At 50.7% G+C, this 56,771-nt stretch carries 55 protein-coding genes and 2 pseudogenes (1 of these 57 running past the window's edge); 27 read left to right on the forward strand and 30 right to left on the reverse strand.

The window, feature by feature from the left end:
- Positions 1 to 83: 83 nt before the first annotated feature.
- Complete coding sequence (locus FDW94_RS17340; protein WP_137377965.1) at positions 84 to 1,010, forward strand: alpha/beta hydrolase; 927 nt, start codon at positions 84 to 86, stop codon at positions 1,008 to 1,010.
- A 41-nt stretch (positions 1,011 to 1,051) separates the two neighbouring features.
- Here FDW94_RS17340 and aldA read toward each other — a convergent pair whose 3' ends face one another.
- The 3 genes from aldA to hrpA form a co-directional block, all read right to left on the reverse strand.
- Entirely contained in the window at positions 1,052 to 2,491 is a 1,440-nt protein-coding gene (gene aldA, locus FDW94_RS17345) for an aldehyde dehydrogenase (RefSeq protein ID WP_137377966.1), read from the reverse strand.
- A gap of 199 nt (positions 2,492 to 2,690) precedes the next feature.
- Complete coding sequence (locus FDW94_RS17350) at positions 2,691 to 3,482, reverse strand: YdcF family protein (RefSeq protein ID WP_008784874.1); 792 nt, start codon at positions 3,480 to 3,482, stop codon at positions 2,691 to 2,693.
- Between the two features lie 85 nt (positions 3,483 to 3,567).
- Positions 3,568 to 7,470, reverse strand: a complete 3,903-nt coding sequence (gene hrpA / locus FDW94_RS17355) for an ATP-dependent RNA helicase HrpA (protein WP_060682154.1) — start codon at positions 7,468 to 7,470, stop codon at positions 3,568 to 3,570.
- Between the two features lie 201 nt (positions 7,471 to 7,671).
- Here hrpA and azoR point away from each other — a divergent pair, with 201 nt between their 5' ends.
- Positions 7,672 to 8,277 carry an FMN-dependent NADH-azoreductase gene (azoR, locus tag FDW94_RS17360; RefSeq protein WP_079937336.1) on the forward strand — a complete coding sequence of 202 codons (606 nt, stop codon included), beginning with the start codon at positions 7,672 to 7,674 and terminating at the stop codon, positions 8,275 to 8,277.
- Between the two features lie 359 nt (positions 8,278 to 8,636).
- On the opposite strand, the gene FDW94_RS17370 is transcribed toward azoR, so the two are convergent.
- Genes FDW94_RS17370 through FDW94_RS17380 form a run of 3 tightly spaced genes read right to left on the reverse strand, consistent with a single transcriptional unit; the run spans position 8,637 to position 11,798 of the window.
- Positions 8,637 to 8,963 (reverse strand): YdbL family protein, encoded by a 327-nt coding sequence (locus FDW94_RS17370; protein ID WP_111465513.1) that lies wholly within the window; start codon positions 8,961 to 8,963, stop codon positions 8,637 to 8,639.
- A gap of 7 nt (positions 8,964 to 8,970) precedes the next feature.
- Positions 8,971 to 9,162: a YnbE family lipoprotein gene (locus FDW94_RS17375; RefSeq protein WP_008784882.1), complete on the reverse strand. Its 192-nt coding sequence runs from the start codon at positions 9,160 to 9,162 to the stop codon at positions 8,971 to 8,973.
- The gene (locus tag FDW94_RS17380; protein ID WP_137377967.1) at positions 9,159 to 11,798 is read right to left on the reverse strand and encodes a YdbH family protein; all 2,640 of its coding nucleotides are present in this window, start codon (positions 11,796 to 11,798) and stop codon (positions 9,159 to 9,161) included. The genes FDW94_RS17375 and FDW94_RS17380 overlap by 4 nt, the downstream gene beginning before the upstream one ends.
- Before the next feature lie 616 nt (positions 11,799 to 12,414).
- Here FDW94_RS17380 and FDW94_RS17390 point away from each other — a divergent pair.
- Both FDW94_RS17390 and hslJ read left to right on the forward strand, forming a co-directional pair.
- Entirely contained in the window at positions 12,415 to 13,404 is a 990-nt protein-coding gene (locus FDW94_RS17390; RefSeq protein ID WP_003833196.1) for a 2-hydroxyacid dehydrogenase, read from the forward strand.
- Between the two features lie 112 nt (positions 13,405 to 13,516).
- On the forward strand, positions 13,517 to 13,936 hold the full coding sequence (hslJ, locus tag FDW94_RS17395; RefSeq protein ID WP_057069038.1) for a heat shock protein HslJ: 420 nt from the start codon (positions 13,517 to 13,519) through the stop codon (positions 13,934 to 13,936).
- A 13-nt stretch (positions 13,937 to 13,949) separates the two neighbouring features.
- Here hslJ and FDW94_RS17400 read toward each other — a convergent pair whose 3' ends face one another.
- A complete protein-coding gene (locus FDW94_RS17400; RefSeq protein ID WP_003833199.1) occupies positions 13,950 to 14,216 on the reverse strand; it encodes a DUF333 domain-containing protein in 267 nt (88 codons plus the stop codon).
- A gap of 275 nt (positions 14,217 to 14,491) precedes the next feature.
- Here FDW94_RS17400 and nifJ point away from each other — a divergent pair, with 275 nt between their 5' ends.
- From nifJ to ttcA, 7 genes and pseudogenes are all read left to right on the forward strand, one after another.
- Positions 14,492 to 18,016 (forward strand): pyruvate:ferredoxin (flavodoxin) oxidoreductase, encoded by a 3,525-nt coding sequence (gene nifJ, locus FDW94_RS17410; protein ID WP_137377968.1) that lies wholly within the window; start codon positions 14,492 to 14,494, stop codon positions 18,014 to 18,016.
- Between the two features lie 367 nt (positions 18,017 to 18,383).
- Positions 18,384 to 19,517 (forward strand): porin OmpC, encoded by a 1,134-nt coding sequence (ompC, locus tag FDW94_RS17415; RefSeq protein WP_137377969.1) that lies wholly within the window; start codon positions 18,384 to 18,386, stop codon positions 19,515 to 19,517.
- A gap of 147 nt (positions 19,518 to 19,664) precedes the next feature.
- Positions 19,665 to 19,877 (forward strand): KTSC domain-containing protein, encoded by a 213-nt coding sequence (locus FDW94_RS17420; protein ID WP_103015385.1) that lies wholly within the window; start codon positions 19,665 to 19,667, stop codon positions 19,875 to 19,877.
- An 81-nt stretch (positions 19,878 to 19,958) separates the two neighbouring features.
- Positions 19,959 to 20,393 (forward strand): universal stress protein UspF, encoded by a 435-nt coding sequence (gene uspF / locus FDW94_RS17425; RefSeq protein ID WP_003833207.1) that lies wholly within the window; start codon positions 19,959 to 19,961, stop codon positions 20,391 to 20,393.
- Between the two features lie 185 nt (positions 20,394 to 20,578).
- Positions 20,579 to 20,821, forward strand: a complete 243-nt coding sequence (locus FDW94_RS17430; protein ID WP_032943565.1) for a DinI family protein — start codon at positions 20,579 to 20,581, stop codon at positions 20,819 to 20,821.
- A gap of 321 nt (positions 20,822 to 21,142) precedes the next feature.
- Positions 21,143 to 21,406: pseudogene (locus FDW94_RS24445) on the forward strand (tyrosine-type recombinase/integrase); the annotation flags it as partial.
- Positions 21,407 to 21,455: 49 nt separating this feature from the next.
- Positions 21,456 to 22,391 carry a tRNA 2-thiocytidine(32) synthetase TtcA gene (ttcA, locus tag FDW94_RS17440; protein ID WP_137377970.1) on the forward strand — a complete coding sequence of 312 codons (936 nt, stop codon included), beginning with the start codon at positions 21,456 to 21,458 and terminating at the stop codon, positions 22,389 to 22,391.
- 78 nt (positions 22,392 to 22,469) lie between these two features.
- Here ttcA and dbpA read toward each other — a convergent pair whose 3' ends face one another.
- The 4 genes from dbpA to FDW94_RS17455 form a co-directional block, all read right to left on the reverse strand.
- Positions 22,470 to 23,843, reverse strand: a complete 1,374-nt coding sequence (gene dbpA / locus FDW94_RS17445; RefSeq protein WP_137377971.1) for an ATP-dependent RNA helicase DbpA — start codon at positions 23,841 to 23,843, stop codon at positions 22,470 to 22,472.
- A gap of 28 nt (positions 23,844 to 23,871) precedes the next feature.
- Positions 23,872 to 24,039, reverse strand: a complete 168-nt coding sequence (locus FDW94_RS24670) for a hypothetical protein (protein WP_283205074.1) — start codon at positions 24,037 to 24,039, stop codon at positions 23,872 to 23,874.
- Between the two features lie 275 nt (positions 24,040 to 24,314).
- The gene (gene zntB, locus FDW94_RS17450; protein ID WP_003833215.1) at positions 24,315 to 25,298 is read right to left on the reverse strand and encodes a zinc transporter ZntB; all 984 of its coding nucleotides are present in this window, start codon (positions 25,296 to 25,298) and stop codon (positions 24,315 to 24,317) included.
- 154 nt (positions 25,299 to 25,452) lie between these two features.
- Positions 25,453 to 26,562 (reverse strand): methyl-accepting chemotaxis protein, encoded by a 1,110-nt coding sequence (locus tag FDW94_RS17455; protein WP_048235295.1) that lies wholly within the window; start codon positions 26,560 to 26,562, stop codon positions 25,453 to 25,455.
- Between the two features lie 411 nt (positions 26,563 to 26,973).
- On the opposite strand from FDW94_RS17455, the gene FDW94_RS17460 reads away from it, so the two are divergent.
- Together FDW94_RS17460 and FDW94_RS17465 are read left to right on the forward strand one after the other, a co-directional pair.
- Positions 26,974 to 29,088 (forward strand): EAL domain-containing protein, encoded by a 2,115-nt coding sequence (locus FDW94_RS17460; protein ID WP_111465508.1) that lies wholly within the window; start codon positions 26,974 to 26,976, stop codon positions 29,086 to 29,088.
- A 67-nt stretch (positions 29,089 to 29,155) separates the two neighbouring features.
- Entirely contained in the window at positions 29,156 to 30,388 is a 1,233-nt protein-coding gene (locus FDW94_RS17465; RefSeq protein WP_008784893.1) for a sensor domain-containing diguanylate cyclase, read from the forward strand.
- 12 nt (positions 30,389 to 30,400) lie between these two features.
- Here FDW94_RS17465 and smrA read toward each other — a convergent pair whose 3' ends face one another.
- Positions 30,401 to 30,964, reverse strand: a complete 564-nt coding sequence (smrA, locus tag FDW94_RS17470; protein WP_137377972.1) for a DNA endonuclease SmrA — start codon at positions 30,962 to 30,964, stop codon at positions 30,401 to 30,403.
- A gap of 225 nt (positions 30,965 to 31,189) precedes the next feature.
- Between smrA and ogt the strand changes: the two genes are divergently transcribed.
- From ogt to uspE, 3 genes are all read left to right on the forward strand, one after another.
- The gene (gene ogt / locus FDW94_RS17475) at positions 31,190 to 31,705 is read left to right on the forward strand and encodes a methylated-DNA--[protein]-cysteine S-methyltransferase (RefSeq protein WP_008784895.1); all 516 of its coding nucleotides are present in this window, start codon (positions 31,190 to 31,192) and stop codon (positions 31,703 to 31,705) included.
- Positions 31,706 to 31,899: 194 nt separating this feature from the next.
- The gene (gene fnr, locus FDW94_RS17480) at positions 31,900 to 32,652 is read left to right on the forward strand and encodes a fumarate/nitrate reduction transcriptional regulator Fnr (RefSeq protein ID WP_003020397.1); all 753 of its coding nucleotides are present in this window, start codon (positions 31,900 to 31,902) and stop codon (positions 32,650 to 32,652) included.
- Between the two features lie 151 nt (positions 32,653 to 32,803).
- Positions 32,804 to 33,754 (forward strand): universal stress protein UspE, encoded by a 951-nt coding sequence (uspE, locus tag FDW94_RS17485; protein ID WP_003833229.1) that lies wholly within the window; start codon positions 32,804 to 32,806, stop codon positions 33,752 to 33,754.
- Positions 33,755 to 33,802: 48 nt separating this feature from the next.
- Here the strand turns inward: uspE and FDW94_RS17490 are convergent, their stop codons facing one another.
- The gene (locus tag FDW94_RS17490; protein ID WP_003020403.1) at positions 33,803 to 34,063 is read right to left on the reverse strand and encodes a DUF2534 family protein; all 261 of its coding nucleotides are present in this window, start codon (positions 34,061 to 34,063) and stop codon (positions 33,803 to 33,805) included.
- 245 nt (positions 34,064 to 34,308) lie between these two features.
- Between FDW94_RS17490 and FDW94_RS17495 the strand changes: the two genes are divergently transcribed.
- Positions 34,309 to 35,340: a mechanosensitive ion channel family protein gene (locus FDW94_RS17495; protein ID WP_003840804.1), complete on the forward strand. Its 1,032-nt coding sequence runs from the start codon at positions 34,309 to 34,311 to the stop codon at positions 35,338 to 35,340.
- Positions 35,341 to 35,378: 38 nt separating this feature from the next.
- Here the strand turns inward: FDW94_RS17495 and FDW94_RS17500 are convergent, their stop codons facing one another.
- The 4 genes from FDW94_RS17500 to FDW94_RS17515 all read right to left on the reverse strand — a co-directional run bounded on the left by FDW94_RS17500 (position 35,379) and on the right by FDW94_RS17515 (position 38,099).
- Positions 35,379 to 36,431 carry an NAD(P)-dependent alcohol dehydrogenase gene (locus FDW94_RS17500; RefSeq protein WP_032943579.1) on the reverse strand — a complete coding sequence of 351 codons (1,053 nt, stop codon included), beginning with the start codon at positions 36,429 to 36,431 and terminating at the stop codon, positions 35,379 to 35,381.
- A 43-nt stretch (positions 36,432 to 36,474) separates the two neighbouring features.
- Positions 36,475 to 36,882: a cupin domain-containing protein gene (locus tag FDW94_RS17505; protein ID WP_020996378.1), complete on the reverse strand. Its 408-nt coding sequence runs from the start codon at positions 36,880 to 36,882 to the stop codon at positions 36,475 to 36,477.
- A 32-nt stretch (positions 36,883 to 36,914) separates the two neighbouring features.
- Positions 36,915 to 37,571 (reverse strand): carboxymuconolactone decarboxylase family protein, encoded by a 657-nt coding sequence (locus tag FDW94_RS17510; protein WP_224759872.1) that lies wholly within the window; start codon positions 37,569 to 37,571, stop codon positions 36,915 to 36,917.
- Between the two features lie 144 nt (positions 37,572 to 37,715).
- A complete protein-coding gene (locus FDW94_RS17515; RefSeq protein ID WP_048235289.1) occupies positions 37,716 to 38,099 on the reverse strand; it encodes a VOC family protein in 384 nt (127 codons plus the stop codon).
- Positions 38,100 to 38,219: 120 nt separating this feature from the next.
- Between FDW94_RS17515 and FDW94_RS17520 the strand changes: the two genes are divergently transcribed.
- Positions 38,220 to 38,990 (forward strand): DeoR/GlpR family DNA-binding transcription regulator, encoded by a 771-nt coding sequence (locus tag FDW94_RS17520; protein WP_008784903.1) that lies wholly within the window; start codon positions 38,220 to 38,222, stop codon positions 38,988 to 38,990.
- Here FDW94_RS17520 and FDW94_RS17525 read toward each other — a convergent pair.
- A complete protein-coding gene (locus tag FDW94_RS17525) occupies positions 38,987 to 39,271 on the reverse strand; it encodes a Rho-binding antiterminator (RefSeq protein ID WP_100272389.1) in 285 nt (94 codons plus the stop codon). The genes FDW94_RS17520 and FDW94_RS17525 overlap by 4 nt on opposite strands.
- A 66-nt stretch (positions 39,272 to 39,337) precedes the next feature.
- Positions 39,338 to 39,568 carry a glutaredoxin domain-containing protein gene (locus tag FDW94_RS17530; RefSeq protein WP_008784905.1) on the reverse strand — a complete coding sequence of 77 codons (231 nt, stop codon included), beginning with the start codon at positions 39,566 to 39,568 and terminating at the stop codon, positions 39,338 to 39,340.
- Between the two features lie 114 nt (positions 39,569 to 39,682).
- Here FDW94_RS17530 and FDW94_RS17535 point away from each other — a divergent pair, with 114 nt between their 5' ends.
- A complete protein-coding gene (locus FDW94_RS17535; protein WP_008784906.1) occupies positions 39,683 to 40,246 on the forward strand; it encodes a MarR family transcriptional regulator in 564 nt (187 codons plus the stop codon).
- Between the two features lie 37 nt (positions 40,247 to 40,283).
- Here the strand turns inward: FDW94_RS17535 and mppA are convergent, their stop codons facing one another.
- Positions 40,284 to 41,897 carry a murein tripeptide ABC transporter substrate-binding protein MppA gene (gene mppA / locus FDW94_RS17540; protein WP_008784907.1) on the reverse strand — a complete coding sequence of 538 codons (1,614 nt, stop codon included), beginning with the start codon at positions 41,895 to 41,897 and terminating at the stop codon, positions 40,284 to 40,286.
- Positions 41,898 to 42,081: 184 nt separating this feature from the next.
- Here mppA and mpaA point away from each other — a divergent pair, with 184 nt between their 5' ends.
- A complete protein-coding gene (gene mpaA / locus FDW94_RS17545) occupies positions 42,082 to 42,810 on the forward strand; it encodes a murein tripeptide amidase MpaA (RefSeq protein WP_048216283.1) in 729 nt (242 codons plus the stop codon).
- Here mpaA and ycjG read toward each other — a convergent pair.
- A complete protein-coding gene (gene ycjG / locus FDW94_RS17550; protein WP_008784909.1) occupies positions 42,785 to 43,750 on the reverse strand; it encodes an L-Ala-D/L-Glu epimerase in 966 nt (321 codons plus the stop codon). The two genes, mpaA and ycjG, sit on opposite strands and share 26 nt — an antisense overlap.
- A 115-nt stretch (positions 43,751 to 43,865) precedes the next feature.
- On the opposite strand from ycjG, the gene tpx reads away from it, so the two are divergent.
- A complete protein-coding gene (gene tpx / locus FDW94_RS17555) occupies positions 43,866 to 44,372 on the forward strand; it encodes a thiol peroxidase (RefSeq protein ID WP_003020437.1) in 507 nt (168 codons plus the stop codon).
- Between the two features lie 53 nt (positions 44,373 to 44,425).
- On the opposite strand, the gene tyrR is transcribed toward tpx, so the two are convergent.
- The 4 genes from tyrR to pspE form a co-directional block, all read right to left on the reverse strand.
- Positions 44,426 to 45,970, reverse strand: a complete 1,545-nt coding sequence (tyrR, locus tag FDW94_RS17560; RefSeq protein ID WP_008784910.1) for a transcriptional regulator TyrR — start codon at positions 45,968 to 45,970, stop codon at positions 44,426 to 44,428.
- 147 nt (positions 45,971 to 46,117) lie between these two features.
- On the reverse strand, positions 46,118 to 47,179 hold the full coding sequence (locus FDW94_RS17565; protein ID WP_032943592.1) for a YcjF family protein: 1,062 nt from the start codon (positions 47,177 to 47,179) through the stop codon (positions 46,118 to 46,120).
- Positions 47,176 to 48,573 carry a YcjX family protein gene (locus tag FDW94_RS17570; protein ID WP_032944430.1) on the reverse strand — a complete coding sequence of 466 codons (1,398 nt, stop codon included), beginning with the start codon at positions 48,571 to 48,573 and terminating at the stop codon, positions 47,176 to 47,178. The genes FDW94_RS17565 and FDW94_RS17570 overlap by 4 nt, the downstream gene beginning before the upstream one ends.
- Before the next feature lie 142 nt (positions 48,574 to 48,715).
- Positions 48,716 to 49,033 (reverse strand): thiosulfate sulfurtransferase PspE, encoded by a 318-nt coding sequence (gene pspE / locus FDW94_RS17575; RefSeq protein ID WP_008784913.1) that lies wholly within the window; start codon positions 49,031 to 49,033, stop codon positions 48,716 to 48,718.
- Positions 49,034 to 49,188: 155 nt separating this feature from the next.
- Here pspE and FDW94_RS24450 point away from each other — a divergent pair.
- Positions 49,189 to 49,314, forward strand: a pseudogene (locus FDW94_RS24450) (LacI family transcriptional regulator); the annotation flags it as partial.
- 165 nt (positions 49,315 to 49,479) lie between these two features.
- Here FDW94_RS24450 and pspD read toward each other — a convergent pair.
- From pspD to pspA, 4 genes are read right to left on the reverse strand one after another with little or no spacing between them, the layout of a single operon-like run.
- The gene (pspD, locus tag FDW94_RS17585; RefSeq protein WP_003833267.1) at positions 49,480 to 49,710 is read right to left on the reverse strand and encodes a phage shock protein PspD; all 231 of its coding nucleotides are present in this window, start codon (positions 49,708 to 49,710) and stop codon (positions 49,480 to 49,482) included.
- An 8-nt stretch (positions 49,711 to 49,718) separates the two neighbouring features.
- Positions 49,719 to 50,078 carry an envelope stress response membrane protein PspC gene (gene pspC / locus FDW94_RS17590; RefSeq protein WP_003020497.1) on the reverse strand — a complete coding sequence of 120 codons (360 nt, stop codon included), beginning with the start codon at positions 50,076 to 50,078 and terminating at the stop codon, positions 49,719 to 49,721.
- Entirely contained in the window at positions 50,078 to 50,302 is a 225-nt protein-coding gene (pspB, locus tag FDW94_RS17595) for an envelope stress response membrane protein PspB (protein ID WP_003020509.1), read from the reverse strand. Before pspB ends, pspC begins: the two co-directional genes overlap by 1 nt.
- Positions 50,303 to 50,356: 54 nt before the next feature.
- Positions 50,357 to 51,025 (reverse strand): phage shock protein PspA, encoded by a 669-nt coding sequence (gene pspA, locus FDW94_RS17600; protein ID WP_003020532.1) that lies wholly within the window; start codon positions 51,023 to 51,025, stop codon positions 50,357 to 50,359.
- Positions 51,026 to 51,180: 155 nt separating this feature from the next.
- On the opposite strand from pspA, the gene pspF reads away from it, so the two are divergent.
- Both pspF and FDW94_RS17610 read left to right on the forward strand, forming a co-directional pair.
- On the forward strand, positions 51,181 to 52,170 hold the full coding sequence (gene pspF, locus FDW94_RS17605) for a phage shock protein operon transcriptional activator (protein WP_167819984.1): 990 nt from the start codon (positions 51,181 to 51,183) through the stop codon (positions 52,168 to 52,170).
- A 94-nt stretch (positions 52,171 to 52,264) separates the two neighbouring features.
- The gene (locus FDW94_RS17610; RefSeq protein ID WP_004201260.1) at positions 52,265 to 52,909 is read left to right on the forward strand and encodes a quinolone resistance pentapeptide repeat protein QnrB9; all 645 of its coding nucleotides are present in this window, start codon (positions 52,265 to 52,267) and stop codon (positions 52,907 to 52,909) included.
- Positions 52,910 to 52,950: 41 nt separating this feature from the next.
- Here the strand turns inward: FDW94_RS17610 and FDW94_RS17615 are convergent, their stop codons facing one another.
- A complete protein-coding gene (locus FDW94_RS17615) occupies positions 52,951 to 53,403 on the reverse strand; it encodes an SgcJ/EcaC family oxidoreductase (protein ID WP_003833285.1) in 453 nt (150 codons plus the stop codon).
- A 534-nt stretch (positions 53,404 to 53,937) separates the two neighbouring features.
- Between FDW94_RS17615 and sapA the strand changes: the two genes are divergently transcribed.
- The 3 genes in view from sapA to sapC are tightly spaced (each overlapping or abutting the next) and all read left to right on the forward strand, a layout consistent with a single transcriptional unit that may run on beyond the window.
- Positions 53,938 to 55,581 carry an ABC transporter substrate-binding protein SapA gene (gene sapA, locus FDW94_RS17620; RefSeq protein ID WP_003833288.1) on the forward strand — a complete coding sequence of 548 codons (1,644 nt, stop codon included), beginning with the start codon at positions 53,938 to 53,940 and terminating at the stop codon, positions 55,579 to 55,581.
- Entirely contained in the window at positions 55,578 to 56,543 is a 966-nt protein-coding gene (sapB, locus tag FDW94_RS17625; RefSeq protein WP_003020545.1) for a peptide ABC transporter permease SapB, read from the forward strand. Before sapA ends, sapB begins: the two co-directional genes overlap by 4 nt.
- Positions 56,530 to 56,771, forward strand: partial view of a peptide ABC transporter permease SapC gene (gene sapC, locus FDW94_RS17630; RefSeq protein WP_003833291.1) — the 5' end (the start) only. It continues 649 nt past the right edge of the window; only the first 242 of its 891 coding nucleotides appear in the window; its start codon is at positions 56,530 to 56,532; its stop codon lies beyond the right edge, outside the window. Before sapB ends, sapC begins: the two co-directional genes overlap by 14 nt.

The following is a 56,771-nucleotide window of genomic DNA, read 5'->3' on the forward strand; positions in this document are numbered from 1 at the left end:
AATTCAATACGTTGTGAGTCTCTCCCCGTTTTCGATTCACTGACTGTGCTATAGCTAACCTTTGCCACTGAGGGAGCATAGTAATGGAAGCACTGAGTCGTGAAACGTTAGAAAACATGATGGAGCAAGCCGTTGCCCACGCAACCACCGCCTCATTCTGGCCGCAGAGTGAAGCCCCCGGAGCAAAAAACAGCGATGCGGTGTTTACGCCTGAACCCCGACATACAGGAACATCTCAGTATGATCGTGCGGTCACCGGTATTCGTGCCCCGGAAATTACCGTTTATGCCCCCGAAAAACCTAACGGCGTAGGGATCCTTGTTACACCGGGAGGTTCTTACCGTCGCGTGGTGATGGATAAAGAAGGCAGCGTACTGGCACCATTCTTTAACGCCCGCGGTTATACCCTGTTTGTGATGACCTACCGCATGCCGGGTGATGGCCATGAGGAAGGTGCAAACGCGCCGCTGGCCGATGCCCAGCGCGCCATGCGCTACATTCGCGCCAACGCCCATGAATGGAAAATTAACCCTGATCGTATCGGTGTGTTGGGCTTTTCTTCCGGTGGTCACGTGGCCGCCAGCCTGGGAACCCGGTTTGCCGAACCGGTTTATACACCGATTGATAGCATAGACGAGCAACCAACGCGTCCTGCGTTCATGGCGTTGGTCTACCCGGTGATTACTCTGCGCGAAGACATCGGTCACCCGGGCTCTCGTCTTGAGCTGGTTGGCGCTACGCCCGAAAAGGAAGATCTACGCCACTATTCTCTGGAAGAGCGAGTGGATAACACGACGCCGCCGACGTTCCTGCTACACGCCATCGACGATCCGGCGGTGAAAGTAGAAAATAGCCTGGTTTTCTTTAATGCGCTACGTGGGCTGGGTGTTCCGGTCGAAATGCATCTGTTTGAACGCGGTAAGCACGGGTTTGGTATTCGCGATGCGCAAGGGTTACCGCTGGCCATCTGGCCGGAAATGATGATGAACTGGATCGCCACCAAAGTGTGAGAATTGCGCCGGGTGGCGTACAGGTTCACCCGGCGAAAAACTTAAGACTGCAAATACACTACCTGTGTTTGCAGGTATTCATTCAGACCGTGTTTACCATCTGCCCCGCCAATCCCGGACTTGCGCCAGCCAGCGTGGAAGCCCTGCATCGCCTCGAAGTTTTCGCGATTAATATAGGTTTCGCCAAACTTCAGCCCCTTAATCGCCTTCATTGCCGTATTCAGATTCTGCGTATAGATCGATGAGGTCAGTCCGTAGTCGCTGTCATTGGCCATTGTCAGCGCCTGTTCCAGCGTATCAAATGCCACCACCGGCAGCACCGGACCAAACGTCTCCTCGTGCATAATCGCCATATCCTGGCGCACGTCTAACAGTAACGTCGGCGGATAGTAATAACCTTTACCAGCAACGGCTTTACCACCCAGCACCACACGGGCGCCTTCCTGCACCGCTCGCTCGACTTTTTGCTCTACACGCGCCAGCGCAGCGGCATTAATCAGCGGCCCCATCGCAATGTCATTGCGTTCGGCCGGATTGCCAAACTGCACGGCTTTCATCGCCTCACCCAGACGATTAACGAACTGGTCATAGATACCTTTCTGAACGTATACGCGCTCGGCACAGTTGCATACCTGTCCGGTATTGATCACCCGCGAGTCAACAATAGCCTTCACCGCCAGCTCAAGGTCAGCATCGTCCATCACGATAGCTGGAGCTTTACCACCCAACTCCAGACAAACTTTGGTGATGTTTTTGGCCGCTGCGGCCATAATTTTCTCACCCGCACCGACGCTACCGGTCATGCTCACCATGGCGACCTTCGGGTTTCCGGCCAGCTCCTGCCCGACCGTTTCACCGCGTCCCAGCACCAGGTTAAAGACCCCGCGCGGTAAACCAATGTCATCAACAATTTTGGCAAAGGCGATGGCGTTATTCGGTGTGAATTCACTCGGCTTAACGACGATGGTATTTCCCGTCAGCAAGGCGGGAGCCAGTTTGCGGGCAATCAGGAAAAACGGGAAGTTCCACGGCAGAATGCCCGTCGTCACGCCCAGTGCACGCTTAAACAGCAGGATATTCTCACCCGGACGATCGCTTTGCAGGATCTCGCCTTCATAGCGACGCGCCCACTCCGCCATGTAATCGATATAGTCGGCGGTAAACGCGACTTCAACGTCAGCCAGTTGTTGAATTTTTCCACCTTCCGCCACAATCAACGCGCTGATTTCATCGGCTCGCTGGCGGATACCTGCAGAAATTTTGCGTAACCAGTTTGCCCGTTCAATGGCAGGCAACGCTTCCCAATGCGGCTGAGCGCGATCCGCGGCATCGATCGCTTTACGCGCATCTTCGGCACGCCCATCGGGAATACGCGAGATAATCTCTTCCGTGGCCGGATTGACGACATCAATCCAGGCGTCATCGTGCCAGGTCACAAACTGCCCATCGATATACATAGGATGTTGTACGGGTACTGACATGCGGCTCTCCTGTGACTGATTTGTTTTTAACAAGTAAAACTATTGTTAATTAATATCAATCATGCATGACGCATTATCGCTGGAGTGGCGGTTCTGTGAACTGCTTCATAAAAGCGTCTGGAAAAGTAAGAATAAAGAGAAAAACCAGGTGGGATTTCTGCCCGTTTGCCGTAAAACGCCGACAAACGGGCAGCAAGAATTACAGAGAACGGCTCTCCAGTAAGTCGGTCAGCGCGGTATCATTTTTTAGCTGCAGCCAGGCTTGCTCGACGTCCTGGGGTATATCAACATGTACGATAAAATCGTGTCCACAGGGCCCGTAGCCGGTTGCATCATCACGCAGACGCGGAAGTTCACCGGTAATGAGAGAAAGATAGCGTTCTACCGGCCACAGACCTTCTGCGGCGGGCACAAAATCCACGCCGTTGTGCTGTTGGGCCAGTTCAGGGATGAAACCAGGGAAACTCAACCAGCGCGGCGCATGCGGCTCATCGCGGGTGACGCGCTGAAACGTGGCCATTGTGCGGCGTTGCATAGTGGGATCCTGCACCACAATGACGGTATGAATACTTTCTGCCGCCTGATTCAGTAATGCACAGCTAAACCGGGCATTCTCACCGCAGTTTGTCGACTGATCTTCCACCCAAATTTTCTCACCCGGAATTTGCCAGAACTGGTGAGCAATATCGGCAAGGATCGCCGCTTCCGCGCGTCCGGTAGTACGAATGATGCTATAACGCGGATGCTGGGCAATCGCATCATACAGAAAGCGCGTGGAATGACCGATACCACCGCTAATCAGCAAGGGAACCTGTTGCTCTTTCGCGATCCGACAGGCGGCGTCGATGGTAGGAATAACCGCGTTTCCTGCCAGAATCACGCAATCTGACTGAACGGTGATATTCCCCGTAAAATCATTCTGCGCCAGCCATCGCCCTACGGTATTGATAGCCGCAAGGGTGGTTGCGGAAAGTGTCGGAAACTGACTCATATTGATGACTCCTGGTGTTTATCTTTACCGGGTACAGATGCCGGATGGCGGCTACGCTTCATCCGGCCTACGGCCCTGTACCGATTTATCCCGAAATCTGCTCCATCGCCTGCAGAATACGTTTATCGGAGATCGGATACGGCGTACCAAGCTGCTGGGCAAAATAGCTGACGCGCAGCTCTTCTATCATCCAGCGGATCTCTTTGACATCGGCATCTTGACGGCGCGCGGGAGGCAGTTTATTGAACCACTGCTGCCAGGCCTGCTGCACACTGTCCACTTTCAGCATCTGTGCACGGTCACGGTGCGGGTCGATAGCCAGTTTTTCCAGACGTTTTTCAATAGCCTGCAAATAACGCAACGTATCGCCCAAGCGTTTGAAACCATTGCCGGTAACAAACCCGCGATACACCAGTCCGCCCATTTGCGATTTGATATCCGCAAGACCCAGCGCCATGGTCATATCCACGCGCCCTTTCAGACGTTTGTTGATATTAAACACTGCGGTCAGGATCTGTTCGACCTGCTTCGCAATCTCCACCACCGTATCGTTCAGTTCAGCCCGCACTTTCTCATGCAGCGCGGTAAAGCCTTCTTCAGTCCACACCGGGCCACCGTTGGCGTCAATTAACTGATCCACACCGCAGGAGATACAGTCGTCAATCAAATCCAGAACTTTACCGTATGGGTTAAAGTACAGCCCCAGCTTGGCTTTATTGGGCAGCTTCTCGTGCAAATATTTGATTGGCGAAGGAATATTCAGCAGCAACAGGCGGCGTAAACCGCACCACATCGCCTGCTGTTGTTCCAACGGATTATCAAACAGTTTGATGGCAACGCTGTCACGCTCATCGACCAGCGCCGGCCACGCTTTCACCTTATAGTTACCGCGTTTTTGTTCGTAACTTTCCGGAAGCTGACCGAAGCTCCAGATGTGCAACCCACTCTGTTCGATGCCGTCATCAGCCACCGCAGACAATGTTTCCTGAACTTTACCCTTCAGCGCATCCTTCAAATCTTGCAGCGAACGTCCTTCCTGTAGCTTCTTATTTTTATCATCCACCACCCGGAAGGTGATTTTTAGGTGATCGGGCACCTGATCCCAGTGCCAGTCTTCACGGTCAACGGTAACGCCGGTCATTCGGCGCAGTTCACGCTCCAGCGAGTCCAGCAGCGGCAGTTCCAGCGGTGTGACGCGGCCTAAAAACGCTTCCGCATAGTTCGGCGCGGGCACAAAGTTGCGTCGTACCGGTTTTGGCAACGACTTAATCAGGGCGATCACCAGTTCGCGGCGCAGCCCCGGGATTTGCCATTCAAAACCGCTCTCTTCGATCTGATTAAGCAGCGGGAGTGGAATATGTACGGTCACACCGTCCGCATCGGCTCCAGGTTCGAACTGGTAGCTCAGGCGCAGCTTAAGGTTACCCTGATGCCAGAAGTTCGGATAATCCAGCTTACTGATTTTCTCCGCGCCCTCTTTGATGAGCATGCTCTTTTCAAAGTTGAGCAGGTCCGGGGTCTCGCGGGAGACTTTCTTCCACCAGCTATCGAAGTGGCGGGCAGAAACCACATCATGGCTAATACGCTGGTCGTAAAACTCAAACAGCGTCTCATCATCGACCAGGATGTCGCGACGGCGCGATTTGTGCTCTAACTCTTCCACTTCAGCCCGTAACTTCAGATTGTCACGGAAAAACGCATGGCGCGTTTGCCAGTCGCCTTCCACCAGCGCATGACGAATGAACAGTTCACGCGACAACGCGGGATCGATCTGGCTGTAATTTACCTTACGGGCCGCAACAATCGGTAAGCCGTAGACAGTGACTTTTTCTGTCGCCATCACAGCACCCTGCGCGCGTTCCCAGTGCGGTTCACTGTATGAACGTTTGATCAGATGCTGGGCTACCGGCTCCACCCATTCGGGATCGATACGCGCGGCAATGCGTCCCCACAGTCGGCTGGTTTCCACCAGCTCCGCGACCATCGTCCACTTCGGCGGTTTTTTGAATAAACCTGAACCCGGGAAGATCGAGAAGCGAGCGTTACGCGCCCCGGTAAACTCCTGCTTATCGGTATCTTTCATCCCGATGTGCGACAGTAAACCGGTCAGCAACGCGACGTGGATCTCCCGATATTCAGCAGGTTCGCTGTTGACCGGAATACCCAGCTCTTTCACCACCTGGCGCAGTTGCGTGTAGATATCCTGCCACTCACGCACGCGCAGGTAGTTCAGAAAATCAAGTTTGCACTGGCGACGGAACTGGTTTGACGACAGCGCTTTTTGCTGCTCGCCGAGATAGTTCCACAGGTTCACAAATGCAAGAAAATCAGACTCTTTGTCATGGAAGCGGCGGTGCTTCTCGTCGGAAGCTTGCTGCTTGTCCATCGGGCGCTCGCGCGGATCCTGAATGGACAGCGCTGAGGTGATGATCATCGCTTCGCGCACACAACCATGTTTTTGTGCTTCCAGCACCATTCGCGCCAGCCGTGGGTCTACCGGAAGTTGCGACAGCTGACGGCCCAACGGCGTTAACTTGTATGCAGTTGCCTGTTCGTCGGTGGTTATCGCCCCCAACTCTTCGAGCAGGCGTACACCGTCCTGAATATTGCGCTTATCCGGCGCTTCAACAAACGGGAACGCCGCGATATCGCCCAGCCCCAACGCGGTCATCTGCAAAATAACGGATGCCAGGTTGGTACGCAGGATCTCCGGGTCGGTAAACTCCGGGCGCGACAGGAAATCGTCTTCGGAATACAGACGAATACAGATCCCTTCCGAAACACGACCGCAGCGACCTTTACGCTGGTTAGCAGAAGCCTGCGACACCGGTTCAATCGGCAAGCGCTGAACTTTGGTGCGGTAACTGTAACGGCTGATACGCGCGGTGCCCGGGTCAATTACGTATTTGATTCCCGGAACGGTCAGCGACGTTTCCGCCACGTTGGTCGCCAGCACGATGCGGCGACCGCTGTGCGACTGGAACACGCGGTTCTGTTCGCTGTTTGAAAGACGCGCATACAGCGGTAGCACTTCGGTATGTCGCAAATCCAGCTTATTCAGCGCATCGGCGGTATCGCGAATTTCACGTTCGCCGCTCATGAAGATCAGAATGTCGCCAGGCCCTTCACGCCCCAGTTCATCTACGGCATCAAAAATTGCCTGCAGCTGGTCACGCTCAGTGTCATCTGCATCTTCAACAATTGGACGATAGCGCACTTCCACCGGATACGTTCGGCCGGAGACTTCGATAATCGGCGCGTTATTGAAATGCTTTGAAAAACGTTCAGGATCGATGGTCGCCGAAGTGATGATAATTTTTAGATCCGGGCGACGCGGTAGAAGTTCTTTCAAATAGCCGAGCAGAAAATCGATATTCAGACTGCGTTCATGCGCTTCATCGATGATGATGGTGTCGTACTGCATTAGCAGCCGATCCTGTTGGATTTCTGCCAGCAGGATACCGTCCGTCATCAGCTTGACCATGGTGTTATCACTGACATGATCGCTGAAACGTACCTTATAACCGATACAGCCGCCCGGTTCGGTCTGCAGCTCTTCCGCAATACGGTTCGCCACGGTGCGCGCCGCCAGACGACGCGGCTGGGTATGGCCTATCAGCCCTTTTACCCCGCGCCCCAGTTCCATACATATTTTGGGTAACTGGGTGGTTTTCCCCGAACCGGTCTCACCGGCGACAATCACCACCTGATGGTCGCGAATAGCCTCCAGAATATCCTGTTTTTTCTGGCTGACGGGCAGGTTTTCCGGGTAGCTAATTTCCGGACGCGCCGCTTCACGCAGCACAACTTTACCGGCTGCCAGCTCAATCTCTTTCGCCATCTCCTGGTAAATGGCCTGTTGTGCATCAGGATTTTTAACCTTCTTCACACCGTGCAGGCGGCGGGCAAAACGCTGTCTGTCACGCAGCATCAGTGAGTCCAGCTGTTGCTGCAACATGTTGAAGGTTAATTTTTGTTGTTCTGTCATAGCGTTAAAAGGCAGTGCTCTGCCGGGTTAAATCTCTTTTAGATGATGGGTATAGAGTACCACATCGGCGCTTTTCATGTGTTGTTCAATAATTTCGAACATAGGATTCGATATATTGCGCTATCACTGCGACAGGATTGTGAATAAAGTGTCAACAAGCAACGGGGCACTACCCCTTCAAACACATAAAAGGAAACACCCATGAGCAAGGTATTAGTTCTTAAATCCAGTATTCTGGCAGGGTACTCTCAGTCTGGTCAGTTGTCTGATTATTTTGTTGAACAGTGGCGTGAAAAGCACTCTGCTGATGAAATCACTGTCCGTGACCTGGCTGCAAATCCTGTACCGGTACTGGATGGCGAACTGGTGGGTGCGATGCGCCCGAGCGATACACCGCTGACGCCGCGTCAGCAAGAAGCGCTGGCGCTGTCCGATGAGCTGATTGCTGAGCTGAAAGCGCATGATGTGATTGTTATCGCCGCGCCGATGTACAACTTCAACATCCCAACGCAGCTGAAAAACTACTTTGACCTGATTGCCCGTGCAGGTGTGACTTTCCGTTATACCGAGAAAGGCCCGGAAGGTCTGGTGACAGGTAAACGCGCGGTGGTGCTGACCAGCCGTGGTGGTATCCATAAAGACACACCAACCGACCTGATCACGCCGTACCTGAACGTATTCCTGGGCTTTATCGGCATCACCGACGTGAACGTCGTCTTTGCGGAAGGCATTGCGTACGGTCCGGAAGTGGCCACCAAAGCGCAGTCCGATGCGAAAGCCGCTATCGACAGCGTGGTAGCTGCCTGATAATTCCCCCTCTCACCATCCGGTGGGAGGGTTTCTCCGACACTTACTTCTTTCCCTGCATCTGTATCTGTTTGCCGTGAATGCGATTAATATCACGCCAGATGGTTGCATAATCCCTGCATTTCGCCAGATTCTCTTCCCAGCAATGAAGCAAAAATTGTTCAGGCTCCGCGACATCCCGGCTTAACAGCTTGAATACCCAACGATTCCAGACATACCACTTGAGAAGCCACATGATTTCATCCCACGACGCGACCGGTGTTGGACTATACCAGCATCCATTTTATGCCGTGTGGCAACTATTGCGATGTCGATGAATAATCCAGCGTCGTGTCCCTCTGGCTGTGTGAAAAAGCGATTTACTCTTTTCTCAACCACTTACCATTAATACCCTGCACATACTCTCCCGGTTTAGCACGAGCAACCAGCTTTTGCCCGGCCATTTTCGCCACTTCATCTGGCGGAATATTATTGCTCTCAGCCAGTTGCTGATAGCTGGCGTTGCGCGCTTTATTAATCTCACTCACCAGCGCCTGCGTTTCGGCATCGGTTTTCAATGCAACCAGATAGCCATTGAGCGTTTCCCCTACTCGCCCCTGAGTTCTGGCTTCATTCAGGGTCAATGCCCACGTATTGCTGCTGAGTAAACTCAGGACGACCAGCGCCACTGCAAACTGTTTTCTCATCATGACCTCAGAACAAATCGCTGCGCGATTTCAATAAACTTTCGACGTCTTTATCAACTTTGATATGGATCTCATGCTCAATTTTGACGTTCATATTAATGGTGATGGGCTCTTTTGGCGCAGCCACTTCGATTCTGGGAGTACATCCTACCAGCAGAGATGAAGTCAGCAGACCCAGCATGGCAGCTATCGTTTTCATTGTTGTTCCTCACATTCCTTGCCTTCCGGGCAATGGGTTTCCGGCAGCGCTGCATTTTGTTCAAGCCATGCCTGTAAATTGTCGCCAAAACGCAAACTGCGCCATAGCGTAAAGACGTTTTCCTCGTGGGTATAATTCAAATTAACCGTACCTACTTTGCCATCTACCCGACTATTGCCAGTCACGGTTGACTGCATGGTTAAGACACCGAGGTTATCCAGATTTATTTTCGTCCACGAATGGCTTATTTCCATATAACGCAGCCAGTTAATGGCCGCCCCCGCCGCCATGTTATCTTTGACGACCGCATCCGCTGTGTCCTTATCAATACGCAACGTCATCGGTCCTGGATTAGTCAACCAGCCGTCTTTTATGATCCATTTTTCGTTATCCAGCCATAATGGCAACGCGCCACTGACCGGGCCAGACATGGCGAACTGTTTGGGGTTAACCGCACTGATAAGCTCGCTGGAAGAGATATTCTGCACCCGCAATAAGGCCGGGTCGTGCTGCGGCATCCGCAGTTGCTGCATGATGATTTTGCCACCCAGCAGGTCGGCACTGACATCGCTCAACAGTAACGGGTTGTTTTCACTCCAGGGGTACGCCCCCTGCAAATCGGCGGCGATATTCTTCACCGTCACCTGATTCACCACTTCCGCAATACGCAGTGAAATAGGTCCACGCGTACCCAGTTGCCATGCGCCTTCACTGAACCGGAAAGGCAATACAAAATCGACACCGTTGATTTGGTTATCGGGCATCCAGGCGCTACCGCCTTTTAACACCCCATGACCGCCTGCTTCAAAGCCCTGCTCCGGGGCTGCCGAAAACGCGACCTGCGCATACAGATCACCTTCACGTAGCTTCATTTTCCAGTCAGGTGGAACCAGAGGTTGGAATACGGTGAGCGATTGTTTTGGCCACCATGCCTGTCCGCGCAGGCGGATACCGTCCCAACGACCATTCAGCTGTACGGGCCCAATCGCCCCTGCGTGAAGCTGGCCTTTGAACTGGAAAATTGTCGGATCGCTACCTTCCACGCTGAACTTCAGCGTCGATGGTGGTAACACGCTTCCCCCGGTGAAGGTGGTGTTCCCTGCGTCCAGCGACAGCGCGCCGCTAAATGTCGGTTTGGTTGCATCCCGCACCCAAACTATCGGTTCGTCCATCACCAGACGCGGATTTTCCACCTTCATCGTGCCGTATTGCAGATGATCAAATCCGGTAGAAAGATCAAATAGCTTCAGGGTGTTGTCATGCCATTCTCCCTTACCCGCTACGTCCCAACGGGCATGCATCGGCGTAAAGCTGCCTTCCCCCCAATATCGCCACTGCCAACGACCGGCATCAGGAAGAAAATCATTTGCCAGGCCATCCAGATGCAGTTCAAAGCCCCCCATCTGGTTTTCATGCGCACGTAAAATAGCCTGCAGACGCCCATCCACACCACGTTGCGTGACTTTTACGCCTGCCAGCGGCCAGCGAATCTCGTCAATATCCAGCGAATCAATCACCCTCCCACGTGAGCGCAGCAGCGCTCCTGGCTCAAAAGCCAATTGTGGATCGTTCAGACTTCCGCTAAGTCTGGCGGGCAATTTCGCGTAGAAGATCAGATCGCCCTGTTTCGCTTCACCGGTCAACTGTAGCGGCATCTCGCTACTATCCATGCCAAGCTTACCCGGCCCCAGCGTTAATACGGCATTTCCTTTACCGGCGTCGCCATGCGTCAGAACGTTCAGACGCCCGCTCACCACCGCGTTTTCCAGTCCGGCCTGCCAGTTTTCAACTTTTATGCCCAACCGCCCGCTTAACGGGAATCCCTGATAAGGCCAGTTCCAGCGTCCGTCGCTGATGGTCAGTTGCTGGCGTGTTATTTCCCACGGAAGGTCAAGCAGCGGGTCGGCATTATCACGCGCCATGACGATCAGTTGTCCGCTGTTTTCTTGCCACTCCAGTTCGGCATCCACAAGCGTGGGCTCTTGCGGCAGACTTAACGTCGCAACCGCATGACCGCTTACCGGTAGTCCATCGGGCACCAGTGGCATAGTAAATTCACCGACCAGTTTTACCGGCGGCTGGCCTTCAAATGCCGCAACATCCAGCTCCGTTACCGTGAGGTTTTGCCCGTGCAAACGCCCCTGAAATTTAACTTTTTCACCCTGGTAACGCAGCTGTTGAGTAGCGGGAGTGAGCGAGAGTGACAGTTTTCCCTGCCATTCCTGCCATGGAGAAAGAATAAGTTTGTCGATGTTAATCCAGGTATTGGGCAGCATTGACTGCCATTCAGCCAGCGTTTTAGGCGCTGCTGGCGACGGCTCTGCCTGCGGCAATTTGGCCAGGCAAGCTGAATCCAACTCAATGGTCCCGACATTCAGCGACCAGCGGCTGGGGTGAGACAGATCCGCCTGAGTGATGCGTGCTAGTGGGCAATCTTCAACCAGATAGCGGAGTTCAGGTATATGCAACCCATGCCGTGTCAGCCGCGGGCTCTCATCCAGCGCGATGCGTGTTCCAACGGGTAACCAGATACCCACCAACGTAGGCACCCACAGGCCAAGCGTCATCACTAGCGTCAGCGGCACGAGAATCAATAATAAGAGGAGTGCCAGAACGGCTTTATATTTACCCTTCATGGGTAGTTAATATCCTGATTTAGCAAAAATTTAAGCCGGTTTAGGCCTGTATTGTGGCATGTTTAACTGGATATGCCCACATTAAGGATAGATAACCGATTTCCAGGCACGCTGTTACACGTGCCGTCTGGGATATTAAGATTCAGACTCAATGAGGCCTCAGTTGTCCATCGCTATGTTTAGGTCCGATACGACCTGCTTCTATCAGAATTTCCTCAATGAGTTCTTCGAGGCACTCCCTACCATGATGATCGCAGACCAGATGTACCTGCCGGGAAATCTCATCAGGTTTCATACCATCGCATAATGCCGCCTTGAGCATTAGGGTGGCCCATCGTTTTGCTTCAGAGTGAGTCAGCATAACCCCTCCCGATAATTGCTACCTGTATAAGCGTAGCTGTCCGGATGTGATTCGGCTGGCTTTTTACCTGCCGCGATATTCGGGTGTTGAGTTGGATAGAAAAATATCCAGTTGTTGAAATTGTGTAACCTGCCCACACTAACAACAGATACGCTGAAATTATTCATTACGCCTATGACTATCAATAACTTTTTAGATTTTGTAAAATAATTTGAATTGGATTAATGTGACGTCAAAATCAATGGAGAAAGTCTTATGAAACTCGCCATCTATAGTACAAAACAGTACGACAAGAAGTATCTGCAGCAGGTTAACGAGGCTTTTGGTTTTGAACTTGAATTCTTTGACTTTCTGTTGACGGAAAAAACAGCGAAAACCGCCCATGGCTGTGAAGCTGTGTGCATTTTCGTCAACGACGATGGCAGCCGCCCCGTTCTGGAAGAACTGAAAAAGCATGGCGTGAAATACATTGCGCTGCGTTGTGCCGGGTTCAATAACGTCGATCTCGACGCAGCAAAAGAGCTGGGTCTGCAGGTGGTGCGTGTTCCAGCTTATTCACCAGAGGCCGTCGCTGAGCATGCGATTGGCATGATGATGACGCTGAATCGCCGAATTCACCGCGCCTACCAGCGTACCCGTGATGCCAATTTCTCTCTTGAGGGGCTGACCGGTTTTACTATGTATGGCAAAACCGCTGGGGTGATCGGTACCGGTAAAATCGGTATTGCTGCACTGCGGATCCTGAAAGGTTTTGGTATGCGTCTGCTGGCGTTCGATCCTTACCCGAGCGCTGCTGCGCTGGAGCTAGGCGTTGAATATGTCGATCTTAAAACGCTGTTTGCCGAGTCAGATGTCATCTCTCTGCACTGCCCGTTAACACCGGAGAATTATCATCTGCTCAATCACGAAGCCTTTGAACAGATGAAAAACGGCGTGATGGTCATTAACACCAGTCGTGGTGCATTGATCGACTCACAAGCCGCTATCGATGCGCTGAAAAACCAGAAAATTGGTTCTCTGGGTATGGACGTGTATGAGAACGAACGCGATCTGTTCTTTGAAGATAAATCCAATGACGTCATTCAGGATGATGTATTCCGTCGTCTGTCAGCCTGTCATAACGTGTTGTTCACCGGACATCAGGCATTCCTGACAGCTGAAGCGTTGACCAGTATTTCTGAGACTACGCTACAGAATCTGGCCCAAATCTCCAAAGGCGAGACCTGTCCAAACGCCCTCTTCTAATTCCTGTGCTCCCCTGGCGTCAGGGGAGCATTTTCAGACAATCACCGATGATAAAACAGTCAGTATCATTATTATATTGAATGTATTCCCGTCACAAACGTAGAGAAATTTAATGAAGAAAGTTGTCACGTTGATTGCGCTCAGCATGCTGATGGCTGGCTGTGTGAGCAATGGAAAAGTTTCCGTCAATCGCGAACAGTTGCAGCATCACCGCTTCGTTTTGCAAAGCGTGAATGGTAAAGCCGTCACCACCACCAACAACCCACCTGAGTTAAGTTTTGGCGAAAACATGACGGTATCAGGAAAGATGTGTAATCAATTCCGCGGTCAGGGCAAGCTGTCCGACGGTGAGTTGAAGGTAAAAGATATGGCGATGACGCGTATGATGTGCGCCGATCCACAGCTTAACGCGCTCGACGGGATCGTCAGCGAAATGTTTAAGCAAGGCGCACAGGTCGATCTGACTGCTGACCAGTTAACGCTGGCGACAGCAGAACAAACGCTGACGTATAAACTCGCGGATTTAATGTAGGAAACGTGGTGGCTTAATAGCTCCCACAACTTCCGGCGGCAAGCGACTGCTCACTACAGCGTTTGCCGTTGGGTAGCGCACACATCCCGATAGCAGAACCATCCAGTTGACGAGCAACAGAGAGCGAACCGCCAATCATGGCGCAATTAGCTTCTCCTGAACTGGACATTGCTGCCTTCATGCCCGGTGCGACATGCGCGGCGGTTGCCTGCTGAACAGGTTCGCTGCTACAAGCCGATAATAATAACGCGGCACATCCTACCCAAAACGCTGCGCGCATCTTACTCCCCTCTGAATATTAACCAAACGACACAGCCATAAATAATAGGCAGCGGAAACACCGCCGTCGAGAGGCAAAATACGCATTTATGCGTACTGTTTACATTTTCTGGCAATTTTTTGCCTGCTCCTTTGATCAAACCATTCATTCTGTTTATTCCAGGGACACAAAAGCGAAAATCTGTCTTTAGCGCTTTTGCTAAAATAGAAGGATAACAACCAGGACTCGCCGCTGTTACGCGTGTCCCTCTTTTTGCGCAATGTAAGGGTGTCAGTATGATCACAATTGACGGTAATGGTGCGGTTGCTTCAGTCGCATTTCGTACCAGCGAGGTTATCGCCATCTACCCGATTACGCCCAGTTCGACGATGGCTGAACAGGCAGATGCCTGGGCCGGGAACGGGCTTAAGAACGTGTGGGGGGATACCCCTCGCGTCGTAGAAATGCAGTCAGAAGGCGGCGCGATCGCAACCGTTCATGGCGCGTTGCAGACCGGTGCGCTCTCTACGTCGTTTACCTCATCGCAGGGCCTGTTGCTGATGATCCCAACGCTGTACAAACTGGCCGGTCAGTTGACCCCGTTTGTACTGCACGTTGCGGCTCGCACAATTGCTACTCACGCATTATCAATCTTTGGCGATCATTCCGACGTGATGGCGGTGCGCCAGACAGGATGTGCAATGCTGTGTGCCAGCAGCGTTCAGGAGGCACAGGACTTTGCGCTGATTTCGCAAATAGCCACCCTGAAAAGCCGGGTTCCGTTTATTCATTTCTTTGATGGTTTCCGTACATCCCATGAAATCAATAAAATTGTGCCACTGGCCGACGACACGATCCTCGGACTGATGCCGCAGGCGGAAATCGATGCTCATCGCGCTCGGGCGCTTAATCCTGAGCATCCGGTTATTCGCGGTACGTCTGCGAATCCGGACACCTATTTCCAGTCACGCGAGGCAACAAACCCGTGGTACAACGCGGTTTACGATCATGTAGAGCAGGCGATGAACGATTTCGCCGCAGCGACAGGTCGCCAGTACCAGCCATTTGAATATTACGGCCATCCTCAGGCTGAGCGCGTCATTATCTTAATGGGCTCGGCGATTGGAACCTGCGAAGAAGTCGTTGAAGAACTGCTGGCGCATGGCGAGAAAGTCGGCGTTCTGAAAGTGCGTCTGTTCCGTCCATTCTCTGCCAGACATTTACTGCGCGCGCTGCCGGAAACCGTACGCAGCATCGCCGTCCTGGATCGCACCAAAGAGCCTGGCGCACAGGCAGAACCGTTGTATCTGGACGTGATGACCGCGTTAGCAGAAGCCTTCAACTGTGGCGAGCGAGAAACGCTGCCGCGCGTGATTGGCGGACGTTATGGCCTTTCTTCCAAAGAGTTTGGTCCAGACTGCGTGATGGCGGTCTTTAATGAGCTGAGCAGCGCGAAGCCGAAACCTCGCTTTACGGTCGGTATCTATGATGATGTCACCAACTTGTCGCTACCGTTACCGGAAAACACCCTGCCCGGTACGGCTAAGCTCGAAGCGCTGTTTTACGGGCTGGGCAGCGACGGTAGCGTGTCAGCCACCAAAAACAATATCAAAATTATTGGTAACTCGACGCCATGGTATGCGCAGGGTTATTTCGTCTACGACTCGAAAAAAGCAGGCGGTCTGACGGTTTCCCACCTGCGCGTCAGCGAGCAGCCTATTCGATCAGCGTATCTGGTTTCACAAGCCGATTTTGTTGGCTGTCACCAGCTGCAATTTATCGATAAGTATCAGATGGCCGAGCGCCTGAAACCAGGCGGTATCTTCCTGCTTAATACGCCATACAGTGTGGATGAAGTCTGGGGTCGTCTGCCACAGGAAGTTCAGGCGGTACTGAATCAGAAGAAAGCCCGTTTCTACGTGATTAATGCGGCCAAAATCGCCCGCGAATGCGGTCTGGCAGCGCGTATTAACACCGTTATGCAAATGGCCTTCTTCCATTTGACGCAAATCTTACCCGGCGATAGCGCGTTGGCTGAATTGCAGGGGGCGATTGCGAAAAGTTACAGCAGTAAAGGACAGGACCTGGTTGAGCGTAACTGGCAGGCTCTGGCCCTGGCGCGCGAATCCGTCGCCGAAGTAGCACTCCAGCCGGTTGATCCGCACAGCGCAAACCGACCACCGGTGGTTTCTGATGCCGCACCTGATTTCGTGAAAACCGTCACCGCGGCAATGCTCGCCGGTCTGGGTGATGCCCTCCCCGTATCAGCGTTGCCGCCAGACGGCACCTGGCCAATGGGCACCACGCGTTGGGAAAAACGTAATATCGCCGAAGAGATCCCCATCTGGAAGGAAGAGCTGTGTACCCAGTGTAACCACTGCGTTGCCGCGTGCCCGCACTCGGCAATCCGCGCCAAAGTGGTTTCACCTGAAGCGATGGAAAACGCCCCTGCCAGTCTGCATTCTTTGGATGTGAAATCACGCGATATGCGCGGTCAGAAGTATGTCCTGCAGGTTGCACCAGAGGATTGCACTGGCTGTAATCTGTGTGTCGAAGTTTGCCCGGCAAAAGATCGCCAAAACCCGGAAATCAAGGCCATCAATATGATGTCGCGTCTTGAGCATGTTGAAGAAGAAAAAGTTAACTATGACTTCTTCCTCAATCTGCCGGAGATCGACCGCAGCAAGCTTGAACGCATTGATATCCGTACCTCGCAGTTAATCACTCCGCTGTTTGAATATTCCGGCGCCTGTTCTGGTTGTGGTGAAACGCCGTATATCAAACTGCTTACGCAGCTGTATGGCGACCGCATGCTGATCGCTAACGCGACCGGCTGTTCATCGATTTATGGCGGTAACCTCCCTTCAACGCCATATACGACCGATGCCAATGGTCGTGGACCTGCGTGGGCAAACTCTCTGTTCGAAGATAACGCCGAGTTTGGTCTGGGCTTCCGCCTGACGGTGGATCAACACCGTGTGCGCGTCATGCGTTTGCTGGAGCAGTTTGCGGATAATATTCCGTCTGAACTGAATGACGCCCTGCATGCTGAAGCGACGCCAGAAGTACGCCGTGAGCAAGTCGCAGCGCTGCGCCAGCATCTGAAAGATGTCGAAGGTGCACAGCAACTGTTAACCGATGCCGACGCGCTGGTCGAGAAGTCCATCTGGCTGATTGGCGGCGACGGCTGGGCTTACGATATTGGTTTTGGCGGACTGGATCACGTCCTGAGTCTGACCGAGAACGTCAATATTCTGGTGCTGGATACCCAGTGTTACTCCAACACGGGTGGACAAGCGTCGAAAGCCACGCCGCTTGGGGCGGTTACCAAGTTTGGTGAGCATGGCAAGCGCAAGGCTCGCAAAGATCTTGGCGTCAGCATGATGATGTACGGACATGTTTATGTCGCACAGATTTCTCTGGGCGCCCAGTTGAATCAGACGGTCAAAGCTATCCAGGAAGCTGAATCCTACCCCGGCCCGTCGCTGATTATCGCGTATAGCCCATGTGAGGAGCATGGCTATGACCTCGCGCTAAGCCACGATCAGATGCGTCAACTCACGGCTACCGGATTCTGGCCGCTGTACCGCTTTGACCCACGCCGAGCAGACGAAGGTAAGCTGCCGCTGGCGCTCGACTCGCGCCCACCGTCAGATGCGCTGGCCGAAACATTGCTTAACGAGCAGCGTTTCCGCCGCCTGAACGCCCAACAGCCAGAAGTTGCAGAACAGCTGTGGAAGGATGCGACGGCTGATTTGCAAAAACGCTACGACTTCCTGGCCCAACAGGCAGGCAAAGCGGAAAAGAGCGGTACCGAATAATACGTTTTTCTCAGTATTAGCCCGGAACCAAAAAAAAAGCCCGAACAGTTGTTCGGGCTTGTCAATTTATTCGCTGGCTAATTAATAAGTGACATCAATATACCAACAAAAAATAAAACGTGACAATAAAGGCATATAACACGCGCAGAATAGCCCAACAAAATTCAATTGTATAATTTTTATTTTATATATATTTTCATTAACTCATTCATGTCAACTATCACTATTTCCGTAGAATTATTTGTTTAAGGTTTTACTTAAGACGTAACAATTCATATTTATCTCTTTACGGAACTTCTCCTTTAGCATGCTTTTACTCCCTACATGGGTGGTCACAGGTTAATAAAAAAACTAAAGGATTATTTCAATGAACAGAAAAGTACTGGCTCTCGTAATTCCTGCCCTGCTGGCTGCAGGCGCTGCTCACGCTGCTGAAGTTTATAATAAAGACGGCAACAAATTAGATCTCTATGGCAAAGTAGACGGCCTGCATTATTTCTCTGACGACGCTAACAGCGATGGCGATCAGACTTATATGCGTATGGGCTTCAAAGGCGAAACACAGGTTAATGATATGATCACCGGTTATGGCCAGTGGGAATATCAGGTTCAGGCCAACGGCACCGAAGGTGATAAAGGCGACTCCTGGACTCGTCTGGCATTCGCAGGTATTAAAGTCGGCGACTACGGTTCATTCGACTACGGCCGTAACTACGGCGTCATGTACGACGTTGAAGGCTGGACCGATATGCTGCCAGAATTCGGTGGCGACTCTTACACCAAAGCAGACAACTTCATGACCGGTCGTGCAAACGGTGTTGCAACCTACCGTAACACCGACTTCTTTGGTCTGGTTGACGGTCTGAACGTTGCACTGCAGTACCAGGGTGCGAACGAAAATCAGTCACCAGAGCAAGAAGGCACCAATAACGGTGGCGACGATCGTAACATGAAGAACTCTAACGGTGACGGCTTCGGTATCTCCTCTACCTACGATCTGGGTATGGGCGTAAGCTTCGGTGCGGCATACACCTCTTCTGACCGTACTAATGAGCAGGTAAACCATTCTACCGCAGGTGGTGATAAAGCTGACGCATGGACTGCTGGTCTGAAATACGACGCGAACAATATCTACCTGGCAACCATGTACTCTGAAACCCGCAATATGACTCCGTATGGTGGTTCTGACGGTAGTAATAATACTATTGCCAACAAAACTCAGAACTTTGAAGTGACTGCGCAATACCAGTTCGACTTCGGTCTGCGTCCGGAAGTTTCTTTCCTGATGTCTAAAGGTAAAGATCTGGGTGTAAACGGATCAGACGGTGACCAGGATCTGGTTAAATATGCCTCCGTAGGTGCCACTTATTACTTCAACAAAAACTTCTCCACTTACGTTGATTACAAAATCAACCTGCTTGATGAAGATAAAACCTTCTACACTGCCAATGACATCTCTACCGATGACACTGTAGCATTGGGTATGGTTTACCAGTTCTAAGTTCGTCAGCCCGCTGGCAACGGCGGGCTATCCTTCTTTTCTGTGTAACTCTGTTTTATCTCATTCAAAACATTATATCTGTTGCGTTAAAACACATCTCTGATAGATGATATCTTGCATTAAGGTCTGTAGTAGAGGATACCTGCAATGAATCATCATCCTGTAAAATCATCCCGTATTGCATCCATCGGATATGACGAATCCTCTTGCACGCTAGAAATTCGCTTTCACCAGTTGGCTACGCTGCAATATCAGCAGGTCCCTGCCCGTATTTTTCGTGATTTCCTGATCGTGGTCTCTAAAGGCCGATTTTACGATGGGGTAATAAAAGGCAAATTTCCTGAAATCAAAATAAAGTGATGCCAAAATGTGATCGTTGTCATTGTACATAAAGTGCCATTACGCGGTAAGCTTTACGTGGATACTTAAACAGGAGGTTTTATGAACAGAACGATTCTTGTACCCATCGATATTTCAGACTCAGAATTAACTCAACGCGTTATTGCCCATGTTGAAGCAGAAGCAAAGATCGACGATGCACAGGTTCATTTTTTGACCGTCATTCCGTCATTGCCCTATTACGCTTCCCTGGGACTGGCCTACTCTGCAGAGTTACCGGCCATGGACGATCTGAAAGCCGAAGCGAAATCTCAACTGGAAGAGATTATCAAGAAGTTCAATATCCCAACGGACAGAGTGCACGTTCATGTCGCAGAAGGTGCGCCGAAAGACAAGATTCTGGAGATCGCTAAAAAATTACCGGCTGATATGGTCATTATTGCCTCACACCGACCTGACATCACCACCTACCTGCTGGGCTCTAACGCCGCGGCGGTAGTGCGTCACGCGGAGTGTTCGGTACTGGTAGTCCGCTAAGCTTTCTGGCCCGCACATCGCTGCGGGCTTTTTGTTTCTCCCTCATTTTCCCCACGATTCCTGATCGAAGCATACAAGGCCATTTCAGTATCGCTATGTCGTGACATCATTACGCCCTCTCTTGAAACCCAGGTAAAAACAGAGTATAAATACTGTATATAAATCCAGTAAAAGAGCGATAAGCAATGTTCGTGGAACTCGTTTATGACAAAAGGAATTTTGATGGTCTGCCCGGCGCAAAAGATATTATTCTCGGCGAATTGACCAAGAGGGTTCATCGGATCTTCCCCGATGCTGAAGTTCGGGTTAAACCGATGATGACACTTCCGGCGATCAACACTGACGCCAGCAAGCATGAAAAAGAACAGATAAGCCGAACGGTTCAAGAAATGTTTGAAGAGGCTGATATGTGGCTGGTTTCAGATTAAGCACCTTGAATCGTCATGTTGCTTAAGTACCATCCGCTGTGACTGGCAATCATTCTATACTCGCACTATCGGACGTTTGCCGGTCGGCCGCAGCCATGCTCTTGCATACGGCATGGTTGCGGCAGTTTGCCACACCCTGCGTTTTTCGCTCCCTGACATTGCTCGTTGATAGTTCAGAACTGAATTATCTGTCGGTAAGTTGCTCCACAATTTTCTTCAGCGCTTCAATATCTGCTTTCAACTGATTAATTGCTTCCTGTCCGGGGCTATGTACCTTTATCCAATCATGCTGTTCGCTGTTTATTCTGGTCTGGTCACGAAGAGCAAAAATCTTACTACTCTATGAGTAGCATAGGTGCCAGATAGAACTCAGCTGTAAAACGTGCTGGTATTCGTCGCCGTAATCCGTACCATACGCGGCATACTTTTGCCTGCTGGCTGTAATCGGCTGGAGCGAACCCATCATTTATAGCTAATCAGATGGGGCATGAAAACGCGCAAATAGTGTACGACGTCTACAGTACATGGATTGAAGAAATGAATGACGATCGGGTTGCAATGTTGAATAGCCAACTAGCCCTGTGATTGAAGTTTGCCCATTATATGCCCCTTTTGGTTTTTGAGAACGGTAAGAATGCAAGATAATCAACAAGTTACAAAGAAAGAACAATACAACCTGAACAAACTGCAAAAACGTCTGCGTCGTAACGTGGGCGAAGCCATTGCCGATTTCAATATGATCGAAGACGGCGATCGCATTATGGTGTGCCTTTCCGGCGGGAAAGACAGCTATACCATGCTGGAGATCCTGCGTAATTTGCAGCAAAGCGCCCCGATCAGTTTTTCCTTAGTTGCGGTTAACCTCGATCAAAAACAACCCGGTTTCCCGGAGCACATTCTGCCAGAGTATCTGGAACAGCTGGGCGTTGAGTACAAGATTGTCGAAGAAAACACCTACGGGATCGTCAAAGACAAAATCCCAGAAGGCAAAACGACCTGCTCGCTCTGCTCTCGCCTGCGTCGCGGCATTCTGTACCGTACGGCAACCGAATTAGGAGCCACCAAGATTGCGCTCGGCCACCATCGCGACGACATCCTGCAAACGCTGTTTTTAAACATGTTCTACGGCGGGAAAATTAAAGGCATGCCGCCGAAGCTGATGAGTGATGACGGTAAGCACATCGTGATCCGCCCGCTGGCTTACTGCCGTGAGAAAGATATCGAGCGTTTCTCCGAAGCGAAAGGTTTCCCGATTATTCCGTGTAATCTGTGCGGCTCACAGCCTAACCTGCAGCGTCAGGTCATTGCTGACATGCTGCGTGACTGGGACAAACGCTATCCAGGCCGCATTGAAACCATGTTCAGTGCGATGCAAAACGTTGTACCTTCACATCTGAGCGATATCAATCTGTTCGATTTTAAAGGCATTAAGCACGGTTCAGAGGTTGTGGACGGCGGGGATTTAGCGTTCGATCGTGAAGAGATCCCGCTGCAGCCTGCGGGCTGGCAGCCAGAAGAAGATGATGCTCAACTGGATGAGTTACGCCTGAACGTGGTGGAAGTGAAGTAAGCGTCTGTCAGGCCTACAACGTGCATAAGCGCCTGTAGGCCTGATAAGCGGAGCGCCATCAGGCGCCCCAACGGGTAGTTATTTCAATAACCGGACCCGGCAAGTCTTGCCTTTGATCTTACCGTTTTGCAATTGTTTCCACGCCTTGTGCGCTATGTTCTGGCGAACGGCGACATAGACGTGTGCCGGATGAACGGCAATTTTGCCGATATCTGCGCCATCCAGACCAATATCACCGGTCAGAGCCCCCAGAACATCACCAGGGCGCATTTTCGCTTTTTTACCGCCATCAATGCATAACGTCGCCATCTCTGCTTCCAGCGGCAGGATTGAGCCGTTAGCTGGCGCAGTTAGCCAGTTCAGCTTCAGTTGCAGCATTTCAGAAAGAATGTTGGCACGCTGCGCTTCTTCCGGCGCACAGAAGCTAATCGCCAGACCGCTGTTGCCGGCACGCGCGGTACGTCCGATACGATGGACGTGGACTTCCGGATCCCACGCCAGTTCGAAGTTAACTACCAGCTCAAGTGATTTGATATCCAGGCCACGTGCGGCCACATCGGTTGCGACCAGGACGCGCGAGCTACCGTTGGCAAAACGAACCAGCGTCTGATCGCGATCGCGCTGTTCCAGGTCGCCATGTAATGACAGTGCGCTTTGCCCTGCCGCATTCAGTGCATCGCAAACGGCCTGACAATCTTTTTTGGTGTTACAAAAAACCACGCACGATGCGGGTTGATGCTGGCTGAGTAGCTTTTGCAGCAGCGGAATTTTTCCGTGGCTGGGGGTTTCGAAAAACTGCTGTTCAATCGCCGGTAACGCATCGACCGTATCAATTTCAATCGTTAATGGATTTTGCTGTACCCGGCCACTGATAGCAGCAATGGCTTCCGGCCAGGTTGCGGAAAACAGCAAAGTCTGACGTGACGCAGGCGCAAAGCGAATGACATCATCAATCGCATCGCTAAAGCCCATATCCAGCATGCGGTCGGCTTCATCCATAACCAGCGTATTCAGGGCATCCAGAGAAACGGTGCCTTTTTGCAGGTGGTCAAGTAAACGACCCGGTGTGGCAACAATAATATGTGGTGCATGTTGCAGGGAGTCACGCTGTGCGCCAAAGGGTTGCCCACCGCACAGCGTTAAGATCTTGGTGTTTGGCAGGAAGCGCGCTAAACGACGCAGTTCACCCGCCACCTGGTCGGCAAGCTCGCGCGTTGGGCACAGCACCAGAGACTGCGTCTGAAACAGCGCGGCATCAATATGCTGTAATAGCCCAAGACCAAAAGCAGCCGTTTTGCCACTGCCGGTTTTAGCCTGCACGCGAACATCTTTACCCGCCAGGATTGCCGGTAACGCAGCAGCCTGAACAGGCGTCATTTCAAGATAGCCCAGCTCGTTAAGATTCTCGAGTTGAGCAGCAGGTAAAACATTCAGGGTTGAAAAAGCGGTCACAATTTAATCTCGCGGTAAAAACTCACATTCAGCAGGCGCGTATCCTCGCAGATCTGTGCCCGTGATGCGACAATTTAATCGGTTCTTCATCCGGCGGCGGATCCGGCATGGGCTGCGGACGAGGTATGGGATCGGGAATGGGAACCGGATCGGTCGGTAGCGAATCAGTGTTCGACGTTGTAATCAGACAGGTCATATACCCCTCCAGTCATTCAGATTGACTCTTTTAGGGTAGACGCTGATTTCCTGCAGGCAAAAAAAAGCCGACTAATCTAAGTCGGCGTCGTACGAATCAATTGTGCTATGCAGTAATTCAAAAAAGGAAGTAAGACAATATGGAGCGCAACGCCCATCGCTTGACGTTGCATTCACCTGCGAGAGAGATATTGCCCCGAATAGGTAGATGGTTTATTGACTTCGCTCAAAAATCAGGACGTTTTCATGCGCAAAAACCACTAAAAAACGTTGTTGTTACAACCATTTACTACGGTGCAACCATAAAGTAACACCACCAATCAGGACCACTAACAGAATACAAAAAAGTGAGAAACCAAACTGCCAACCACCGCCGGGGATACCGCCGAGGTTAACGCCGAAAAGCCCGGTTAAAAATGTGCTGGGAAGAAAAACCATTGCCATCAATGACATTGTATACGTTCGGCGAGCCAGAGACTCCTGCATCACCTGCGCAATTTCATCCGCCATAATACCGGTCCGGGCAATACAGGCGTCTATTTCATCCAGCCCTCTCCCCAGCCTGTCAGCGATATCCTGCATCCGTCTCCGATGGTCGTCGGTCATCCAGGGTAAACGTTCACTCGCCAGACGGGCATAGACATCACGCTGTGGTGCCATATAACGGCGCATCACAATTAGCTGCTTACGCAGTAAAGCCAAAAAACCACGCGGTGGGATCTGCTGATCGAGCAGGTTATCTTCCAGATCAATAATCTTGTCGTGCAGTTGTTCGATAAATTCGCTGGCATGGTCGGTTAGCGCATCACAAACATCCACCAGCCAACTGCCACAATCAGCCGGTCCCGTCCCTTCCTGGAGATCGCTGACCACATCATCCAGCGCCAGCACTTTGCGCTGACGGGTTGAGACAATCAGACGTTCATCCATATATAAACGCATCGCCACAAGTTGGTCAGGACGCTCGTCGGTGCTGCCGTTAATGCAGCGCAACGTGATCAAGGTACCTTCCCCGACTCTACTGACGCGTGGGCGTGTACTTTCGCCTGCCAGCGCATCACGCACATTGTTGGGAAGAAGAGGTGTTGTCGCCAACCATTGGGCACTTTCAGGATGAGTGTAATTAAGGTGTAGCCAGCAGGGATGCTGACTATCAATTACATCATTATCGCTCAGCGGTTTTACTCCACCTCGACCATCCAGCAGCCAGGCAAACACGGCATCCGGCACATTAACATCCGTTCCCTTAATGGCTTCCACAGCGCCTCCACAAACATTCAGCCTTTTTCGTTAGTCTAGCTGTCAGAATATGTTAAGCAATATCTCATTGTCCCATTGTGCTGAAATGATTCATAAAAGTCTCTGATAACAGGAAAAGCTCTGACGAATACGACGCTTGCTTCGAGATACCCGGTTAAGCCCGCTGCCATCTCGCTGACTCAAGAGTGTTACTTAAGCGAAATTTATGTGTCCGCGACTGGAGATCAATCACCTGGTTTTTCAGGATACCCGAGGAATCAGAAAGCTCATCAACCATAATGGCATTACTTTGGGTTACATTCTCCAGTTCGGCCAGTGCATGAGTAATTCTGATAATTCCTTTCTCCTGTTCCTGTGTAGTGGTTAATATCTCGCCCATCAGTTGGTTTAATTGACCGGCACCACCGACAATATCATGCATATTTTTTTCTGCTTCACGCACAATAGCTGCACCTTGCTGAACATTTTGATGGGTTTGCGCAATCAGCTGCTTAATATTCTTAGCAGCATCCGCACTTCGGTGTGCAAGCATTCTGACCTCACCGGCCACCACGGAAAAACCTTTGCCATGTTCACCGGCCCTCGCCGCTTCCACGGCAGCATTCAATGCCAGAATATTTGTCTGGAATGCGATACCATCAATTAGCGTAATAATTTCCGTCATCTGCTGTGCACATTCGGTGATTGAACGCATATTTGTCGCAACCTGCACCATTAATTCGCCACCCTGAATGGCACATTGCGTGGCAACTGTTGCCTGGACGCTGGCGATCTGCGTGTTGTCAGCATTATTTCGCGTATTAACGGCTATTTCATCCATATTAGCAGCCGTCTGCATCAATGCTCCGGATTGTTGTTCCGTTTTCACTGAAAGCTCGGCGCTGCGTTCCGCAAGCTGTTCAGAGAGCGCCATCGCCGTTTGTGAGGATGTTCTGATCTCATTAACGAGTGTTGAAATATTACTCGATAAACTATTGATGCCCGGTATTAGTCTACCCGCACAATTATTACCAAACTCAGGGATACTGATCGCCAGATTCCCAGACGTCACTTCCTCAATGCTCCTTTTTACCGTATTGATCGGCATGACCAGGTATTTCGTCATATACCACCATAAGCATAATATAGAAATAACGCTTACCACATTCGTACCAATTATAATTTCCGACGTGGCCGAGAAAATCATCTCAACAATATTGAGAGCAACCGCCGAAATGAGCAGAAATAAAATAATAAAGGTTCTGACGCTAATATCATTTAACATTTTAGTCCTGTGCACTAAGAAATTATGTAGATATTATTTTTTATAGCACCTGCAATGCAGAATGCCATTGCTCTGCGACGAAAGCTGAACTTTCAATGAGAGCCTGCAATCCTTTTACTTAAGGCAAGAAATTACACCTTTTATTCCCGTTAGTTCAGTGTTTTATTCCATCAAATGGCTGTGATGGTGCCAGTCATCAGGTTATTGTGATGACAAGCACATGGAGAGCATAAAACACACAGAACTATAAATTTGGTGAATGTTTATATAAGTAATGGCTCGTTATTTTCACTATCTTCCTGTTTCCTCTAATACCAGTGTAAAAACATAAGAACATTCCCGGTTTTATCATGTTAACTGGACAAAACCTGCTAGATTTATTACCACGGCTTTTTTTCGATAGGTAGTATGATGTTGAACGTGTCGTGGGACCCTGTATTGATTGGGATTTCCTTTGTTGTCGCGTTTATTGCCTCTTTTATTGCTCTCGATAGTGCGGGCAAGGTGGCAATCTCCAATCGACGTGAATCAACCTTCTGGCGCCTGTCTGGCGGGGCTACGCTAGGGATGGGTATTTGGTCAATGCATTTTATCGGTATGCTGGCCATGAAAATGAGTATGCCGATCAATTACCATTTTTCGCTCACGGCATTTTCTTTCTTTATTGCGCTCATTTCTGCAACTCTCGCCATTAATATCGCCATTTCCGGTAATACGCTTTCAACAAAACGATTAGTCGTAGCCACAGGAATATTAAGCGCCGGTGTCGTCACCATGCACTACGTTGGCATGTATGCCATCATTGAGCATGTTGCCATCCTATGGAGTCATTCGCTGATACTGCTCTCAGTGATGATTGCCATCGTTGCATCTGGTGTGGGTTTGTGGTTGGCGTTTCATTTACGCCAAAATACCCGTCGAGCCCTGATCAATCGGCTTGTCGCCGCCCTTATTATGGCGCTGGCGATTGCCTCTATGCATTACACCGGGATGGGAGCGGCAACATTCACCCATTTTGGACACACGGTACACAATGGACTCAGCACACTGGAACTCTCTGTCTGGGTCTGCGCCGTCACGCTGGTTATTTTGGGTATCATGCTGGTGGTGTCGATGGTGGATTCGCAACTGCGTACCTCCCGACTGGCAGACAACTTACATCAACTTAACTGCCAGCTTGAGCATCAGGTCCACTTCGACGCACTTACTGGACTTGCCAATCGCACACAGATAGATGCCTGCTTACAGGCCTGTCTGCAGCATTCCAAACTGCATCAGCATCAATTTGCTCTGGTATTCATCGATCTCGATCGCTTCAAAGTCGTTAACGATACCTGGGGACATCACATCGGCGATCAGTTGCTGATCGCCAGTACGCAGCGAATCTACAGCTGCCTTGATGACACCATGACGCTGGCGAGGCTGGGGGGAGATGAGTTTATTCTTCTGGTTCCTGACTGTAATAAAGAGGATATCACCGCTCTGCTGACCCGGATTGCGGCTGCGATTGGCGATCCTTTCACGCTTTTTGGGTACACCATTCGGGTTTCGTTAAGTGCGGGAAGCAGTATTTATCCTGAACATGGTTCCACGTTGCATGAGTTAAAAGTAAAGGCTGATATGGCGATGTATCATGTCAAACAGGCCGGCAGAAACGGTTGGGCTATTTATAGCCCGGAAATGGAAGCTATCGCCGATACACCGCCGACATTTTTACAGGAACTGTCACAAGCACTGGAACACGATCAATTTGAGCTTTGGTACCAACCCAAATACACCGCCGGAGATCATTCCCTGACCGGTTTTGAAGCATTATTACGCTGGCATCACCCGGAACGCGGCATGCTGTTACCTGCTGAGTTTCTGCCTGCGCTGGAAGAGACAGGCCTTATCATTCCGGTCGGGAAATGGGTTATTCAGCAGGCATGCCAGCAGTTACATCAATGGAAGTTACAGGGCCATGCGGAATGGACCCTCGCCGTTAATCTTTCCCCTTCCCAGTTTGAACAACATGACATCGTTGATGTGGTTTGCAGCGCCCTTGCACAATATCAACTATCACCTGCATATCTCACGCTGGAATTGACTGAAAGTACAGCACTTAAAAATTTAAAACGTAGCGCTGAAGTCTTAAATGCATTTTCAGCTTTAGGGATCACCGTTTCTATTGATGATTTCGGTACCGGTTATTCAAATATATTGATGTTGAAGTCTCTTCCGGCACGGGAATTAAAAATTGACAGAGTATTTGTTAAAGATATCAGCGAGAACAGCAAAAATACAAAGATTGTGTCTACTATTATTGACATAGCCCACTCCATGAATATGCAAGTAGTGGCTGAAGGAATAGAGACCCAGGAGCAGGAAATACTCCTGACCCAGATGGGATGTGGCGTGCTGCAAGGTTTCTTGTTTGCAAAACCGTTGCCTGCGCATCAGATCCATGAATTGATTCCAACAGAAAGTAACATTAAGCAGCAGCGAATCGTACAGTCTTTGTCTCCTCAACAATCAATAACATTATGAGACTGTAATATAAAAAACAGATGCCATTAAACGGGCAACACAGCAGATAAAGATAACGGGATTATCGATGAGCACAACCGAGCTGCATTCACTGGATTTATTAACCCTGCCGGTGTGGATTGTTTCGCCGCATACCGAAGAACTGGTGTTCGCTAATACCGTTGCACGGGAACTGATGCAGGCCCCCTGCTTTTCTCTACTCCGCAAGGGCATATTTTCAACACATGCCCAGAATGATTTAACCATGTATCTCAGCGATTTGAGAAATCATCACGACATTGTAGAAATCCTTACGGTTTGCCGCGAAGGTGAAGACGTCGCGATGGCCAGCCGCCTGTCCATCCGCTCTCTGCCGGAATCAGGTGACGTTATTCTTTTCGAAGGCATTGAAACACCGACTTCGCAAGGTCTGAAAGCGAGCCGTTCAGCGAATTATCAGCGAAAAAAACAGGGATTTTACGCGCGTTTTTTCCAGACTAACTCGGCCCCAATGTTGCTTATCGATCCGTCCCGTGATGGGCTTATCGTTGATGCAAATCTCAGTGCGCTAAATTTTTATGGCTATAGCCATGATACGATGTGTCAGAAACATACATGGGAAATCAATACGCTGGGCCGTCATATACTCCCGGTGATGCATGAAATCGCCCATCTTCCAGGTGGCCATAAACCTTTGCATTTTGTGCATAAACTGGCAGACGGCACATCCCGTCACGTACAAACCTACGCCGGGCCAATCGAAATCTACGGTAATAAGCTCATGCTGTGCATTATTCATGATATTACCGAGCAAAAACGGCTGGAACAGGAGCTTGAGCGTGCGGCCCTGCGTGACGCCTTAACGGGATTGCTTAACCGCCGACATTTTTATCAGGTAACCGAGCCGGAACAGACCCACGCGATGTCATTGACACAGGATTACAGCCTGCTGTTGATCGACACCGATCGCTTTAAAAGCATTAACGATCTTTTTGGTCATTTAAAAGGTGATGAGGTACTTTGCGCTCTGGCACGCACACTTGAATCCTGTGCAAGAAAGGATGATCTGATTTTTCGCTGGGGAGGTGAAGAATTTGTGCTGCTGCTGCCGCGAACCTCGTTAGATATTGCCCTCAATCTCGCAGAAGTGATACGGGCGACGGTGGCCAAAGTGACTCTCCCGGGCCTTCCCCGCTTTACCGTCAGCATTGGCGTAGCTCGGCACGAAACAAATGAAAGCATCGATGAGTTATTCAAACGCGTTGACGACGCGTTGTACAAAGCCAAGAACGAAGGCAGGAACAGAGTGCTGGCCGCCTGATGTTTACGTCGTTCAGCGACTACGTTTAGCGTGACGCTCCCAGTTGTCCTGTTTTGCCTGTGCGGTTTTACGCAATGCCACATAACATGCCCCGCTGCCGCCGTGATGCGGCAGTGCGGCGCAGTATGCTTGCACGCCGTCAAATTCCGTCAACCAGCGCGCCACGTAGCTGCGAACAATATTGGCATGGGAGTTATCGTCACGTCCCTTGCCGTGTATCACCAGCACGTTACGCAACCCTTCCTGCTGCGCCTGCAGAATAAAGCTAAAGAGCATCTGGCGACATGTTTCAACAGGTTGGCGAATAAGATTAAGGCTCGCCTGCTGCGGGTATTTTCCGTTTCGCAGCTTGTCGGTCACGCCGTTCTGTAAACCTTCGCGACGAAACTCGAGCGGCACATTCAACGGGACAATATCGAGAAATCCCGTCGAGAGAAAATTATCCAGTTGTAGCGTATCGATACGCGCCGGAGTGCGAAGATTGCGCATGGGCTGCCAGTGCACATCGGCATGGTGTTTCAGCGGTTGAACATCCCCCATTGCGTCAAGAAACAGCGATGCATCATCAAGGTTCATGTTTCATCCTCCAGCGTATTGCGACGGGCATTATCATAACCGCGCACAATTATACCGACAACTATACCGGTAACGGTTTACGGATATTTCCAATAATTAACCGGATCCTCCGCGCTGAACCGATCTACTCACGACAAGTTGATATCCGTTTTTAGGGGTATAGCTGCGACGGTCACTGGCGTGATAATGTGTAGGCTCGCCTGAATGCTGTAATGAGAGAAACGGATGCTTAACTTACTGGAAGACACCATCGACACGCCGCTGGGCCCGCTGTGGGTTATTTGTGATGAGCAATTTCGCCTGCGCGCAGTGGAATGGGATCAGCACAGCGATCGCATGGAACAATTGCTTGATATTCATTACCGTACAGAAGGTTATCAGCGCATTACCGCCAAAAATCCTGGTGGATTAAGCGACAAACTCTCTGAGTATTTTGCCGGAAACCTCAGCATCATTGACACGCTGGAAACGGCAACCGCTGGAACGCCTTTCCAGCGTGAAGTCTGGCAAGCATTACGCACTATCCCCTGCGGGCAGGTCATGCATTATGGTCAGTTGGCCGAACAGTTGGGGCGCCCCGGCGCTGCAAGAGCCGTCGGCGCTGCTAATGGCTCCAATCCAGTAAGCATTGTGGTTCCCTGTCATCGCGTCATTGGACGTAACGGCACCATGACCGGATATGCCGGCGGTGTACAACGAAAAGAGTGGTTATTGCGCCACGAAGGTTATTTGCTACTCTAGATTCCAGGCAATTAATGCCTTATTCATCACACTTCCGCATAATGCGACCACAAATTAAGTGTGGTTAATCAAGCAGATACAAACATTCGCTCCAGTTATGCCTGAATTATTCTCTATTGGGAGTAGCTCAGGCTTACGTGCTCACCAAAAAGATGTTAAAATTGACAAATATCAATTACGGCTTGAGCAGACCTATGATCCCGGAAAAGCGAATTATACGGCGCATTCAGTCTGGCGGTTGTGCTATCCATTGCCAGGATTGCAGCATCAGCCAGCTTTGCATCCCGTTCACACTTAACGAGCATGAGCTTGACCAGCTCGATAACATCATCGAGCGCAAAAAGCCTATCCAAAAAGGGCAGACGCTCTTTAAAGCAGGTGATGAGCTTAAATCACTCTACGCTATCCGCTCCGGAACGATAAAAAGCTATACCATTACCGAACAAGGCGATGAGCAAATTACCGGTTTCCATCTGGCGGGTGACCTGGTAGGTTTTGACGCCATTGGCAGCGGCCATCACCCGAGCTTTGCTCAGGCGTTGGAAACCTCAATGGTATGCGAAATTCCTTTCGAAACCCTTGATGACCTGTCCGGTAAGATGCCGAACCTGCGTCAGCAGATGATGCGTCTGATGAGTGGCGAAATCAAAGGCGACCAGGATATGATCCTGTTGCTGTCGAAGAAAAACGCTGAAGAGCGCCTGGCGGCCTTTATCTACAATCTGTCTCGTCGCTTCGCCCAGCGTGGGTTCTCGCCTCGTGAATTCCGCCTGACCATGACCCGTGGCGACATCGGTAACTACCTCGGTCTGACGGTTGAAACCATCAGCCGCCTGCTGGGTCGTTTCCAGAAAAGCGGCATGCTGGCGGTGAAAGGCAAATATATCACTATTGAGAACAGCGACGCGCTGGCAGTTCTTGCCGGCCACACGCGTAACGTTGCGTAATCTTTCCGCAAGCCTCTCTGTTATCCTTCTGTCAAATCGCTAAATTTTCCCGATTTATTGATCTGGCAGGAGGTTATTCCCTGTTTCAATCTACATTATTGGGTTACTCTTTTAGTTACAAACTGCGATGACAGTTGTAAGGAGACCCTGTATGGCTATGTATAAAAATATGCTGGTCGTCATCGACCCTAACCAGGACGATCAACCAGCATTACGGCGAGCTGTTTATTTGCATCAACGGATTGGTGGCAAAATTAAAGCCTTTTTGCCGATCTATGACTTTTCCTATGAGATGACTACCCTGCTGTCGCCTGATGAGCGTACGGCAATGCGTCAGGGGGTCATCAGCCAGCGAACTGCATGGATACGTGAACAAGCGAAATACTACATCGAAGCAGGGATCCCTCTGGAGATTAAAGTGGTCTGGCATAACCGACCCTTTGAAGCCATCATCCAGGAAGTCATCAGTGCCAGGCATGATCTGGTCCTCAAGATGGCGCACCAACACGACCGCCTCGAAGCCGTAATATTTACGCCAACCGACTGGCATTTATTGCGTAAATGTCCAAGTCCGGTATGGATGGTGAAAGACCAGCCATGGCCTGAAGGGGGTAAAGCACTGGTTGCCGTAAACCTCGCCAGTGAAGAGGCTTATCACAACGCGCTCAATGAAAAACTGGTCAAAGAGACGCTACAGCTTGCAGAACAGGTTAACCATACCGAAGTGCATCTGGTTGGCGCCTACCCTGTCACACCAATCAACATCGCGATTGAACTGCCTGAATTTGATCCCAGCGTTTATAACGACGCAATCCGTGGACAGCATCTGCTGGCCATGAAGGCGCTACGCCAGAAATTCAGTATTGATGAGAAAGTGACGCACGTTGAAAAAGGCTTACCTGAAGAGGTCATTCCTGATTTAGCCGAGCACTTGCAGGCGGGTATTGTGGTATTGGGGACCGTCGGACGTACCGGTATTTCTGCTGCGTTTCTTGGTAATACCGCGGAACAGGTTATCGATCATCTACGCTGTGACCTGCTGGTCATCAAGCCGGATGAATATCAGACGCCAGTTGAACTGGACGACGAAGAAGACGATTAACCACACAATGAAATGCCGGATGGCGATATCATCCGGCATTTTAAACGCCTAGTGTTGCTCCTCACCGCCGAGGAAATAGATACCAAGCGGGATAGCCAACAGAATCGTAAACACCATGCTGTAGACACAAATCATTGCAGATTGAATGGCGTACATTGAAGCGGTCCAGTCGGATAGCGGAATGTCATACTGTTCAATAACGCCACCGATCGTCGCTCGCGTCACGACCGACGCTGCGATAATAAACACCCCAAGCAGGCACAACAGAAACTTCCGTCCCTTCGCTGTTTTCAGCTTAGCCATGATCATAGTACTGTCCTTTTGCAAATGAAAAACCTTGTTACTTTGCGCTAACAATACCATGACATCAACTGACTGTCTGCTACATAAGCCGCATACAGGGTTGACGTTAGCGTTATTTCGCTGAAAATAGCGCTGATTGCATCATTTATCTCTCCTTTTGATTAATGATCTGACCGCCTTAACTGAGTAAAATATCTGGGGATTAGGATGTCAGATGATATTTAGCTAACACGGAGTTGCCAGGAAGAATCATGATCGCTGAACTGTTTATGAATAATGCGTTTAATTTGACGGTAATTCTTAGCTGCTGTGCCGCGCTGGTCCTGATGAGCGTCTGGTATCATCGTGGAGAGCGTCGCTGCAAAGGATTCATATTTCATGCCGCACAATTTTTTGTCTATGCCATTATCATTGGGACGTTTGGCAGCATTGCTAATAACGTTATCGAAAGTTACAGCCTGAAATTTATCTCCCCCAGCGTGGTCGACTTTATCTGCACCTCGTTGATTGCGTTGATCCTGACCATCAAACTTTTTCTGGTGATTAATCAGTTTGAAAAGACGCAGATTAATAAAGGCAGAGATATCACCAGCGCGAGGATCCTGTCGCGTATCATCAAGATTACCATCGTGGTTGCCATCATTTTACTGTATGGCGAACACTTCGGTATGAGCTTATCCGGCCTGTTAACCTTTGGCGGTATTGGCGGTATCGCAGTGGGTATGGCGGGGAAAGATATTCTGAGCAACTTTTTCTCAGGCATTATGCTCTATTTCGACAGACCGTTTAGCATAGGCGATTGGATCCGCTCCCCGGACCGCAATATTGAAGGCACGGTAGCAGAAATTGGCTGGCGAATGACTAAGATAAACACCTTCGACCATCGTCCGTTGTATGTGCCAAACTCGATTTTCTCCTCCATCAGCGTAGAAAACCCAGGGCGCATGACCAACCGGCGAATTAAAACGGTGATCGGGTTACGATATGAGGATGCCGATAAAGTCGGTGCCGTTGTCGAGTCGGTCAGAGAAATGCTGCAAAACCATCCTGGAATAGACCAGAAACAAACTCTGTTGGTCTATTTTAATGAATTTGCCGATTCATCGTTGAATATCATGGTGTATTGCTTCACGAAAACCACCGTCTGGAAGGAATGGCTCGCGGTACAGCAAGACGTTTATTTAAAGATTATCACGATAGTCCAGGCAAACGGCGCCGACTTTGCATTCCCCAGCCAGACGCTGTATATGGATAATCCTGAAGCATCGCCATTGACACACTAACAAAAGAAAAGACGCGGAAATCCGCGTCTTTTTTGTACTTATTTCAATGAGGAAATATCAATTACAAAGCGGTATTTCACATCGCTTTTCAACATCCGCTGCCAGGCACGATTAATATCCTGAATATCGATCACTTCGACATCGGCGGTAATACCATGCTGACCGCAAAAATCCATCATCTCCTGCGTTTCAGCAATGCCGCCGATAACTGAACCCGCCACAGACCTACGCCCAAGGATCAGGGGAACCGTATTCAGAAACGGATCCAACGCACCAAGATAACCGACCAGCACCAGCGTACCGCTTAGCGCCAGGGTTGGGATATAAGGGTTCAGGTCATGAACGTAGGGCACAGTATCGATAATCAGATCAAACTGATTCGCTGTCGCTTTCATCTGTTCACTGTCAGTGGAAAGCACAACGTGACTGGCACCCAAACGTCTGGCATCAGCTTCTTTGCCCGGTGAACGCGTAAACAGCGTAACTTCCGCGCCCAGCGCATTTGCAAGTTTGATTGCCATATGCCCGAGTCCACCCAGACCGACAACCGCGACTTTACTGCCCTCGCCTACCTGCCAGTGGCGCAGAGGCGACCATGTTGTGATCCCGGCGCAAAGCAGCGGCGCCGCACCGCGTAAATCGATCCCTTCAGGGACCTTCACCACAAACTTTTCGGTAACGACAATTTTGTCAGAATAGCCGCCGAAAGTAGGCAGACCGTCATGACGGTCGATATCGTTATACGTTAGCGTGTTACCTTCTTCGCAATACTGCTCTAGCCCCTGCTCGCAGGCGCTACAGTGTTGACACGAATCAACCATGCAGCCGACCCCTGCGAGATCGCCCACTTTGAATTTTGTTACCGACTTACCAACATGCACCACGCGGCCAATGATCTCATGCCCTGGTACCATCGGATATTTAGCACCGCCCCAATCGTTGTAGGCGTTGTGAATATCCGAGTGGCATACACCGCTGTATAAAATATCGATAACCACATCATCTTCACGCGGATCGCGACGAACAAAATTATGGGGGACTAAATCTTCTTTCACCGCCAGAGCAGCATAACCCTTCACATTCATGACCATTGAGATCTCCTCAGGGATTAGGTGTTACCAGAACCAGCATAGTTCAGGGCAGCAGGTTGTACTCAGCGTCGCTAACCGGTTCCAGCCATTCGTTCGACGCGCCAGGGGCCGGGATTTCCACGGCGATATGGGCAAACCAACTATCACGCGCGGCGCCGTGCCAGTGTTTCATTCCTGCCGGAATGTGCACGACATCGCCGGTTTTCAGCTCACGTGCCGGTTTATTCCACTCCTGATACCAGCCTCTGCCACCGGTCACCAGCAATATTTGTCCACCCTCATGATGAACATGCCAGAAGTTACGACAACCCGGTTCAAATGCGACATTGCCAATTACCACGCCTTCCATGGAGAGCATGGTCAGATAGCTGTCGCCAGTGAAATACTTCGCATACGCTTCATTTTTCTCTCCACGTGGAAAGACGCTGTTACCATCAAATTGTTCGTTCATAGTGACTCCAGTATGGATAATGTCCGCGGTGTTCATACCAGACATTCATCAAGAACCGTACGGGCATTTTCCCCAATCCCGGCTCCACAGTGCTGTTCGAGTATCGTAATAAACTCACTGAGTTGCTCAGGGAGGATCCCGATGTTAAGGCATATCGCAAAATGGCTTTTCAACTGGCTGTTAACGCCGCCCAGAACGGCCAGCGCCGAAACGGTCACCCATTCACGGTCCTGCCAGTCAAGTACATCTCGCTGAAAAATATCGCCAAACAGATGTGCTTTAAGCCAGACATCAATAGCGGGTGCAAAGTCAAACAGCGGACCGCTTACAGGCTGTCCAACCAGTTGCGTCTGAGTTAGGCTCCCAGCCTGAACACTGTTCCAGTCTGCAGGTGGCGGCGTGGCCGTTCTACCTTCGTCGTCTGAAAGCCCTTTCTCGCTTCGACTTTTCACCACCGACATAAAGCAGGACAGACCGTTCAGGCTGCGAGGGAAACCGCAGTATGCGTAGAGCTGTAGCAGGATCTCTTTTACTTCATTGAGCGTGAGTCTCGCATCCAGTCCGGCGTTGAGCGCGACGTCCAGCTTTTCCATCTGTCCTGTGGCAGTGAATGCCGCAATGGGAATGATTGCCTGTTGTCTGGCATCCAGTTGGTATTGCATATTCGACTCTCCAAATGGTGGCAACATTGCACCACCGGGGGCTGAAAACAGTAAAATTATAGAGACTCGACGTGTCGGTGATTAGAGAGGAAAAGAAGGACAAACTTATGAGCTGTACTCATTAATAATCAGCAGCAGGTACTCTTTATTTGCAGGTAACTGATTGAAGACTTACGCCACAATCTCGATTAAATTGCCGTCAGGATCTTTTATCACCGCTTCGTAATAACCATCGCCAGTAGTGCGCGGACCTGAGACTAATATCCCCTGTCCCTGCGCTTGCATTGCAATGGCATCAACATTTTCATTGCCGCCAACAGAAATGGCGAGGTGTACCCATCCGCAACGATTATTGTCAGGTTGCTGCCCGATAAGACCCGGTTTGGTCATTAACTCAATCGCAATTTCCTCGCCAATTTTGACAAAATAAGATTCAAACCCAGGATTGGTTTTACTGCGGTATTTCTCGTTGATCTTGCCGTCAAAAAACGAGACCCAGAAGCGAGCTTGCTGCTCGAGATCCTGTGTCCATAACGCCATATGCGCAATCTTCATAGCGAACCTCTTCCCGTTGTATCCAGAATAGTACGGCCCCTGTAAGGGATGTTGACATCGTTAATCATAATGCACGATCATGCACTCTATTGCTCGATGTTTATTTCACCTGGAGTATCCATGCTCGATTACGCCGCATTCCCGGAACAGCGCCAGGCGCTTATCTTTCAGATCCTGCAAGAAAACGGCAGGGTCATTTGTTCTGAACTTGCTAACCGATTAGGTGTTTCTGAACACACAATTCGTCGTGATTTGCATGAATTGAGCAAAGATGGCGTGTGTAAAAAAGTCTATGGTGGCGCGGTCATTACACTCCCTGAATCCGAAGACATCGACGTACGCAAGAGTATTAATGTAGCCAAAAAGAGCAACATCGCGCAGAGATGTGCCCGACTGGTCAAATCTGGAAGCTGTATTTTTATCGACACGGGTAGCACCAATCTGGCAATGGCAGAAGCTCTGCCCGCCGAACTGGCGTTAACCGTGGTGACAAATTCACCGGAGATTGCCGCCGTTTTGCTAAAAAAACCGCTGTTTGAAGTCATTATGCTGGGTGGCGTGGTGCAGAGATCTTCAGGTGGGTGCGTGGGAGCTTCCGCCATCGCACAAGTGCAGGACATTTTATTCGATCAGGGATTTATTGGCGGCTGCGCGATGTCGCCTGAATCCGGCTTAACGGGATTTGATTATGCGGATTGTGAATTCAAAAAAGCGGTGATTAAACAATGTAATGAAACTATCGTCGCGCTAACGGCTGAAAAAATCCCAGCCGTCGCCCGATATGTCGTTACCGAAAGCAGCAATATCGATGTGATTGTTGTAGAGGACAACATCAGCAAAGAGTACGCCACAGCGTTCCAGGCGCACGACATTCGAATTTATACCGTCTAACCGCGGTAGGCCCGCTGAAAATTTACTGTGCTAAACGTCGCTCCTGGCGTCAGCGCGATGATCGCTGACAGATAATCCAGACGGATTTTTTGCTGGTTTTCAGATTGTTCCACTACCAGAAATTCTTCTTTTTCCACGGTGGTACACGTTGTCAGCGCTTTAGCATCAAAACATGTGCCATCCGTTAGTTCAATGCGCAACCAATAGTGGTACATGCAGGCGATTTCCAGATAATCATGAAGATCGCAATCTATCGGGTGATACTCTTCGGTCGTTTTCATCATGCTACCTTCCCCAACGTCTTGTATATTCGGGAAATCGCCAACGCAACTTCCCGAACTATCCAGCTATTTCAACGCTTCAATGGGAGCGCCGAAATTAATATGCAGCACATTGCCGTCAATCACCAGCGCCGGAACAGATTTCACGCCAGCCACTTCAGCCTCAGCAACCCGATCAGGTTGCTCTCCCAGATGAACCACATCGATTTCAACATCTGCAGACAAATGCTGCAGAAGTGTCTGTTCTGCGGAAACACAAACCGGGCAACCTGCATGATAGAAACGAGCTTTAGTCATGATACATCTCCTTTAAATTATAGTATCGATTCGATACTATAATTTATGCTACGCTGCTTTTATCCTTTGTCAATATAGTTTTTAATCGATACTATATGCCGAGGAGGATTTGTTATGCCCGACATGTCACTTTTCGACGTACTTGACCGGCTTTCCAGCCTGACAAGGATGTGGTTTCGCCAGCATCCTTTACTGGCGGATCTCCAGCCAGTACAACTTAGCGCGTTAATGTATCTGGCCCGTTGCAACCGTTATTCCAATACGCCGCTTGGCGTAACGGACTACCTTGGGCTCACCAAAGGTACCGTGTCACAATCGCTGAAGCTTTTGGAAAACAAAGGGTTGATTGTTCGCAAGCCGGATGACCGTGATAAACGTAGCGTCCATCTACACTTAAGTGAGTCGGCCAATACCTTACTGGACGCCCTGCTCCCGCCAACGTTTTTAGTGGAGGGTGAATCGGCAATGGGTGAACGGGCGATCGTGCTCAGAGAGCTGCTGTTAGAACTGTTACGCGGGATCCAGAGGACCAACAATGTGCCTGGCTTTGGACTTTGCCATAGCTGTCGCTTCCACCAAAAAATTGATGGTCAGGGATTTTGTAATCTGACGAAAGAGAGATTGAGTGAAGAAGATTCATTGCTGATTTGCCGGGAGCATCAGCCGCCGGAAACATAAAATGGCTGGTGCAAAATCACACCAGCCATTATCTCTGTTAGTGCTTAACGATATACATTGTGCGGCTATAGGCCACATCTTCAGGGTTAGTAATCGGATACCCTTTCAGCCACGGTTTAATTAAACGCCCGTTGGTATACTGATAAATCGGTGCAATAGGTGCCTGTTCCATCAGAATTTTCTCCGCGGCGTTATAATCGGCATTGCGCGCTTTCTCTGTATTCTCCAGAGTTGCCTGGGTCAACACTTTGTCGTACGCCGGATCATTAAAGCGGGAGATATTGCCCGTATGGGTCGATGTTAATAGCGACAAGAACGTAGAAGGCTCATTGTAGTCACCCACCCATGAGGCGCGGATCACATCAAAATTACCGGTATTACGGCTGTCGATATACGTTTTCCATTCCTGATTCTGCAGTTTTACGTCAACACCGAGGTTCTTCTTCCACATAGAAGCCACTGCGATAGCAATCTTCTGATGATTTTCTGAGGTGTTGTACAGCAGCGTCAGTTTAAGCGGTTTCTGTGGGCCATAGCCCGCCGCACGCAGCAGCGTTTTTGCCTGCGCGTTCAGTTCTTCCTGACTCATTTGCTCAAACGGTGAAGGTTCCGGCACAAATCCTGCCGTTACATCCGGCGTAAAATGCCATGCCGGCTTCTCACCTGTACCCAATACCTTCTCCGCCATCAGACGACGATCGATAGTCATGCTGAGTGCCAGCCGCACGCGTGAATCGGCGGTCGGTCCCTTCTGGGTATTGAAAGCATAATAATAAGTACCAAGCTGCGGCGGGGTGTAAACCTGACCCGGGATATCCTTCAACAGTTTCTGATACATATTTTTCGGGAAGGATTCCGTGATATCAATATCACCCGCAAGATAGCGCTTGGTCGCAGCTGACTCCTGGTTGATCGGCAGGAAGGTGACTTTTTGCAACACTGTTTTGGCGTTGTCCCAATAATGCGTGTTCGGCACCACTTCCAGTTTTTCGTTCACGACGCGATCTTTGAGCACATAGGCGCCGTTACCAATAAGATTGCCTGGTTTGGTCCACTCTTTGCCGCTCTCAACGTTAGCTTTTTGTACCGGATAGAATGCAAAACTCGCTGTCAGATTGGCAAACCAGGGCAGCGGTTTATCCAGTTGAACTTTCAATGTCCGTGCATCGACAGCACTAACGCCAAGTTTATCAGGCGTGGCTTTGCCATCGATAATAGCCTGAGCATTATTAATTCCCGCCAGCGCCGCAAACCAGGCAAACGGCGACAGCGTTTTTGGATCAACCAGACGCTGCCAGCTATAGACAAAATCCTGCGCCGTTACCGGCGTACCATCGGCCCATTGCGCATTGTCACGCAGCGTAAACGTCCAGATGCGGTTATCGTTACTCTTCCACTGGGTAGCGACGCCAGGCACGATCTCACCCTTCTCATTCTGGTTGACCAGCCCTTCAAATAGATCACGAATAACCTGTATTTCAGGCAGCCCGACGGCTTTTGCCGGATCAAGCGACGCCGGTTCGTCTTTTATATGACGCACCAGTTCTTGTTTCTCTGCCAGTACCGTTCCGCTGGGAACATCAGCAGCCCAGGATAAAGAAATGCTGCTAACCAACAACGCACAACAGGTTACTGAAACAGAATGCTGCATAAGATACCCTCAATTCCGGCTACTAAGTGAATGTGTAATTATTTGTATCGCCAGCAGGAAATGCAATTAACTTCCGACAAGAAAGTGATATTACACCTGAAAAGATAAGTGTGTGAAAACGATTTGATTATCCATACATTTTGCACAACACTGCGAGTAACAATCCAAGCATTCAGAGATGACTATGACCGTTACCCGTCCCCGTGCCGAGCGCGGCGCATTCCCACCTGGAACCGAACATTACGGACGTTCCTTGTTAGGCGCACCGCTAATCTGGTTTCCTGCACTGGCAGCCGATCGTGAAAGCGGCCTGATACTGGCGGGAACGCACGGCGACGAAAACTCCTCTATCGTTACCCTTTCCTGCGCATTGCGTACGCTTAACCCTTCCCTGCGTCGCCACCATGTGGTGCTGGCCGTAAACCCTGACGGTTGCCAGCTTGGACTGCGCGCAAATGCGAACGGCGTCGATCTGAACCGTAATTTTCCCGCCGCAAACTGGAAAGCGGGAGAAACGGTGTACCGCTGGAACAGTAGCGCAGAAGAGCGTGATGTGGTGTTGTTGACCGGCGAAAGTCCGGGTTCAGAACCAGAAACCCAGGCGTTGTGTCAGCTTATTCACCGAATTCATCCCGCCTGGGTAGTCTCTTTTCACGATCCACTGGCCTGTATTGAAGATCCCAGAAGCAGCGAGCTGGGTTCGTGGCTGGCACAGTCGTTTGAATTGCCTCTGGTCACCAGCGTAGGTTATGAAACGCCCGGCTCTTTTGGGAGCTGGTGCGCAGACCTGAATTTACACTGCATAACCGCCGAATTTCCGCCCATTTCATCGGATGAAGCGAGCGAAAAATACCTGCTGGCCATGTCCAATCTGCTGCGCTGGCACCCTAGAGATGGAGCTGCCCGGTCGTAAAATGCAGGGCTGGCTCCGCATCGCTGGCAAGCCAGGTAGGGCCATCAAGATCGGCAAAGTTAACCTGCGGCGTAAGCGGTAACGCCGCACCGATAGCCCGGGAGGTACACAGCATGCAGCCCAGCATCAGCGCAAATCCCTGCTCGCGGGCTTCCGTTGCCAGCGCCAGTGCCTCCGTCAGACCGCCTGTTTTGTCCAGTTTGATATTGACCATTTCATAGCGTCCGTGCAGCGCTTTCAGGCTACTGCGAGTGTGGCAACTTTCATCTGCGCAGATGGGCAGCGGATGCACAAAATTCTCCAGCGCGGCATCATCCTGAGCCGGCAGCGGCTGCTCCAGCATTGCCACCCCTAAATCAGCCAACAGCTGACAGCGTGCCGCAAGGCCTTCTGCCCGCCAGGATTCATTGGCGTCGACAATAATCGTAGCGTCAGGAACAGCCGCACGAATGGCAACCATCCGCTCACTAATCAAGCGAGCATCCAGTTTAACTTTCAGCAGTTTTGCGCCATTTCCCCACAGCGCAGCCGCGCTCGCAGCCATTTGTTCCGGCGAGCCAATCACCACTGTTTGCGCCGTCGTCACCACTTCCGCCAGTTCACTTCCCACCAATTCCGCCAGCGACTTCTGCTGTTGACGCGCACTCAGATCCCACAACGCGCAGTCTACGGCATTTCGCGCAGCCCCTGCTGGCAGCAGCTTTTGCAGCTCTTCACGCGTAAGTCCGTTTTCCAGCTGTGGCGCAATGCTCATAATTTGCGCCAGAACAGAGGCATCGCTTTCGCCGTAGCGCGGGTACGGTGTGCACTCGCCAATACCTGTGACGCCATTTTCTGTCAATTCGACGACAACCACATGCGCTTCGGTCCTGCTCCCACGGGCTATGACAAAGGGAGTGTGCAGCGGCCAGGCTTCCTCATATACCTTAACTGTTCTCATTTGTTTTCCTTAATGCAGTCCCTGAAGCGGATATCCGCAAATAGCGTTTGCCGTGTTAACTGTTGATGGCATAAACTAGCCTCGACGTTAACTATATGTAAACAGGAAGATAACCATGTCACAAACCGTTCATTTCCAGGGCAACCCGGTTGCAGTTGCCGGCTCCATTCCTCAGGCTGGAAGCAAAGCTCAGGCTTTTACCCTTGTGGCTAAAGACCTGTCTGACGTTACGCTGGGCCAGTTTGCAGGCAAGCGCAAAGTGCTGAATATTTTCCCAAGCATCGATACTGGCGTTTGCGCGGCATCGGTACGTAAGTTTAACCAACTGGCGACAGAAATCGACAATACCGTCGTACTGTGTATTTCGGCCGACCTGCCATTCGCCCACTCTCGTTTTTGCGGCGCGGAAGGTCTGAGCAACGTTATCACGCTGTCCACCCTGCGCAACGCAGAATTCCTGAAAAACTACGGTGTTGAAATCGCTGAAGGCCCGTTGAAAGGTCTGGCCGCACGTGCCGTAGTTGTTATCGATGAAAATGACAACGTCGTCTTCAGCCAACTGGTCAATGAAATCACCAACGAACCAGACTACACAGCGGCGCTGGACGTACTGAAAGCGTAAGCTGCGTTTGCATACAAAAATGCCTCCGGATGGAGGCATTTTCATTTACGGCATTACTCTTCGCTTTTTTTCTGTTGGCTCAGGCCGTACTCGCGCAATTTATTGGCAATCGCGGTATGCGAAACGCCGAGGCGCTTGGCCAGCTTGCGCGTGCTGGGATAATTCATATACAGCTGCGTCAGCACGGAGCGTTCAAAGCGGCTGGTAATTTCATCCAGCGACCCTTCCATCACCTCTTCTCCGACCGCAACCGTTGCCGCATCATAATCCGGCAGTAAAATATCCTGCGGCCGTAGCTCATAGCCTTCAAGCTGGGTCAACGCCCGGTAGATAGCGTTTTTAAGCTGACGCACGTTGCCCGGCCAACCGTAACGGGTTAACACCGTGCTGAGATCGGCGGACAGCTTCGGACGCGGCACGCCCTGCTCATCGGCAAAACGCGCCACGAACAGTTCGGTGAGCGGCATAATATCTTGTGGGCAATCGCGCAGCGGCGGCAGGTTTAACGTCAGTACATTCAGACGATAATAGAGGTCTTCACGGAAAAGTCCTTTCTGCACCAGCTCCACAAGGTTCTTTTGCGTCGCGCAAATCACACGGACATCAACATGAACTTCGTGATCTTCTCCCACGCGACGGAACGTACCGTCATTGAGAAAACGCAGCAATTTGGTCTGCATACGCGGCGACATTTCGCCAATTTCATCTAACAGAACCGAACCGCCATTCGCCTGCTCAAAGAACCCTTTTTTACCTTCCGGCGCATGGCCAAACAGCTCGCTTTCAACCGCATCTTCAGGGATTGACGCGCAGTTCAGCGCCAGATACGGTTTCGACGCACGTGGGCTTGCCAGATGGCAGGCGTGAGCAAAGAGATCTTTGCCGGTGCCGGTATTACCAGTAATCAGCAGCGGCGCGCTCAGCGTCGCCAGCTTGCGCGCCTGTTCCACCACGTGTTTCATTTTGGCGCTGACGGCAATAATCTGGCTAAACGCGCTGAGATCCTGCGTAGTCATATTTTGCAACTGACGTCCCATTCGAATGGTGGAGCGCAACATCACCACCGCGCCGGTCAGCATCTGCTCCTGATTTTCGCCCTGCAAATGGACAGGCGTAATTTCCATCAGGAAATTCTGCCCGTTAATCACGACATGTTCGCTATGGGAATCCTGCGGATTGCTTTCCAGCCAGCGCTGGAAGTTAAACCCATTGATTAACTGGGCTGCGGTATGGTTGCGCATCCGCTCCTGGGTGTGCGCAAAAAGTTGACAGCTCGCAGGGTTCGCCATCTCAACTTTGCTTTTCATATCAAGAGAAAGGACCGGTTCTGGCAACGCTTCAAGCAGAGCACTCAGCGCCAGATGTTCACGTTCGGAAGGCATCCAGGGTACGGTACGCACATCCGTAACCCCTGAAATACGGCGGATTTCAGCCATCAGACTGCTGAAGTTGGTGAACTCCAGCTCCGCAAAATTAAGGTAAATTCGCCCGATGGGGTCAATCTCGATACCGCGTAAATCAATGCTTCTCAGCACCAGTAAATCGAGCAATTCGCGGGTCAGACCAAGACGGTCTTCACAAAAGACTTCCAAACGCATAGGAACCTTCACCTGGACAAGGGATTATGTGTTAAATGATAAGACAGTATTTGGTTTGCAGGAAGAACTCTGTCAACAAATATTGACAGCGCGCTGGAAAATTAGGCGCCGGGGCGTAAAGTTATACGATCGGCGCCTGTTTTATAGCTAACTTTCGCGCGGAGATTTGTTCTTTTGTAACGTCTCTTTCACCTGACCAATCAGTTGACGGCGAAAATCGCCCAGTCGTGGCTTATCATCATCGATCCACGGCAGCGGTCGGCAAAGTTCCATAGCTTTAATGCCCAGACGCGCCGTTAATAACCCCGCGCCAATGCCCTGTGCGGCACGCGTTGATAAGCGGGCGGCTAAATCCTGCGACATCCAGTCCATCCCTACTTCCCGCACCAGCTCACTGGCCCCGGCAAAAGCGATATTCAGCAGCACCAGGCGGAACAAGCGCAGACGGCTGTAATAACCAAGTTCAATGCCATACAGCGATGCAATGCGATTAATCAGCCGCAGATTTCGCCAGGCGATAAACGCCATATCCACCAGCGCCAACGGACTGACTGCAATCATCAGCGTGGACTCTGCCGCTGAACGGCTAATCTCACGCCGGGCTTGCGCATCCAGTACCGGCTGCACAAGATGGGCATACAGGCTGACCACTTCGCGATCGTTCTGCGTTTCATGAATTGAGGCATACCAACGCTGTAGAGCCGGATGCGACTGATCGATACCCGCCTGCTGCGCCAGTTTTTCACAAAATGCACGACCTTTTCCGGTTCCATGGCTGTGGAGCAAGTCTCGCGCTTCATCACGTTCGTGCGCGCGCTGACGCAATCGCCACAATCTGCGCCACTCGGTCGCCACCGATCCGACACCTGCGCCGATAATCAATGCGCCTGCGGCACATCCTCCCAGCGCGACCCAGTCCTGAGTCTGCCAGGCGTTCATGGTCCACTGCACACCCTGAGCAACAACGCTTACGCCAAACAGCGCCAGCCCGCCCATCACCATCTTGCGCCACAGACTGCGTTTGGGGCGTAAGGCCGCATCAATGACGGCCTCCGCCTGACCTTCGTCTTCCAGGGGTTCATCCACTTTCGCTGGAGAAAAAGTCTGCGCCTCCGTCTCATTGAACATTTGCTGCGCTTTAAACGCCGTGTTTTGTTCCACGTCCAGCGGACCTGAGAAATCGATACGCGGTTTTAACGGCTCGCTCATCGCAATTTATCTCCTATTAAAAACTCCAGCGCGGCATCAAGGCGGATATGCGGTAAGGGTTTATCGACATCCATAACCTGCGGGCGAAACGCCTCAAACTGAAAGCCCTGGCGGTCCCAAAATGCCTGTCCGGGCAGTCGCGCGGGAACCTCGCCCGGATAGACTGTCAGCGGTTCGCCATCGCTCAGACGATTACCTCGCAGCGCCGGGATCTTTTCACCTTTCACATCGATCAAGCCGCTGGTGGTTGCCTGCACCGATGCCAGCCCCAGACAATCCATGCTGATACCTTCGAACGCCGCGTTTTGCCATGCGTCCTGGATCAACTGCTGCAATAACGACACCATATTGGCGTGCTGATCGACCGTGACGTGGTCGGCTTTGGTGGCGGCAAACAGCAGCTTGTCGATCACCGGAGAAAATAGCCGACGAAACAGCGTACGCTGCCCGTAATGGAAGCTTTGCATCAACTGGGTAAGCGCCAGACGCATGTCGTTGAACGCCTGTGGCCCGCTGTTGAGCGGCTGCAGGCAATCGACCAGCACAATCTGGCGGTCAAAGCGCAGGAAGTGATTCTTATAAAACCCTTTGACGACCTTTTCGCAGTAATAATTGAATCTTTCGCGCAACATGCCCGCGTTGGTGTGTTTGTCAGCCTGCGCCAGCTTTGATTCCCCCCAGGCATCGACATCCGGCCACGGGAAGAATTGCAGCGCAGGCGCGCCCGCCATATCCCCGGGCAGGACAAAACGGCCCGGTTGAATAAAATGCAGGCCCTGCTGTTTACACTGATGCAGATACTCCGTCCAGGCGGCAGCAATTTCCGCCAGACGGTTTTCATCAGCAGGCGCCAACGGATCCAGCCCCTGGCATAACTGCCGCCATTTTGCCGACCATTCGCCCCGCTGCCCCTGCAATAATCCGGTCATTTGCCGCGACCAGCTCAGATAATCCTGGGCAAGCATCGGTAAATCGAGCAGCCACTCCCCCGGATAATCGACGATCTCCAGGTACAGCGTAGAGGTGTCTTTAAAGTGGCGCAGTAAAGAGTCATTGGATTTATAGCGCAGCGCCAGACGTATTTCACTCACGCCGCGCGTAGGGGTCGGCCAGGTTGGCGGAGAGCCGTACAGTTGCGCCAGTCCCTCATCATAGGTAAAGCGCGGAATGCCAAAATCGCGTTGAGGAACCCGTTTTACGCCGAGCAAACGCTCTTCGCGCACGCAACTGAGCAACGGCAGACGCGCACCGGCATGAATATTGAGTAACTGGTTTACCATCGCAGTGATAAACGCCGTCTTACCGCTGCGGCTAAGTCCGGTGACAGCCAGGCGTAAATGCCGGTCTACGCCGCGATTAACCAGCGAATTGAGTTCATTTTTAAGTCGCTTCATCGCCATCCCGTTTTGCTGAAGGAACCGAAGAAATTATAACAAACAGGAAGTAAAGATAGGGGTCAATTCTTACTTATCAACTACCTGGGCGGTACCTGGCGGCATTATTCTTACCGCCAGGAGCAGAAGAACTGCGTACGGCTTATTTATTCTCTACTTTAGGAAGCGAGATCTGGTTGATGCCACCTTCATTCGTCACCTGCGTATAGCCCATTTCAGTCAACATATCCTTCGCTTGTCCCGATTGACGCCCGGAGTTGCAGTACAGCTTCACAGTGTCGTTCTTATCAGGAACTTCAGCTGCAATACGTGCCTTCATTTCTTTTAATGGAATATTGACGGCCCCCTGAATATGCTGCTGTTGGTACTGTTCAGGAACGCGAACATCGATCCAGTGTTCGGCTGCGTAAACCGGCATGCCGATGACCAGAGCCAACGCTAATACACCTTTTTTCAACATAATATCTTCCTGACTGATAGTTGGATTTACCTCTACACTATACGCCAGTTCTTAAGAAAATATTGCGACCGCATTATCACCGTCTGCAGGCGCGGACGATTGTTCCTCAGGTTACCCATGCTGCAGTTAGCCTGTTGATTTTTCTACCCACATTTGATGTTCCTACCCAACAATTAGGTGAGCAAAGCTGTAATTTATTATTTAATCTGATTGCAGGTGAGAAAGGATTACAGAATATCACGATAGGAACACAAATATTGCTGACCGACTTCCTGATATAAAACCTGGGTATTAATGCCCTGCGAAATAGATTTTTTAGTTCACCTTCAATACCCGTGGTAACAACCCAAAAGAATTTTGACAGCCCCCAAATTATATTTGTAAGCTGCCGCAAATTAACTGAGGGAATGTTGATTAATTGTTGCTTGCTTTTGCTGATTCAAATATCAGGGTTGATTACCTGAATAGCGTTTCGACAATTTTGCCGCAGCCCGACTCAACACCGGTTCCAGAACCAACGCCAGCAGCATTTTTAGCGGGCGTCGGGCGACGGACTTCACCGCCCACCCTGCTACACCCGCCGGGCCGTAGCGCAGCGCGGTCAGAAGCACCAGCTTACCTGCTATTTTAAAGCCCGGCTTAACCCTTTGCCCGGCACGTTGCCAGCGATTGTTCATTTCTGTCCTCACAATTGACGGAAGCGACTACGTAAGGAAAAAGTATCGGACGTCACATAACGCTCCATTTCACGTAAACGCTTTTCACTAGCCGCCAGCTCGCGATCGACGGCATCCAACAGCTCACCGCTTGATGGCTGCTGCTCGCCGGAAACCACATTGTCCGGCATCGGATCCAACACAAAGGTCAGCACGATGTAGGCGACGAAGGTGAAAAAGGCCAGGCCAAAAAAGACTGACAACACCACCAGGATCCGTACCAGCTTCACAGGCACATCGAGATAATGCGCAATACCTGCGCAAACCCCCTTCACCATGCCCTGCTGCGGAATACGCCACAGTTTTTTGTTCAGGTTAACGCCTCCCATTAGCGGTCCCTCCAGTTTGGATGTTCAGCATCGAGGATGTCTTCCAGCGCCTGAATGCGCTCGCGCATCCGCTGTGCGTCATCGTTGAGTTCAACCAGGCGTTGCTGTTCACTTTGCGACAGTTCGCCACGACTGGAACGGTTGCTGTAGTGCAGCCAGAGCCAAATCGGTAAAACGAACAACACAAAGATGGTTAACGGGATAGCCAGAAATAGCGCGCTCATGAGTACTCCTTACAGGTGATGAGCGGCGGCGCGTTCGGGCGCCGCCAGATGTTATTATTGCTTGTCTTGCTGCATTTTGGCTTTAAGTTGCGCCAGCTGCTCGCTGATTTCATCATCTGCTTTCAGGTCAGCAAATTGCTGATCCAGAGACTTCTGTTTACCGAAGTTATGGCTTTCAGCCTCGGCTTCCATCTGATCGATACGACGCTCGAAAGATTCAAAGCGCGCCATCGCTTCATCGAGTTTACCGCTGTCCAGTTGACGACGGACATCACGCGAAGAACTCGCTGCCTGATGACGCAACATCAACGCCTGCTGACGAGCACGGGTTTCACTGAGTTTATTTTCCAGCTCACCGATCTCTTTTTTCATACGCGCCAGCGTATCGTCAACCAGCGTCACCTCATGCTCCAGAGAGGCAATTAAATCGGTCAGTTTCTGCTTTTCAATTAACGCAGAACGCGCCAGATCTTCTTTCTCTTTACGCAGCGCTAGTTCTGCTTTTTCCTGCCACTCTGCCTGTTGGGCACTGGCCTGTTCGATACGGCGAGATAATTGTTTCTTTTCTGCCAGCGCACGCGCTGAGTTAGAACGTACCTCAACCAGCGTGTCTTCCATTTCCTGGATCATCAACCGCACCAGTTTCTGCGGATCTTCAGCCTTTTCCAGCAACGCATTAATGTTGGCGTTCACGATGTCGGCAAAACGAGAAAAAATACCCATAATGTAATCCTCACTTACTGTTCTGATATCGGGCTATGCCCTGCTGTTTTCGTAATGCACTTGGCGTGCCAACTTTTTATCTAATTGATTCTAATAATTATATCTAATTTTACCTGTTGCGAAAATTAGGGTAAATTGGTGAATAACACTAACAAATGGTGAATTTCATCATGGCTGGATACAAAGATAATCTTCTGGGTGAAGCGAACAGCTTTATTGAAGTGCTGGAGCAGGTTTCTCATCTGGCACCGCTGGATAAACCTGTACTGGTTATAGGTGAGCGCGGGACCGGGAAAGAACTTATTGCCAACCGCCTGCACTACCTCTCCACCCGCTGGCAAGGCCCGTTTATTTCGCTTAACTGCGCGGCTCTAAACGAAAATTTGCTTGATTCCGAACTGTTTGGTCACGAAGCGGGTGCCTTTACCGGCGCGCAAAAACGCCATCCAGGACGTTTCGAACGCGCCGACGGCGGTACGCTGTTTCTCGATGAACTGGCAACCGCCCCGATGTTGGTACAGGAAAAATTACTGCGGGTTATTGAATATGGCGAGCTGGAGCGCGTTGGTGGCAGCCAGCCGTTGCAAGTTAACGTACGACTTGTTTGTGCGACCAATGCCGACTTACCTCGCATGGTCAGCGAAGGCACTTTCCGCGCGGACCTGCTGGATCGCCTGGCCTTTGACGTGGTGCAACTCCCACCGTTACGCGAGCGTCAAAGTGACATTATGTTAATGGCCGAGCATTTTGCCATTCAGATGTGCCGCGAGATCGGATTACCTCTGTTTCCGGGTTTTAGTGCCGAGGCCAGAGAAACTCTCCTCCACTACCGTTGGCCGGGCAATATTCGTGAACTGAAAAACGTCGTGGAGCGATCCGTTTACCGGCATGGAACCAGTGATTACCCGCTGGATGAGATAATCATTGACCCCTTCCGCCGCCACACTACTCAGCCGCAGGCGTCGGAAACTAAACCGATGTCTGTAGGTTTACCGCTGGATCTGCGTGAATTCCAGCAGCAGCAAGAGAAAGACTTTCTACAAACCAGCTTACAGCAGGCAAAATTTAACCAGAAAAAAGCCGCTGAATTACTGGGGCTGACTTACCATCAGCTTCGCGCTTTGCTGAAAAAACACCAGATTTAACGCACATTTGCAGATGTCATATTGGCGGATTTGACGCATAACCTCATCAGGGTTTACCATGACACCATTACTGTATAAAAAAACAGGTACAAATATGGCTCTGGCACTCGTTGGCGAAAAAATTGACAGGAACCGCTTCACCGGTGAGAAAATTGAAAATAGTACATTTTTTAACTGTGATTTTTCAGGTGCCGACCTGAGCGGCACTGAATTTATCGGCTGTCAGTTCTATGATCGTGAAAGCCAGAAAGGGTGCAATTTTAGTCGTGCGATGCTGAAAGATGCCATTTTTAAAAGCTGTGATTTATCCATGGCGGATTTTCGCAATGCCAGTGCGCTTGGCATTGAAATTCGCCACTGTCGTGCGCAAGGCGCAGATTTTCGCGGCGCAAGCTTTATGAATATGATCACCACACGCACCTGGTTTTGCAGCGCATATATAACTAACACAAATCTAAGCTACGCCAATTTTTCGAAAGTCGTGCTGGAAAAATGTGAGCTGTGGGAAAACCGTTGGATGGGTGCCCAGGTACTGGGCGCGACGTTCAGTGGTTCAGATCTTTCCGGCGGCGAGTTTTCGACTTTCGACTGGCGAGCAGCAAACTTCACACATTGCGATCTGACCAATTCGGAGTTGGGTGACTTAGATATTCGGGGCGTTGATTTACAAGGCGTTAAGTTGGACAACTACCAGGCATCGTTGCTCATGGAACGTCTTGGCATCGCGATTATTGGCTAGTCTTCAGGGAGCGGTGAATATTCCGCCCCCTGCACTGCTTTTTACCCCTCAGGCATCGCTGAAGAGTGGTGTGTGGAAATTTTCCACTCTTTACCGTCCCATGCATAAGTGAATGTGTAGCGGGCTGAAACCGTTGATTTGTCCGCGAAGGTAAATGTGTAGGTACCGGTGTCTATCGCCTTATTACACCCCAGGCGAATGGTACGCATGTCAATTTTCCCGGTCGGCTTTTTCGCAAGAAAATGCTCGAAATAATCAACACGTTCAGCGTCCGTTAAACGCGCTTTATTGGATACAGTAGGCAGCAATACCGCATCGCTAAGATAATTTTCAGATACCGTCTGCGCGTTACCTGTTTTCAATGACTCGTTCCACTTATCAAATAGCGCTTCGATTTGCGCTTTATTCACCTTCACACAGTCTGGAGTCGACGCTGCAAAAACGGCTCCAGGCAATAGGGCAAGTGAAACAACAAGGCTCAGTAATTTATTCATACAATTCATTCCATTAGAAGTTAAATGGCAACAGAAAACCGTTCATAACCAGGATCAAAGCCAAAATGCATTTAATAACCAATGGAAATCATCACCATAAATGGGTGAGAAGATTAAGATGCCATGAAGAAAAAATGGAATTAACATATTGAAATAATTATAGGTACTTTAGCTATTACAACTCACATAACGTGTACTACTTCCTGAATTATTATAGTTCAGCATTGATAGTGACACTCTAAATGCTCGCTCCACACTTCGTTATCGATGCCATACTCCATCTTCCGAGCACACACTGATATCAATCAGTAAACAACGACAGGTACGCCCCCACGTTTATAGCAAGTCAGATGGGCCATGAAAATGCTAAGATAGTTAACAGAGTAGATTCAAAGTGGATAGCAGGTATGAATTTTGACCATGTCGCGGTGTTGAACTCGAGCTTATCGAGCCTGTTACTCCCAAAAACAAACGGTAATGGCAAATGTCATTAAGTATTAGTAAGATAGCCTCTTTATATAATCCATTAAAATTATGCGCCTGGTTTTATCATCTCTGATCGTGATGGCTGGATTTCTGAGTGGTCAGGCTGCTGCTGCGCCTGAGCAAGCTCCGCACGCTGATATCCGTGACAGTGGGTTTGTCTATTGCGTCAGCGGGCAAGTCAATACGTTCAACCCACAAAAAACGAGCAGCGGTCTCATCGTCGATACGTTAGCGGCCCAATTGTATGACCGACTGCTTGATGTAGATCCCTACACCTATCGGCTGGTGCCTGAGCTTGCTGAAAGCTGGGAGGTGCTGGATAACGGCGCAACCTACCGCTTCCATCTGCGTCGTGACGTTCAGTTTCAGAAGACGGCCTGGTTCACCCCCACCCGCAAACTGAATGCAGACGATGTGGTGTTTACCTTCGAGCGCATCTTTGATCGCCACCATCCGTGGCACAATGTGAACGGCAGCAGTTTCCCCTACTTCGACAGCCTGCAGTTTGCCGATAACGTCCAAAGCGTGCGCAAACTGGACAACAACACCGTTGAATTCCGCTTAACGCAACCGGATGCCTCCTTTATGTGGCACCTTGCCACACACTATGCCTCCGTAATGTCGGCGGAATATGCCGCTAATCTGGCAAAACAGGATCGCCAGGAGTTGCTCGACAGACAACCCGTCGGCACAGGCCCGTACCAGCTTTCGGAGAATCGTGCCGGCCAATATATTCGGTTGCAGCGACATGAAAAATTCTGGCGTGGCACTCCTCTGATGCCGCAGGTCGTAGTGGATCTCGGTTCTGGTGGAACCGGACGCTTATCGAAATTACTCACTGGCGAATGTGACGTCCTTGCCTGGCCTGCCGCCAGCCAGCTCAGCATATTGCGTGATGACCCTCGCCTGCGTTTGACGCTGCGCCCGGGGATGAACATTGCCTATCTGGCGTTCAACACCAATAAACCGCCGTTGAATAACCCTGCCGTGCGGCATGCGCTGGCGCTAGCGATCAACAACCAGCGCTTAATGCAGTCTATCTACTACGGGACGGCAGAAACCGCGGCATCTATTTTGCCTCGCGCCTCGTGGGCTTATGATAACGAAGCTAAAATTACAGAATACAACCCGGCAAAATCGCGCGAGCAGCTAAAAGCGCTGGGGCTGGAGAATCTGACGTTACAACTTTGGGTCCCTACCAGCTCTCAGGCCTGGAACCCCAGTCCGCTGAAAACCGCCGAGCTGATTCAGGCAGATATGGCTCAGGTGGGTGTGAAAGTGAAGATCATCCCGGTAGAAGGTCGTTTTCAGGAGGCGAGATTAATGGATATGAACCATGATCTGACGTTATCCGGCTGGGCGACGGACAGTAACGATCCTGACAGTTTTTTCCGGCCGTTGCTCAGCTGTGCCGCCATCAATTCACAGACCAACTTTGCCCACTGGTGTAATCCGCAGTTTGACAGCATTCTGCGCAAGGCTCTCTCTTCGCAGCAGCTTTCATCGCGAATTGATGCCTATGACGAAGCGCAAAATATTCTTGCCCAAGAGTTACCGATCCTGCCACTGGCCTCTTCACTGCGTCTACAGGCTTACCGCTACGACATCAAAGGGTTGGTGCTCAGTCCATTCGGTAATGCCTCTTTTGCCGGCGTGTCCAGGGAAAAGAAAGATGAGGTGAAAAAACCATGATTATCTTCACCTTGCGTCGATTTTTATTGCTACTGGTAACCCTGTTCTTCCTGACCTTTATTGGCTTCAGCCTGAGCTACTTCACGCCTCATGCGCCGTTACAGGGTGCATCGCTGTGGAACGCATGGGTATTCTGGTTCAATGGTCTCATTCACTGGGATTTCGGCGTATCCAGTATCAACGGTCAGTTGATCTCAGAGCAGCTGAAAGAGGTGTTCCCGGCCACAATGGAGCTGTGCATTCTTGCCTTTGGTTTTGCACTAATGGTTGGGATCCCCGTTGGTATGCTGGCCGGTATCACGCGGAACAAATGGCAGGACCGCTGCATCAGCGCATTGGCTCTGATGGGGTTTTCTATCCCCGTTTTTTGGCTGGCGCTGCTGCTGACATTGCTCTTCTCACTGACCCTCGGCTGGTTACCCGTTTCCGGGCGTTTTGATCTTCTCTACGAGGTGAAACCTGTTACCGGTTTTGCCATTATTGATGCGTGGATCTCCGACTCGCCCTGGCGCGATGAAATGCTGGTCAGCGCTATCCGTCATATGGTGCTCCCGGTGCTGACGCTCTCCGTTGCGCCCACCACAGAAGTTATCCGCCTGATGCGTATCAGCACCATTGAGGTCTTTGACCAGAACTACGTCAAAGCGGCGGCCACGCGCGGTCTGTCACGATTAACGATTCTGCGTCGTCACGTCCTGCACAATGCCCTTCCGCCAGTGATCCCGCGTCTGGGATTACAGTTTTCCACCATGCTGACGCTGGCGATGATCACCGAGATGGTCTTTAGCTGGCCCGGTCTTGGTCGTTGGCTGATTAACGCGATTCGCCAGCAGGATTACGCGGCGATTTCAGCGGGCGTGATGGTGATTGGTTCACTGGTTATCATCGTTAACGTCATCTCTGATATTCTGGGTGCTATGGCTAACCCTCTGAAACATAAGGAATGGTATGCCTTACGATAGCGTCTATAGCGAAAAACGCCCGCCAGGTACGTTGCGCACCGCATGGCGCAATTTCTATGGCGATGCGACTGCGATGATCGGCCTGTACGGCTGTGCGGGACTGGCTATTCTGTGTATTTTTGGTGGTTGGTTTGCCCCTTACGGCATCGATCAGCAATTTCTCGGCTATCAGCTTTTACCGCCGTCATGGTCGCGCTATGGCGAAGTCTCATTCTTCCTCGGGACTGA

It is taken from the genome of Citrobacter sp. wls757 (genome assembly GCF_005280935.1).
In the GTDB taxonomy this organism is placed as follows: Bacteria; Pseudomonadota; Gammaproteobacteria; order Enterobacterales; family Enterobacteriaceae; genus Citrobacter; species Citrobacter portucalensis.

Excerpts from the sequence above, each read along its gene's own strand:
- FDW94_RS17400 (WP_003833199.1), bottom strand. The coding sequence starts at position 14,216 with ATGCGCGCAGCGTTTTGGGTAGGATGTGCCGCGTTATTATTATCGGCT.
- pspE (WP_008784913.1), bottom strand. The coding sequence starts at position 49,033 with ATGTTGAAAAAAGGTGTATTAGCGTTGGCTCTGGTCATCGGCATGCCG.
- FDW94_RS17615 (WP_003833285.1), bottom strand. The coding sequence starts at position 53,403 with ATGAATAAATTACTGAGCCTTGTTGTTTCACTTGCCCTATTGCCTGGA.
- mppA (WP_008784907.1), bottom strand. The coding sequence starts at position 41,897 with ATGCAGCATTCTGTTTCAGTAACCTGTTGTGCGTTGTTGGTTAGCAGC.
- smrA (WP_137377972.1), bottom strand. The coding sequence starts at position 30,964 with ATGAACCTTGATGATGCATCGCTGTTTCTTGACGCAATGGGGGATGTT.
- FDW94_RS17495 (WP_003840804.1), top strand. The coding sequence starts at position 34,309 with ATGATCGCTGAACTGTTTATGAATAATGCGTTTAATTTGACGGTAATT.
- FDW94_RS17420 (WP_103015385.1), top strand. The coding sequence starts at position 19,665 with ATGAATCATCATCCTGTAAAATCATCCCGTATTGCATCCATCGGATAT.
- ogt (WP_008784895.1), top strand. The coding sequence starts at position 31,190 with ATGCTTAACTTACTGGAAGACACCATCGACACGCCGCTGGGCCCGCTG.
- pspD (WP_003833267.1), bottom strand. The coding sequence starts at position 49,710 with ATGAACAATCGCTGGCAACGTGCCGGGCAAAGGGTTAAGCCGGGCTTT.
- FDW94_RS17510 (WP_224759872.1), bottom strand. The coding sequence starts at position 37,571 with ATGTTGCCACCATTTGGAGAGTCGAATATGCAATACCAACTGGATGCC.
- FDW94_RS17565 (WP_032943592.1), bottom strand. The coding sequence starts at position 47,179 with ATGAGCGAGCCGTTAAAACCGCGTATCGATTTCTCAGGTCCGCTGGAC.
- FDW94_RS17465 (WP_008784893.1), top strand. The coding sequence starts at position 29,156 with ATGAGCACAACCGAGCTGCATTCACTGGATTTATTAACCCTGCCGGTG.
- FDW94_RS17610 (WP_004201260.1), top strand. The coding sequence starts at position 52,265 with ATGGCTCTGGCACTCGTTGGCGAAAAAATTGACAGGAACCGCTTCACC.
- sapA (WP_003833288.1), top strand. The coding sequence starts at position 53,938 with ATGCGCCTGGTTTTATCATCTCTGATCGTGATGGCTGGATTTCTGAGT.
- ttcA (WP_137377970.1), top strand. The coding sequence starts at position 21,456 with ATGCAAGATAATCAACAAGTTACAAAGAAAGAACAATACAACCTGAAC.
- hrpA (WP_060682154.1), bottom strand. The coding sequence starts at position 7,470 with ATGACAGAACAACAAAAATTAACCTTCAACATGTTGCAGCAACAGCTG.
- FDW94_RS17570 (WP_032944430.1), bottom strand. The coding sequence starts at position 48,573 with ATGAAGCGACTTAAAAATGAACTCAATTCGCTGGTTAATCGCGGCGTA.
- uspF (WP_003833207.1), top strand. The coding sequence starts at position 19,959 with ATGAACAGAACGATTCTTGTACCCATCGATATTTCAGACTCAGAATTA.
- FDW94_RS17370 (WP_111465513.1), bottom strand. The coding sequence starts at position 8,963 with ATGAGAAAACAGTTTGCAGTGGCGCTGGTCGTCCTGAGTTTACTCAGC.
- ycjG (WP_008784909.1), bottom strand. The coding sequence starts at position 43,750 with ATGAGAACAGTTAAGGTATATGAGGAAGCCTGGCCGCTGCACACTCCC.
- aldA (WP_137377966.1), bottom strand. The coding sequence starts at position 2,491 with ATGTCAGTACCCGTACAACATCCTATGTATATCGATGGGCAGTTTGTG.
- FDW94_RS17520 (WP_008784903.1), top strand. The coding sequence starts at position 38,220 with ATGCTCGATTACGCCGCATTCCCGGAACAGCGCCAGGCGCTTATCTTT.
- uspE (WP_003833229.1), top strand. The coding sequence starts at position 32,804 with ATGGCTATGTATAAAAATATGCTGGTCGTCATCGACCCTAACCAGGAC.
- hslJ (WP_057069038.1), top strand. The coding sequence starts at position 13,517 with ATGAAGAAAGTTGTCACGTTGATTGCGCTCAGCATGCTGATGGCTGGC.
- FDW94_RS17460 (WP_111465508.1), top strand. The coding sequence starts at position 26,974 with ATGTTGAACGTGTCGTGGGACCCTGTATTGATTGGGATTTCCTTTGTT.
- pspF (WP_167819984.1), top strand. The coding sequence starts at position 51,181 with ATGGTGAATTTCATCATGGCTGGATACAAAGATAATCTTCTGGGTGAA.
- FDW94_RS17390 (WP_003833196.1), top strand. The coding sequence starts at position 12,415 with ATGAAACTCGCCATCTATAGTACAAAACAGTACGACAAGAAGTATCTG.
- FDW94_RS17490 (WP_003020403.1), bottom strand. The coding sequence starts at position 34,063 with ATGATCATGGCTAAGCTGAAAACAGCGAAGGGACGGAAGTTTCTGTTG.
- FDW94_RS17380 (WP_137377967.1), bottom strand. The coding sequence starts at position 11,798 with ATGAAGGGTAAATATAAAGCCGTTCTGGCACTCCTCTTATTATTGATT.
- FDW94_RS17350 (WP_008784874.1), bottom strand. The coding sequence starts at position 3,482 with ATGAGTCAGTTTCCGACACTTTCCGCAACCACCCTTGCGGCTATCAAT.
- tyrR (WP_008784910.1), bottom strand. The coding sequence starts at position 45,970 with ATGCGTTTGGAAGTCTTTTGTGAAGACCGTCTTGGTCTGACCCGCGAA.
- azoR (WP_079937336.1), top strand. The coding sequence starts at position 7,672 with ATGAGCAAGGTATTAGTTCTTAAATCCAGTATTCTGGCAGGGTACTCT.
- FDW94_RS17525 (WP_100272389.1), bottom strand. The coding sequence starts at position 39,271 with ATGAAAACGACCGAAGAGTATCACCCGATAGATTGCGATCTTCATGAT.
- FDW94_RS17515 (WP_048235289.1), bottom strand. The coding sequence starts at position 38,099 with ATGAAGATTGCGCATATGGCGTTATGGACACAGGATCTCGAGCAGCAA.
- FDW94_RS17500 (WP_032943579.1), bottom strand. The coding sequence starts at position 36,431 with ATGGTCATGAATGTGAAGGGTTATGCTGCTCTGGCGGTGAAAGAAGAT.
- FDW94_RS17340 (WP_137377965.1), top strand. The coding sequence starts at position 84 with ATGGAAGCACTGAGTCGTGAAACGTTAGAAAACATGATGGAGCAAGCC.
- pspC (WP_003020497.1), bottom strand. The coding sequence starts at position 50,078 with ATGGGAGGCGTTAACCTGAACAAAAAACTGTGGCGTATTCCGCAGCAG.
- FDW94_RS17535 (WP_008784906.1), top strand. The coding sequence starts at position 39,683 with ATGCCCGACATGTCACTTTTCGACGTACTTGACCGGCTTTCCAGCCTG.
- FDW94_RS17375 (WP_008784882.1), bottom strand. The coding sequence starts at position 9,162 with ATGAAAACGATAGCTGCCATGCTGGGTCTGCTGACTTCATCTCTGCTG.
- FDW94_RS17505 (WP_020996378.1), bottom strand. The coding sequence starts at position 36,882 with ATGAACGAACAATTTGATGGTAACAGCGTCTTTCCACGTGGAGAGAAA.
- fnr (WP_003020397.1), top strand. The coding sequence starts at position 31,900 with ATGATCCCGGAAAAGCGAATTATACGGCGCATTCAGTCTGGCGGTTGT.
- nifJ (WP_137377968.1), top strand. The coding sequence starts at position 14,492 with ATGATCACAATTGACGGTAATGGTGCGGTTGCTTCAGTCGCATTTCGT.
- FDW94_RS24670 (WP_283205074.1), bottom strand. The coding sequence starts at position 24,039 with ATGACCTGTCTGATTACAACGTCGAACACTGATTCGCTACCGACCGAT.
- FDW94_RS17455 (WP_048235295.1), bottom strand. The coding sequence starts at position 26,562 with ATGTTAAATGATATTAGCGTCAGAACCTTTATTATTTTATTTCTGCTC.
- pspA (WP_003020532.1), bottom strand. The coding sequence starts at position 51,025 with ATGGGTATTTTTTCTCGTTTTGCCGACATCGTGAACGCCAACATTAAT.
- pspB (WP_003020509.1), bottom strand. The coding sequence starts at position 50,302 with ATGAGCGCGCTATTTCTGGCTATCCCGTTAACCATCTTTGTGTTGTTC.
- sapB (WP_003020545.1), top strand. The coding sequence starts at position 55,578 with ATGATTATCTTCACCTTGCGTCGATTTTTATTGCTACTGGTAACCCTG.
- mpaA (WP_048216283.1), top strand. The coding sequence starts at position 42,082 with ATGACCGTTACCCGTCCCCGTGCCGAGCGCGGCGCATTCCCACCTGGA.
- FDW94_RS17530 (WP_008784905.1), bottom strand. The coding sequence starts at position 39,568 with ATGACTAAAGCTCGTTTCTATCATGCAGGTTGCCCGGTTTGTGTTTCC.
- FDW94_RS17430 (WP_032943565.1), top strand. The coding sequence starts at position 20,579 with ATGTTCGTGGAACTCGTTTATGACAAAAGGAATTTTGATGGTCTGCCC.
- tpx (WP_003020437.1), top strand. The coding sequence starts at position 43,866 with ATGTCACAAACCGTTCATTTCCAGGGCAACCCGGTTGCAGTTGCCGGC.
- ompC (WP_137377969.1), top strand. The coding sequence starts at position 18,384 with ATGAACAGAAAAGTACTGGCTCTCGTAATTCCTGCCCTGCTGGCTGCA.